Here is a 55,036-nt window from a genome sequence, read left to right on the forward strand (position 1 = left end):
ATCGGCGAACAGGTTGGGGAACAGCCGTTCGCGGTAGTCCAAGGGAAACGCCAGTCTTACAGGGGTCTTCGGAGACGCAGAGGTAAGGTACCCGGCGGAGGTCAGTTTACTAAGTGTATTGCGCGCGGTGCGCTCAGAAGTCTTGAGGACAATCTGCGCGTCGCCACGCTCAAGCGCGCCATGCCGAAGTACAGCCGAGACCAGATCGGGCGCGCGTTTGTCATCGATGGTGTCCTCGACAAGGCGCCGGTAGCGCTTTTCCAGCCCAGAGAGGTCAAACAGCTTTGCGGAAAACGTGATTTGATCCAGCGAGACCTTCAGGAACCATTCGCAGAACGCCTTCAAGGCGGCTTCGGACAGGTTGCCGCGCCCGTCGCGGTCTCCACGACGCGGGCTGTCCGCGAGATCCATCATGCGCTTGTACTCACCGCGATCCGCCAGCCCGCGCGCAAGCCCACGGGAGACCGACCACAGGCCTTGGCCTCCAATGCCGGCCGTGAGAGCCATGGCATGTGACATCAGGCGGCTGACGCGCCCGTTACCGTCCGGGAACGGGTGGATGTAATTCAGCCGGTGATGTGCCGATGCGATCGCGATGATCCGCCCGCTTGAGGAGCGCGCGGCGATCTCAAACCGTTTGTCGAAGTGATCCATGAAGGCGGCGACGCGCGACGAAGAAGGGGGGAGATGGCGCCCAACTGCCACTTCCTTGCCGCTCTCTTGGCGCATGTGCCCTGGAATGATCGGCTCCTTGGTTCCGTCGGGATGCTCGATCACCCGAAATTCGTCAGGCATTTCGTCGTAAAAAGCTTTGTGCGCCCATGTGAGAAATTCAACAGACGTGGGCCGAGGCAGAGTGCCAGTCCGGTGCATCTCGTCGATTGCCCGCTGAACAATGACATGCGCGCGCGCTTCCAGGGCAAGCGGGCGGGTCTCCTCTTCGAGTTCGGCACCGGCGAGGGCGCGCTCAATATCTCGCGGGCGTGTGTTGTGGCCTTCGATCAAGTTCGAATAGTAGCAGTTCATCACGCGGACGAGGTCCGCGAGTTCCACCGCGCTGTCCGGGTGCAAGCCTTGTCCCAGTTGAGCCGCTTCCCTCTGGATGTCGACCGAAAGGTCCGCCAATTCGGCGGGGATGTGCTCCTCGAAGAAACACGGTTCGATTCTGCCGGGTGTTTCGAGCATTTCTTGCCGATCTTGTCTTGGTGAAAACCACCAAATCTATAGGATATTTTTCATGCTCAAGGCAAGGTTTTGCCGATGTGGGGTGCCGATCTAATTTGCCGGCCAAGCAATGGGCCGGCAACCGCCGTGAGAGCAAGTACTCTCCCGCAAAGCGACCGCTTGAGTGTTTCGGTGTCACGCGGCCTCATAAGGGTTATGCCAAGCTCCTCCATTGTCTCGTCCCCGTGCGAGTAAGGGGATCGCGGGTCTGGCGGACGCCACCGCCCGCGCAACGGTCTGCCCGCTCCATTCGCTGACGCTCCCGTGTTGACCATGCACGAGCGGCTTATTGCGCCCGCCATTTCCTCCCGCGTCCCGCACGGGGACGAGACAATGGAGGATCACATGGCAAAGCCCGACATCTACACCCGCATCACCGAAAAGATCATCGTCGATCTCGAAGCTGGCACCCGACCCTGGCACAAGCCCTGGAGTGCTGATCACCTCGCCAGCCGCATTACCCGGCCTCTGCGTCACAACGGCGTCGCCTATCGCGGCCTCAACATCATCCTGCTCTGGTCCGCCTCCGTCGCCAATGGCCACGCCGCGCCCACATGGATGACCTATCGTCAGGCACTTGAACTCGGCGGCCAGGTCCGCAAAGGCTCCAAAGGTCAGCTCGTCATCTATGCCGACAAGATGTGCAAAACCGAGACCGATGATGCGGGCCAGGATCGTGAGGTCGAGATCCCCTTTATGAAGGGCTACACGGTTTTCAACGTCGATCAGATTGAGGGGCTGCCTGAAACCTACTACGAGGTCGCAGAGCCGATGTCCGAGACCGCCGAGCGCGATGCCACCGCGGAAGCGTTCTTCGCCGCGACTGAAGCTGATATTCGCCATGGTGGCAACCAAGCCTTCTATGCGGTTGATCCCGACTACGTGCAGATGCCGCCCTTCGAAACGTTTGAGTCCCAAGAGGCGTATTTCGCAACCCTCGGGCATGAGATCACGCATTGGACTCGTCATCCGAAGCGCCTTGACCGCAGTTTCGGCCGCAAACGCTGGGGCGACGAGGGCTATGCTCAGGAAGAGCTTGTCGCAGAACTTGGCGCCGCGTTTCTGGCTGCTGACCTTGGCTTGTCGCCGGAACCGCGCAATGAACACGCCGCCTATATCGCGCATTGGCTCGAAGGTCTTCGCAACGACAAGCGGTTCATCTTCCAGGCTGCTGCTCACGCGCAGAAAGCCATCGACTACCTGCATGGGCTGCAGCCCAAGCCGGACGAGGTCGCCGCTTAGGCGGCCTCAGTTCGAGATGGTTGCAAGAAAGTGTGTCGTCGTCGCGCGCAAAGGCTCAACTTGTTTCGGAACCAGTTTTCTTAGGTATCGAACAGTTTTGTTGCGTTCGCATTGCCCTCGCAGACCGGTCGCATGAAGTAGCGTACGTGGCGTCGGATGCATCCGGTGGAACGGGCGAACTCGAAAACCGCAAGGCATTCTTCGTCAGCCATTATCTGTTTCCTGTAGCGTTCATAGTCCGCCAAACTTTCGAATGAGAAGGATGCTGTCGCAAGATCACTTGGGCCTTCATACGGTAGGAGATAACCATGATGAGAACCTCCGAATTTCGCAACAAGCGCTATCCACGACTTTGCATAGGCCTCAAATTCGGCGATTTTTTCGGGAACGATCTCGTATTGGAGAAAACATGTGATCATTCTGACATCCCCTTTGTAGCGGGTGCATGTTCGGACTGTCTTGGCGTCTTACGGGAGAGTTCATGACCATTTCGCGTCAACCAACCCAATGCGCTTTCAAGCCGGTCGTTGCCCCAGAAGATCTCCCCATCTTCGGTGCGCCAGGTTGGGGACCCGAAGATTCCATATTTCTGAGCTTGCTCCGTTTGCATTCTTAACTTGATCTTGTTTTCGTCCCGCTCCGCCCGTTTGAGGATGTTCTCTGGGTTGCAACCCATTGAAGCTAAAACCGCATGAATTTGGCTTCTTTCGGCGATGTCCCCTCGTCTGGCAAACTGCAGATCGAATACTCTGCGGCTGAACTCTGCCCGGGTCTGGCGCTCATCAAGGACCATCGCGATACGGGCAGCCAAAAGTCCATTCTGAGGGAAGTTTTTTGGTCTCGAAAACGAAAGCCCAAGTTCCCCGCAAATCCTTTCCATGTCGCGCCACATGTACGCTCCCTTGGCAGGCTGTAGGTTGAATGGTGAGGTTGTCCATCCCAACTCGGCAAAAATTGGTCCGAGCAAGAATGGACGCCATTTGATCGAAGTGCCGTGGGCTGCGGCGATTTTCTCGCAACGCATTGCGGCAGGATAGGAATACGTGCTCGCAAATTCGTACCATAGCTCGATCATTTCCAATCCCTTCTTGCGTGTTTTCGAAAGAGCCTTTCTCCACAGAGAACGAAAAGCAAGCGGAACACCGTAGCTTTGCCTCTGGTACCTAAGGTTGGCTGCGCAATGGACCCATATCGTCGTGAGATCGCCATGGTCAGATGTTTGGGCCAGTTTTGAAGTGATCATCATGAGAGATGACATTCAGATCCGTGAAGTTAGTGCGAACGATCTCGAAACCCTGTTGGACCTTTTCGAGCATCTTTCCGCGTCTAGCGAAAGATGCCAGCCAGAGCTAGCTAAAGCAAACTTGGACAAAATTGGCCGAATTGAAGGGAGCGCTGTCCTGTTGGGCGAAATCGGAGGCGAAGCTCTGACTACATGCACCCTTATCATTTGCCCGAATTTGACAAACGGCGGAAGGTCATACGCGATCATTGAAAACGTTGTCACTGATCCTGATTATCGTGGCTGTGGCTTTGGAACCGCCATCCTAGACGCAACTTGTGATAGGGCTTGGAAACACGGATGCTACGAGGTGATGCTGAGCACTGGGTCGACACGCAGGACTACTCTTTCATTCTATGAGAGCGCTGGATTTGAGCAAAGTAGAGTTGGCTTCCAGAAAAGACGGCTACCCAAACGGGAAGAAGCATCAGACTGACCGGAACCGCAACTATATCCGTACTGTTAGTCTTGGTAAGTCATTCCGCACTTAACCGTCACATACGCCCTTGTGGTGGGCGAATGGCATTTCATTTTTGTCGCTGTCACTTCTGGACTTTTTTGGACGCCAATTCGCTCCTTCTGCACAATGTCCCAAGCCCTCGTTTGTGAAAGTCAGAATGACGGCTTCGAACCCATCTTGCGAGAATGCTGCGCTCGCACCAAAGTCAGCTTTTCGCAGCATTTCCTCGTTGGCCTTTCAGAAAGGTCACCAGCAACCTGAGGCATTCGACCCGCCTGTTCTGCTCCGGGTAGTAGACGTAAAACGGCGGCAAGTCCGTTGCATATGGCTCAAGCACCGCTTGCAACGCGCCCGTCTTCAGATGATCTTTCATCGTCGCCTGCATCGACCAGCCAATGCCGTGTCCGTCTCGCGCCGCCTGCACGACACCTGCTGCACTGTCGAAGATGAGCCGCGCGGGTGGATCAATCTGCTTTTCCTGCCCATCCTCCAGCACCCACCACTCTCGAAGCGTGCCAGATGTCGGATTTCGATGCCGAACGCATCTGTGATCCAGCAAATCGCGCGGGCTTTGCGGCGTGCCATGAATCGCAAGGTAAGACGGGGCGGCAAAGAACGCTGATTTGACCGACCCTGTGATGCGAACAGCGATCATGTCCTGGGCCAGCATGTCGCCCATGCGGATACCGGCATGGAAGCCTTCCCGAATGATGTCTACCAGTTCCTCGTTCCACGAAATGTCGAGGCTGATGCCGGGATGCTTCGCCAGAAAATCATCAAGAACGGGTGCGAGGGCCGCGATGTATGCGCCGCGCGACAAGCTCAAACGAAGTGTACCTGTCGTGGATTGCGCCATTTCGCGCGTCTTTTTGATCGCGTAGGTCAGATCACGGTGCGCAGGTGCGGCGGCATCAAACAGAACCTTTCCCGCCTCGGTCAACTCAACGCTGCGGGTTGTGCGAAAGAACAGTTTGATCCCCAGCCGGTCTTCAAGCGTCTTCAATTGTAGCGTGACGGCAGAAGCCCCAACGCCAAGAGCATCGGCGGCAGCCCGCATCGAGCCCTCGCGCACAATGGTCAGAAAGACTTCGATGCCATGTGTAGGTATCCGTTCCATTATTGAGATTTACCAAACAATCGCTTTAGAATGCAACGGATACTCAAAATAACTCTGGTGTCGTATCTGTTGGAAAACAAGCCTTTGCAGTGGGACGCGCCAGTGAGCAGTAGCGGAACGGTCAGACCAGAGAACATCCTGCGCGGCGTGGTGCTGATCATTGCGGCTGCGCTCACGATCTCGATCCAGGATGTTGTCTTCAAACTGTTCAGCCGCGAGTTGACACTGTGGCAGATTTTTGCTCTGCGCGGCCTGCTTGCGATTCCGATGCTGTTGATATTGCTTTGGATGCGAGGAGCACATCGGAGCGTCTGGCGCATCGCTCTTGGAAAATGGCCGCTTCTACGCGCTGTGTTCATCACCAGCACCTTCCTCGCATTCTATGCTGCAATCCCGTTCCTCAGTCTCTCAACTGTGGGTGCCGCAAACTATATTGCGCCGATCTTCGTCGCATTGCTTTCGGCCTACGCAATCAAGGAACCTGTCGGACCGCTGGGATGGCTGGGGATGCTACTTGGTTTCGTGGGCGTCGTTGTGCTTTTGCAGCCCGGAACGGATGCCTTCTCGCTGTGGTCGCTCCTCCCGATCATGGGGGCCGCCTTCTACGCTTTCGCCCACATCACGACGCGGGTGAAATGTCAGGACACACCGCTTGCCGCCATATCGCTGTCGCAGAACGTCGTCATGATGTCGGCGGGGATTATCTTCAGTGTGGTCTTGATATGGTTCAGTCCGCAGAGAGTCCTTGCCGTTGAGTATCCCTATATCTTCGGCCTTTGGTCAGAAGTGAGTTTGAGAGACGCCATAGTGCTTGTGGTCCTCGCCGGGTTCACAATTCTGATTAGTGTATTGTTGGCAGGAGCCTATCAGGCAGCGCCGCCCGCGATCATCTCAACATTCGAGTACAGCTATCTTGTTTTCGCCGCTATCTGGGACATCTTGCTCTTTGGAATTGTGCCAGCCGTGGCTTCAGTCGCAGGCATGGTCCTCATCATAGTCGCTGGTCTGCTGGTCTTGCCTCGCAAGAGAGGAAGGGTCGTCAAATACCGTTGAGACCAAAAGAACGGACGTTGGCCGAAGTTTCGCTGATGTCTGCTTCGTCCCATTGCTGACCATAGGGTGTCACTTTGAGTTAAGCCGTAACTGACCCCCCTTGGTGGTGGACGGCCGCCTTCTTCAAGCAAAGCTTCTCCAGCCTTCTGTCCAGTTCCTCACCATTCATTTTGGCCAAACTGGTTCCTTAGAATGCTGGAAGAGTGGGTGTTTTAATGCCCGGGTAGATGTTCTTCGGATGGCGCAATGCTGTTGAGGCAAGTCAGTTCCAACTATTCAAGGAAATCGAGTTCATGATCTTGACCGACTGGCCATTTGTCGTTGCCACGATACTTTTGATCGGGTTCACACCCGGCCCAAGTATGCTGTTGGGGCTTGCGGTCAGTATTCAATATGGGTTTGCGAATAGCATGCTGGCTGGTTTGGGTTTGTTATCCGCCTTGATGCTCTACATGCTGCTCTCACTAAGTGGTCTCGGCCTGATCTTTCTGGCAGCACCCTGGGCGATTGAAATTGTGCAATGGGCCGGGGTTGCCTATCTCACCTGGCTTGGCATCCATGCCATTTCGCGCTCTGTTGGTTGCAAAGGCCAACGTCAGAATGCCCAAGGAATTTCTGGGGCCGAGAACACACGAAATCTGTACCGGAAGGGAGTGCTTACAGGAGTTTCAAACCCGAAGGCGATCCTCTTCTTTTCGTCGGTTTTTCCTCAGTTCCTAGATCAGTCATCTCCAATATTTTTTCAAAGCCTGTTACTTGGATCGGTTTTCATTTTCTGTTGGGGATGTGCGTTTGCCTGCTACGCGGCCCTTGGTGCCTGCTTGAAGTCGTCGCTTGTTCGGGCTTCTAAACTGCAGGCTACAGAACTATTTTCCGGGGTCATGTACATGGCGGCCGCATGTATGCTCGCCGCTGTTGCTCGAAAACCTTGATCTATCGGGTAGACGCACACCTCCTGACTCAACAGCACGAGCGAAGCTTGCGATTAGTGTATTTCAGTTCCGACGGCGCGCGTTGTAGAGGCACGTCCGTGACGATCTTGATCTATAACACTTCCATCCAATCTTGAGAAAAGATCAAACCAATGAGCCGTAGGATCAAACAGGTAATCCCTCAAGTTGCTCTGGCAGTCGCTGCTGGTACTCCTCGTGCTAAATCGTCCGCAACCTTGGCGACCAATAGGCTTTCACCGACGTCATGAAATGGCATCGTGAATGAATGTGATAGCGGAAATTGAAGGTGAGCGCCGCGGATTCAACAAGGGACACCATACCTTCCAAATGCGGCGACGCGTACGAATGGCCTCTATATCGAAACCTTGTCGGCTGCAGTAGCCGCATCACCAGTATTTGGTACGCCTTTTGGCTCAATGAGTAAAAGGTGAACTTCTTCTTCGGCAACAGGGCGATGCTCTACACCCTTTGGGACGATAAACAGTTCCCCTGGCTGTAAAACGACGTCGCGATCCCTAAGCTGAATCTTCAGGGTCCCTTTCAGAACCAAGAAGAAATCGTCGGTTTCATCATGATGATGCCAGTTGAACTCGCCTTTGGCTTTCACCACCATGACATCGCATTCATTGAACTGGGAGACAATTCTTGGGCTCCAGTGCTGTGTGAAAGTCGATAGTTTTTGTTCCAAATTGATGGCGTTGTCGGTCATAGAATCTTCCTGTGATCGAAAAACAATCGTTGAGAGATTGATACCGTCAGAAGCTGGGGCTTAGAAGCAGCCATTGGCGCAATGGGTTCAAAGGGCAGTATTTCCCTTTTGGTGTGACTTCGCGCCCGGTTGGTGAACCATTAAGAGGAGAGAGCCCCACCGACTTTGCACAGATATCAGCTTTCCCAAAGAACTATTGCCAAAGACTGCATACTCTATGCGTACATTTCGCCATCAGCCTTCAATACCACGAGCCCGGCTATTGTGATCAGACCGATCCCCACCATGGTGGATGCTTTCGGTACTTCACCGAAGAACACAAACCCCCAGAAAGCGGCGAAGATAAGATAGCCGTAGTCGAACGAGGCGATCACATGTGGGCGCGGCGACTGATACGCCCGCGCAAGTCCCAGCGTAACTCCTACAATTAATACTGCCATGACAAGGAGTGTAGTGACCGACTTTGCATCAAGGGGAGACCAGGTTCCAAGGAGGAACGGATAGCTCGATGCATGTGGCGCTGGAAACAGCCAAAGGCCGCAAGATACGAAGCCGCCGCAGAAAACCAATGCGAGATTTAAGTTTATCGCAAGAGCCGACGATGTTTCACCAGCACATTTCGCCCGAGTCAGGATGGCGGCCGATGCATAAAGGAAAGCTGCAATGACTGGGATCAGGGAAAGAACCGAAAAGTTGGCCCCGCGCGGCTGAACCACAAATAGCACACCAACAAACCCTAGACCGACTGCGCACCAGTGAATTATCCCGATCCGCTCCCGCAAGAAGAGAGCGGCGAGCAGAACTATGAACAGAGGACCGGTGTAAAGCGTGGCTGCTATCACTGACAGGTCGAGCACGGGAATGGCGGCGTAGATGGCCAAATACATCACTACCAGCGTAGCGCTGCGCAAGCTCACCCATCCCAATGCCATCGGACGAATGCGGCCCTTCGCGAGTAGGATGAGAACCGGCATGGCCAAGCAGGATCGGCACACGTAGATCTGCCACAATGACATGTCCGAGCTGGAATACTTCACGAAGGCGTCGGTTAGCGCCATCGCAAAGACCGTCAGAATTATCGTGATGATGCCGGATGCCATGCTGCGATCCGACGAGGTCGTCATTTTCATGGCAGCTCGCTTTCCCACGCTAAGCTACACAGTTTTCTTTTGTTCAAAAATATGGTATTATTTAACCACAATCATTAGCCAAAGGACACAATGAAGCGAGCAAACCTCCTTGGTCTGCGGACCTTTCACGCCATTACCGAACACGGCACAATGCGCGCGGCCGCTGCGGCGCTTGGCGTGCAGGCGTCGGCGGTCTCGCAGCAACTCAAACAGTTTGAAGATCATTTGGGCACCGCTCTCTTTGTTCGAAACACGAGGTCTGTTACCCTTACGGATGCCGGAAGAAAGCTACTTGGACAAACGCGCCATGTCCTGTCCGAGGCTGATGCTGCGATTGAGCAAATTCGTTCCGAGGCGGGTGATGCCTCAGGCACATTGCGGATTACACTTCCGTTCCGCGCATGGGAGGCATCTGTCGCCCCCCGCCTTGCAGAGTTTCAAAGAAGATTCCCCGATATCGAACTGGATCTGTGTATCGACGAGGGCCTGATCGACATTGTGGCAAAGGGCTTTCATGCGGGCATAAGACTGGGCGATTTCCTCCAAAATCAAATGATCGCAAAGGCTGTCAGTGCCCCCATGCGAGGTGCATACATTGCATCACCAGCCTACCTTGCAGAGTTCGGCACGCCGAGGCACCCGTCGGACCTGCTGAAGCATGCATGCATCCGACATCGTCGTATAGGGTCCGGCAAGATCGCGCCCTGGACGTTCATTGTGGATGGCGAACAACAGACGGTCGAGGCGACCGGGCGCCTAATTCTCAATGACCTGCGATCCGTCGTAGATGCTGCTCGACGTGGCTTCGGTATAGGGTGGTCGCTGAGAACCGGTGTGGAGGAAGAACTGGAAGCCGGTCGGTTGGTGCAAATCCTTGACGAATACACTCCGGATCGGCCACGCCTTTTCATCTACTTTCCGCGTGAGCTTCGCGAGTTGCCACGTCTCCGTGCCTTTATTGATCATTTTGCCAGCAGTTAGATGAGCCAGCACTAAGCTTCCATCGCCTCAACCGCGGCGCACGACCTCATTTGAAAACTCATGCAGCGCGCGGTGAAAGCCCGCATCCTCCTCTCGAAACGTTTTCGCCACGAGTTGGAGTCGACTCTCACGGGTTGCTTGGAGAATTGTTTTTCTGGTCGTGGCAGTTGCATCCGAAATCAGGCGATATCCATCATCGACACAGCCGATCCACTTGCGACTTGGTGTGATCGGCGCGCCGCCCGGCCACCTCTGTTTCTCTTCGTTTTCTTCCCGATGCAATCTCCGTGACCTGGCCCGTCTGCCGGGCGCGGCCGTCAGCCGCCCCCTTCAAGCAGAACTTTCCCCTGGGCGCTTCGCGCCCATTCCTCGCGCTGCAAAGTTCAGCCTGACAGCCGGTCCGGGCGGTCACGGTCTCCCGTTTGCATCGAAAACGAAGGAGAACCGATATGACCAAGTACTACACCGTCACCACCCCTGACACCGGCAAGGATGGCAAGACCCGCTTCCACAAGGTGGGCGTCGCCTTCCCGCAGAACGACGGCGCCAAGTCCTTCATGACCATTCAGCTTTTCGCAAACCCGGTGAATGGCGAACTCGTCCTCTTCGAGCCCAAGGCCGACAGCGACGACGGACAGGTCACCGAGTGACCCGGCCAGGGAGGGGCTTCGCGCCCCTCCCGCCAAATCTCACCGACATCTCACACGAAGGACAGACACAATGGAACTTCTGCCCCAATCCATCCTCGACCAACTGGCCGCCAACGGCCGCGCAAACCAGGCGCGCATTAAAGCCGGCGAAGACACCATCGACCATCACCCGGTGGTCAAACTCTTCACACCAGACGGCGCGGCGACCTGGCTCCTGAGTGAAACCGATCCCGAGGATGCCGACATTGCCTTCGGTCTCTGCGATCTCGGCGTGGGTTACCCCGAACTTGGCTCAGTTCGGCTCAGCGTCCTCAAGGCGCAACGTGGCCGCCTCGGCCTGCCGATCGAGCGCGACCTCCACTTCGATGCTGACGCGCCACTCAGCACCTATGCCGAGCGCGCACGCGAGGCTGGAGGGATCATCACATGAGTACCAACATTCGCCCCGATCACATCAGCGCCTTTGAGGCGCTGACTTCCGGAGAGCACGACAATTTCGCGCTGTTCTCCTGCTTTCTCGACGGCGAACCTGCGGTTGCGATTGTTGCCGTGACGCCGCCGGAAATCGAGGACGGCGAGTACCAGATCACACCGCTCTTTGTCAGTGTCACGGAAGGCATGATGCTCACGGATCACGACGGAACCGCCGCCTGACTGACCCCTGAACGCGGTCGTGTAACCTTCAAGGTCACCCGTTTTGGGTGGCCTTTTCTATGCCTGTGCCCCCAGTTTTACACGTGCCTCAGACAGAGCTGGTGGCTTCTGAATGTGCGCGGCCCCCAAGTCAACAAAGGCCAATTCGCTCAACAAGGATTGGACCTTGAGGGCATTCTGAAACGCTCATTCGACTCCCAGACTCATCCTGTATCAGCTAAAGACGAATTGACATTGAGATATGAAATATATAAAACGTAGTAAGAAGAGACATTGGCAGGATATGGCAAATGTATACACATTTTGTCCGAGGGGTCTGAAGTGAAGCGTTCGCGCAAAAACCTGACGATTGAACAGCGGATCGAAATCGCGCGACGTTTCCAGACGGGCGAGGCGGCGCGGGAGTTGTCGGTGGAGTTCGGTGTGTCACTGCGGCACATCTCGCGGCTGGCGAAGGAGGAGGTCGGTGAGGGTGTCGCAGTCCGCGATCCTTCTGAGGTTGTCACCTTTCGCGCCTCCCAATCCGATCTTCAGGCCTTCGATGCGGAGTGGCAGGGGCGAGGCTTCGCCAATCGTAGCCAGGCGCTGAAGGCGGTGGTGCGGGCGCGCTGCGGGTTCATGGATGTGACCGCAGATCGGCTCGATGGATTTGTCGAGGCTTGGCGTCAATCGCGCGATCTGACCGATGCTGGAATGGCGCTCGCCAAGGCAGTGCGGCGGGGACGCTTGGTCCTCACGGAAGAGGATCAGACACTGGTTTCCGAACTTGTTGATCTGGCACAGAAGATGACCCGCGAGCTAGGTGCGATGAAAGATTTGGCGCAGGTACAACGCGGGGCAGGGCTGCCAGATCTTGTCGAGGTAAATGAGGACGAGAGCGTAGCGGAGGTAGCAGCCAATGGCTGATCCCCTTTCCCTCTACACCTCGGTCATGGGACGTCTCTGGAAGGACGAGCGCATCCGGGGCAAGGCCCAGGCGCGGATCGACGCGCGGCTGGCAGGGTGCCGACAGGGGCGCAGCTACGCGCGGGTTGGACGGCTCTCAGTCCGCAACATCGCCAAGGCGGCAACTGGCCAAAGCCGGGCGGCGGTGTTCAAGCGGATCCGGGCTGGAGGGTGCAAGACACGGGCATCTCTTGGCAACCAGCTCTCCTACATCAACGACAAGGCGGTCTTCACCTATTCGAGCATGACCAACCCGCTGGACGAGGCAGCGGTGCTGACAGGCGAGCAGAAAGACGAGATCATCGAGGCATGGTCCGAGACCTGGCGGGGGACCACCAAGCTTGGCTTCACCTCGCATATGCTTCTGTCCTTCCCGAGTGACGTCAGCACGGACAACGTCCGCGACATCGCGCTCGACTGGGCGGAGCACTTCTTCGAAAGCGGTGAATATGGCGATCAGTGGGATTACGTGCTGGCGGTACATGACGACCGCGCACACCGCCACGCGCATATCGTTCTAAACAATCGTGGCAGGGAACAGGGGACCTGGTTTTCCTGCTGGGCGGAGGGGGTGATGTCGCCCCAGCTCATGCGCGAGAAGCAGGCGGAGATCGCCGAGGGCTATGGCGTGATGCTGGATGCCACCACCCGTCTCGAGCGCGGCATCTTCGCCAAGGCCCCCGGTATCGAAGAGATTTACCGCGCCAAGGAAGAGGCGCGTCTGCCGCGCGAGATCGCGATGACGCCAGAGGAATCCGCCATCGCTCAGGCTCAGGTCGTGGGCTTCGCCAAGGACTATGCCAAGCTTGCCGATCTCCTGGATCGCATGGATCAGCGACACCTTGCCCGTGCTGTCCGGGCCATGGCCAAGGGTCTTGGCACCAATACCGTTCACCAGTTCACCGCAGGAGAGATTGACATGAAGGACATCCAGACCGTCGGGGATGCGATCGAGTATTCCGAGCGCACCATCGAGGCCCTGCGGCTCAAGGCAGAGGAACTGGACGGCGAAGCACGCGCCAGCTTCGAGGTGAAAGCCGCACCGATCATTCGGGACTTGTCACAGATGGTGCCGGACCCCGATCTGCGGGCGCGGTTCGGACGCGACCTGGCCGAACCCTATCCGCCGGGGGCAGGAGACGCGCGTTTGGTCGAAGCGCTGCAATCCGGGCAGGATGAGGTTCTTGAGGACATCTTGTCCGATGCGCGGGAAGCCGGGATCGACGGGGACGATCTCACCGCCCGGATCGTTTCGGGCGGCACCACGAACTACGGGCTTGCCCAGGATTGGGTCGAGCGGGACATGGGTGCGGTCTTGGCGAAGGATGGCCTCATGGTGGAGACCGCCAATGACGACCAACTCGACGCCGCGCTCGAACAGGTTGATGGCGTGATGGACCGCATCATGGAGCGCGCGCGGGAACTGGGTGTGCCGGTCGGGGCGGGGCTCAATGCTGAGGATGGGCATGACCTCTCACTGGTGGACGATACCGACAGGGGACCGAACACCTATCTGCAGGAATTGGCGGATATTCTGAAAGAGGGCACGCTCACCGAGGAACAGGAAGAAGTGGTTGAACGCACCCTGCAGGCCGAGCTCTTCAAGGAACTCGGTGAGGAAGGTTTGGCCGAGTTGCGGCGCGGCAACTATGCGGTGCTGGAAGGGGCGCTGCCCGGCAAGATCGACCAGATCACGGTCACGCAGGAATTCCTCGAGATGACCCATGAGGAAACTGGTGATCAGGTGTTCACCGATCGCGCCGCCGCCCTGCAGCAGGACAAGGTGACGGAAGTGGCGCGGCAGATGGAAGCCGAGCAGACCAAATCCCGTGAACTCGGGCGCGATCTCGACGACGATCTTTCCTTCTGACCGGAGCACTACCCATGAAACCCATTCCTCTCTGGGCCGCAGTGCCCTTCGGTCTGATCTGTGGCACATTGCTTGGCACCATCGTCGCCAGCTTCTACCTGGCGCTGGCGCTGCGCACCGGTTTTGGCCAGTTCGACATGTTTGCCGTCTGGCGCGCCAGTGCGGGTTTGCGTCTCGCCCATCCAGAAGCCTTCAAGGTGGCGTTTGGGGCTGTTGGGTTCGGAGCACTCGGGCTTGGCGTCCTCGCTGCTGCCTGGACCTGGAAACGGGAACAGGATGACTATGGCTCGGCTCATTGGCAGACCAAGGCGGAGCTGCGAAAGAACGGCATGCTGCAAGGCCCGGGCAAAGGCTTTGTCTGCGGCAAGCTCGGCAAGCCCAAATCCAAATTCGAGTTCATCTCCTCCACCGAAATCCCGCATGTGATGATGGTGGCCCCAACCCGGGCCGGTAAGGGTGTGGGTTTCGTGATCCCGAACCTTCTGTCTTTTGCGGGCTCGGTTGTGGTGCTGGACGTCAAGGGTGAGAACTTCGACAAGACCTCACGGTTGAGGGCACTCAATGGCGACGAGGTGTTCCGGTTTAGCCCGTTTGACTGGGCCAACAGCACCCATCGCTACAACCCGCTGGCCCGCATTGCGGCCTATCCCAGCTTTGCCCAGCAGTTCACCGAAGTGTCGATCCTGGCCGATCTCTTCCTCGACAAGGACAACAAGACCCTCGACACCTTCTCAGAAGCCGGCAAGTCGATCTTTGTTGGGGCCTGTCTGCTGGCGATACAGCGCGGCACGCCGACCCTGGGCGAGGTCAACAAGATCGTCTCGGCGGGTGACTACAAGAACGCCCAATACAGTGCCTATGCCGAGGAAGCGAAAGAAGAGGTGGTTCGCGAGCTCTGGACCAACGCGGCTAGCGCCTCTTCGCGGCTTCTGACGTCTAACATCCAGGCCCTGATGACTGCAGGCCTCAAGCAATGGGACAACCCGGCGGTAAGGTCGGCGACCGAGGCGAGTGACTTCGACTTTGGCCAGTTCCGGCGCAAACCGCATTCGCTCTACATCGTGGTCTCCGAGGATCACATTGCCACACTGGCGCCGCTCTTGCGACTGATGTTCGCTGATCTCATCGCCAGCCTGCGCTTGAACGAGCCGGGTTCTGATGAGCCATGGCCGGTCATGATGATGATCGATGAATTCCAGCAGATGGGGGCGATGCCCTATGTCGAGCGCGCGATCCATTCTCTGGCGAGCTATGGTGGGCGCGTGGCGATGATCGCGCAGTCACTGGCGGCGCTGGACCGCATCTATGGATCGGAAGGCCGTGAGAGCCTCGAGAACGGGGCAGGGCTCAAGCTCTACATCACGCCACGGGATCAGCGCACTGTACGGGAGGTGTCGGCGGCGGTCGGCAGCACGACGCGCGAGGCGGTCACACGCATGTATGGGCGCAACAAGGGAATCCTCGGGGCAACCTCGACCAGCGCGCGGCTGGAAGAGCGGCCCCTTCTTTCGGAAACCGAGGCAAGGCTGCTGGATCCGGATGAGGTGATCATTCTGGCTTCACCGCAGCACCCGATCAAGGCGCAGCGGATCAAGTATTATGATGATCCATTGTTCAAAGCGATGATCGAGCTGCAGGAGGGCAGGGATTTCCCATTTCCGCCGAGTGTGGAAGGGGTAGGGCCTTGGGTTGATAGTGGCGATGACGTTGAAGATGTAGAGGAAGAGGAGGCCGCCATCACATTGAGATCGCGTCGGCGTCAGGCGCGCGCGATGCGGGCGGTAGCGGTAAAACCCGAAGTTGATGAGTTTCGGCCGGAGGAGATGGATCGTGACGATGGGGTGCCACCGGAGTGGGAACAAGTGCTGGACAGGCAAGAGAATTTCATTGAGGAACTTCTCAGTTGATTAAACCAGCGGACGTGGTGTCCTTTTTGCAAGTTGCAGGAACCTAAAGATGTTTCCTATGCAGGCCAAGAGCATCGATACACCGATTGCTGAAAACAATCCTTCTGCACCAAACCCATATTCAATGCCAAGAAGCCAACCTAAGGGCATCCCAATGACCCAAAAAGACGCAATCATTATCCAAAAAGGGATCCACACGTCCGCCATACCACGAAGTGCAATCTTCAGAACAATTTGGACTCCCTCGAAAACGAGATACATGGCCGCGATTTTCATGCAACTCTGGACAATGCCAACAACATGTTCGCTTGTAGTGTAGAGGTTACCAATCTGGTTCCCAAAGAGGATCAGAATCAGAGAAATTGTAGCCATCACGATAACTGTAATGGCGCATGCTAATTTGGTTTCTGAGACTAACCTGAGTCTGTCGACGGCTCCAACGGCTTGCCCAGACTGGATTCCCGCTGCGAGCCCAATTCCGATCGAAATCATGTAGATTAGGTTCAGAGTGTTCATACTGGCTTGAAACGCAGCCACTTGCGCAACACCCAATGACGCGGCGAAGAAAGCAAAGAAAAAGTAAGTGGCGCTCTCCAAACCAAAGGAAAGCGCTAGAGGAATTCCGAGGCGAAATAGTAGTTTGAGGTGAGCCGTCCAGCTTGGGTGGTATGTCGGTGTCCTTTTGGTCGAGATTCCAAAAACCAGTGCCAGCATAGCAAAGGATCCAAATGCTCGGCTCACAGTTGTCGCCCAGGCAAACGCCTCTGCATCGGGCGAAGTCAAGGCCAAGAATGCCAGTGCGTTCAACAGAAGATTCAGCAAAGCTACTCCTATTGTGATGAGCATTTCGGGAACAGTGTTTCTTTTTGCCCCGAGATACTGCCCACAGGCGATCTGTATGAGGAAGAATGGCATTGATGTTGAGTAGGCGATAAAAACCGAGGATGTTCCATGCGCCATGGCCCGTTCGTAACCGAGCGCTTCGAAGCCTGTGTTCGAGAATAGGGAAATCACGACAACCAGTATGCCGCAAATGAAAGCTAGCATAATCCCTGGCATGAGGACATCTCGCGCCTCGTCTTGTTTGCCCTGTCCTTCGAATTGAGACACGAGAACAGCGACGCCCGAAATCAGCCCAGAAGCAATGACGTAGCAAAGCGCCCATGGTGCCCAACCCAATCCAATATGGGCCAAAGTGTCTTCAGAAACCTTTCCAGCGAATATCAAATCGGAAGTGGGCAATGCCAGTTCTGCAGTGCGGGTTACGACCAGCGGGCCTGCAAGTGCAATGGTTGCAGAAAACCCGCTAGATTTTCCTTCAGATTTAGAGCGCATTTTCGTGCCGAGCCGGAAACCGGCATAGGTCTGGGCTACCGCGGATCATAGCAGATCTCTATTCGGCAGCCACCTGGCTCTGTGAACATGAAATGGCTCTTGGGGCCGTTTCCGGACAGAGTGGGAGCAAACTCAATTTCTATTCCTGGCCACTGGGATGCTAGCTCATATACTTCTTCTAATTGTCTAGGAGTGGATACCTTCAAAGCTAAATGATGGAGGCCTATGTTCTTTCGGCGGTCGAAATCTGTTGGAGCGGATGTTTGAACCTGCCAAAGCGTGATTTTTGAGACGCCATCGGTGACATAGGTGGCCGGATAGTCAGGCCGTTCGCCAAAAACCGTCCACCCTAGCAGTCCAGTGAAGAAATCGACCGATTTTGATAGATCGCCTACAGTCAAGCCGACATGATCAAGACCATTTGTTGCAGCCATTTCACTCGCCTCCGCCGTTTTCCTACCTTGCGAAGATTCTAACCTTTTGACCAACAATGATTTCTAGCATATGTGTTAGAAAATCTAATGGGTGATTTCTGCTGTGACCACTTTGAACCTAAACTCCCTAAGGGTCTTTGTACGTGCAGCTCGATGTGGAAGCTTTCAAAGAGCTGCTGAGGAACTCAACATCTCTCATGGCGCCGTGTCCCAACGCATCAAGCAGCTAGAGTTGGATTTGGGTGTGACCCTTTTTGATAGGCTACCTCGGGGTGTAAAGGTTACGGCATTGGGGCGAGCATATCTTGAAACTGTTGAACCGTCGCTTTCCGCGATCGAAGAGGCCACAGAAGAGATCCGGAGTCCGAAGGAAGAGATATCTCTTCTTGTCCCACCATCGTTCGCATCGAAGTGGTTGATGCCAAAGCTTGCAAAGTTCCTGGAGAACAATCCCTCAGTGCGAGTGGCAACAGAAGCACGCGAGGAAGTGCTCGACCGACCACTGAGAAGAAATGAAGCATCTATCCGGCATTCCAAAAAAATTCTCGCAACTGAGGTGCACGCAATTCGGTGTCTGACCCGACTGCAAATGATAGCAGTTTGCTCGCCTGAACTGTCATATGATCTCCCGTGTTCCCTCGAGCAGTTAGTCTCAGAATTTCCACTTATCCAAGATGCACACCGGCGTTGGGACAGGGTTGTTCGGGAAATCGGCGGATCACTTGGCCATCCGCCGCTAGATTTCAATCGGACGGCCCTCGCTATCGACGCGGCCATCAACGGTCGCGGTGTGGCGATTGCCCCGACCATCTTAGTGAAGGGAGATATGCAAAGTGGACGTTTGAGAGTGTTGTGGGATGATCTCCCTGCAGACGATGAATACCTTTTTCTGATTTGGTCGAAGCAACACCTTCGCTCACAATCGCTACAGAAAGTTCTAGACTGGCTGGAAGCGGAATTTCCCGCGTTTGTAAGTGTTTAGAATTTTTCTGTAATACACAGCCATTGTATTGCGCACAGTTCGGCTACGGGCTGACGCGAAGTTTGATGGGTCTTATGACCTGTCCGACTGCTTTCAGGGTGATTGGGTTCGGAGCGCTGAAATGTCGAGCGACCTCAGATCGCTTGGTTAGTGTTCAACCTTTTGCGTCGATCGGCGATAAACCTGCGTAAATGCTTCCTCCACCGAGTTTGCGAAACTGTCCAATTCTTTTGCCGCTTTGCGGCGACGGATCACGATTTCGGAACTGGGCAGGTCAGGCAGTCCATCTGCCTCACTCCATATCCGGCAGTCTTTGGGCAAGTTTCGCGATTCAAGACAGCCGATGCCCAGTCCGGCCGCTACCGCAGCCTGAACAGCAGCCACACCGGTTCCGATAAACACTTCTTTCCACTCAAGGTCGCTGGTACGAAGCGCCGCAAGAGAAACGGATCGCAGATGGCATGGCGCGGCAAGGGAAACGAGGGGTATTGGCTCGGTAGCGTCACATGTAAATTCTTTTGCAGAGATCCAGCGTAACTGATCATCAAAAAGAAATCCTCCTGAAGCGTCGCCCTGTTCGCGTCGAACAATGATCGCGTTGTAATGGCCCCTCGAATAGTCGCTGCAAAGTTCGCTCGAACCGGAGACTGTCACCAACATCCGAACATTTGGATGGATAGCTTTTAAGCCAGCCAAGATCGCAGGAAGATGAGCGCCAGCGACATGATCACTGATACCAAGTTTGAAGGCTGGACGACTTGTCTCGGCGAGAGCTGCGCGTGCGATGTCATCATGTGTTTCGAGGAGACGGCGTGCCTCCCCAAGAAATCGTGCACCAAAATCAGTAAGACTTGTTGACTGGGCGGTTCTGAAGAACAGCCGTTCACCAATGCGTTGTTCCAATTTCTTGACGCGCAGACTAACGGCAGATTGTGTAGCTCCCAACGCATTGCCAGCAGTTGTGAAACCAGATTGGTCGTTTACCGCCACGAATGCGCGGATCAGTTCGATGTCTAGATTAGGTAGTTTCTTCATAACGAAACATCATTCATTCTATTCCATAAATTCGTTTTCCATATGATACGTCTGCCGATAACTTGTGTCCAGATGAACGCCGCTGGAGTACTAAGATGCCACTCACTCAGATATCCTTGTTGAAAGGAAAACCAGCCAGTTTTCGCCAGACGCTGATGGACCAAGTCTATTTGGCGATGCGCGAAGTGTTCGATGTGCCCGAGAATGATCGGTTCATGACGATCATTGAGCTTGATCGGGAGAACTTCGACTATGGAGAGAATTACCTTGGCATTCAGAGAAGTGACGATCTCATCATTGTTCAGGTGACGGCAAACAATACGAGGACAACAGAACAGAAGAAGGCGTTTTATGAAACCGTCGTTCAGCGCCTTTCTGCAAAACTTGAAATATCTCCACAGAACGTCTTCATCAGCTTGACAGAAGTAGCGAAGGAGAACTGGTCTTTCGGAAATGGCGAAGCTCAGTACGCTTGACCCTCCTCCTAGAGTCGATCGAGGCGGAGGAAATTGCATCATGCTATCGAGCGAAATAGTACCAACTGAGCGCCAAACCCACCGCAACAATGATCGCACGCAAGATATTCGCGGGCATGAATTTGGCAACCCGAGCGCCCACGAGGCCGCCTATCACCGCACCAAGCAGTACCGATAACGTCTGTGGCCAAGATATGGCGCCAGCTATTGCAAAGGTCACGACAGAAACCGACGTTATGATCATAGCCAGCCAATTCTTTTGAGCGTTGGCCATCTGGATGTTGCTTTCTCCGATAATGGCGAGACCCGCCATAAGCAGTATTCCAAGACCGGCTCCAAAATAGCCACCGTAGAGTGCGAAGAGGAACTGTATCAAACCAGCCAATCCCGGTATCGCCGCGCGTTGCCTTGTAGAAAACTTTGCAATGTATGGCGCGAATGCAAACAGCATGGTTGATGCAAGCAACAACCACGGAACTAGCGTGGAGAATAGCGCTGATCCCGTAGCCACAAGCAGTCCAGCGCCAAAGAGTCCTCCTAGTGCAGCGAGTGCGCTTCTTTCTACTAGCTGCTTTCTCGCGGCAACAAGTTCACGCCGATAAGCAGGCACGGCCGCCGCGTGCCCTGGATAGATTGCAACCGCGTTTGAGGCATTTGCTGTGAGTGGGTCCAGCCCCACTGAAATGAGTGCTGGAAACGTGAAGAAAGTTCCACCCCCCGCAATTGCGTTTGACGCCCCGCCAAGAACTCCGGCGGTGAAAAGGAAGAGAACCGTTTCCAACCCCATCTCAGTTAACCCGATCAACTTGGAATATGTGCTGGCCTTAATCGAGCCTTGGCAACTTTTGCCTTGGCCCGACTAAGACGGAGGCACACCATTCGGTTACCTTGAGTATTCGACCGTAATGCTCGCCGAATCCAAAGCAGAGGTGTTTGCAAAGAAGCCGACCAACGCGCTTGAAGCGGTTTCGTCCAGAGGCAATTCATCCTGCGGCATTGCATAGACGGTAAAAATGTACCTGTGAGGACTGCCTGGTGGCGGGCAGGCTCCAGAGTAAGCGTTCTGCGAAAAATCGTTGCGGGCCTGTGTCGACTTTCCGACCAGGCCGTCAATCGTTGCTCCTCTGGCAAGTGTGGTGATTTCTCTCGGGATATTGAACACTGACCAATGCCAGAAGCCTGATCCGGTCGGAGCATCAGGGTCGTAGGCGGTAATCAGGAAGCTAGCGGTGTTTTCTGGAAAGTTTGACCAGGACAACTCAGGGGACGTGTTTCCGCCTTCACAACCGAACCCGTTGAGGACATGCGCGTTGGCAAGTCGCCCACCATCCACGAGATCTGCGGACTCGAGGGTCATGTCTGCTGCTGCAAGTGCTGGCCAAATCGCGAGCATGAGTGTTGGGATGCCACCAAAGGCAGTATTCAATTTCGATGTCATGGGCTTGTCCTTTTTTCTTAGTCTCCTTGTATCTTACCCGGCAAAACTCAGATGCGATCGCCCCAACCGATCAATACCGACTAGCCTGCGATCAATGTGGTCCCAAGCGGTTTTCTGAACCAATGAGTTTTATGTGTGAGATACGAGCGAAATGAATCCTGTTGAAATGGCGTGCGATAAAACCTCTCCGGTAGGGCGCTTTCTGGTTTCTGCGATCACATGCGCTGCGTCGCCGATAGGGCTCGCGTATCTTCTGTCGGCAATGCCGTAACATGTTCCAGACCACGTAACTGGCTACACTGTTTTTCACGGTCGGTTCAAACATTGGACCACACCTTTGGGCGGACTTGTTTGGGATCACAAAAGTTCCGAATCCGCTGTCCACCTGAATGCTCGAAACGTCTTTTTCGAGTGTCCGGCATTGGCATCCCATTCGGTCTCGAGACGACAATATCTGTGCGAACAATTATGAAAGATCGCGAGGCGCCATACATGATGAACTGCGCGACATGATCGTTGGATCATGTTAACACAAGCTTCAAAAGAAGTATGGATCATGATTGACGTTGGAGGACGAAATGGCCCTGCAAATAGCAGTCAACCTTGCCGGAAATGAATAAGTGTTGAGGCTCTGAAGGGTCGGCTGTGATGGAGATAAGGCTGGGCCGTCCCATGTCCTGGCCCTGAAATATCTGAAATTCTCCTTTGGGAGACTTGTCCTTTCTTATCAGCCAGCTAGCAAGTGCAGAGCAAGTTGTTCCAGATGCGGCTTCCTCATCGTTTCCTACACCATGGCACAAATCTCGCAGATAGATCCCTTCCGGTTGATTGACCCACAGACCGATTGTATCGACCCCGATTTCGTCACAGAATGCCTTGATGTCGTCACTTCTCCAATTGAGTGCGCTCAGATGTGCCCTGGCGTTCAACTCGATGAGTAGGTGTCTAAGCATCCCCACCACAATGACACTTGAGGCGGGTTCAAGGCTTTGGTGAAATGCAGCGGACAAAATGCTAGAGTCAATCGAAGCATCTTGGCATTCAGGGATGCTGACTTTTAGGGCGGGGCATGTACCAAGCTTCCCGTTTTGCCGCAAAGCTTCTAACGGTCCTCCACCTGTCACCAAATCTATTGACCCGCAGGTCGAAGGAAGTTGTGAAAACAAGTGATCTGCGACAGCTGCGGCCACATGGCCACACATGTTCATTTCTTCGGTCGGTGAGAAAAAGCGAACATTGTACTGGTTCTGGGCTTTACGAGTGACAAAGCCAGTCGTTGGAACGGGCAGCAAACTTGCAATTTCTTGCATCTCTGAGGTTGTCAGATCGAGTGCCTTCTCGACCACCCCCGCCAAATTTCCTCCATTTCGACCGTTTGCGAACACTGTGAAGAGTTTTGTCGGCAGCAATGTCATGAAATCTGGCCCAATTGCTCGAAGATCGCACAATTCTGCAGAGATCTTCAAATTTGGCGAGTATCAGATTGCCCTAATTCCTGACTTGAACTGGTGCTCGCAGAAGTAGCACACGCCTGTCAACAACGACTTGATGAGTCCATTGAGTTGTTGCAGGCAAGGCCTATGAGAGCACCAATTGTTTTGATCGCGCTACTTGCCGTCGGAATCTGGGGGGCGTCTCCCCCTGCAACGGCATTGGCGGCCCGGGACATTCCCCCTGATGTAATTGGAAGAATTCGACCACTCCTTGCGGCTCTTTTGGTTCTGCCCTTGGCATTAGCATCAAAGCGGAGTTTTCCGACCAACCGTCGAGATCTGATGGAGCTTATTCTGGGAGGAGGCTGTGGTTTCGCAGTCTATCCCTACCTTCTTACACTTGGTGTCGCGCAAACATCCGTTCTGCACGCATCCATTGCTCTGGCAAGCGCTCCGGTATTCACCGGCCTCCTTAGCTTCGCGATCGAGAGGAATTGGCCTCGGCCGGTGTGGTGGCTTGGAGCTTTGATAGCATTGGTCGGTGTCGTAGTGCTCGTCTTGGAAACCGCTCAGGACTCGATATCGAAAGCTACGTTGCTCGGGGACTTTCTGGTCCTGACTTCCGTTTTCTTCGCAAGTATTGGGTACGTATTTGGCGGGCGCAGTTCGGCAAAAATTGGAAAATGGCCTGCTACGATTTGGATGCTGACGATGGGCGGTTTATGTATGGCGCCCTTCGGAGTTCTAGCCCTCGTTCAGTTCTCTTGGTCGAGCGTTTCTTTGGCTGGATACCTGTCACTGGGATATTTGGTTATCGGAGTCTCGTTCGTCGGGTACGCCTTGTGGTTCCGAGCATTGGGGTCTGAAGGAGCAGCTCGAATTGCCCCACTCCAGTTCTTGCAACCCTTCGTGGGCGCTGCGCTAGCTGTGATTATGTTTGCAGAGCCGATATCTGCGCAATCTGTCGGAGCGCTCGTCTTGACGCTTGCTGGAGTTATGATTTCGACCAGGAAGACGTGAAAATGTCGGATGGAATTGCCCAAGTGGCAGCGTTGTGGGCGGCAGCCGCCCTTTTGCCTGGAATAGATTTTGCGATAATTTTGCGCTCTGCAGTCACGGCAGACCGGTATGCTGCGTTTAGTGCAGTACTGGGCATCTTGGTTGGAACGATGGTTTGGTGCGCAGTTGGGATTTCGGGCGTAGCGCTTGTCTTGATTGCAGTTCCGACACTTGCGACCGGAGTCCAAATGCTTGGTGGTGCATACTTAATCTATCTTGGCTTGAAAGTAGGCAAGACGCCTCTGGCGAGAACATCGCCGGATTTCGAAGCGTCGAGCATGCCTGCGGAGAACCATTTCGTCGCTGGCCTCTTGGCCAACCTTACCAATCCTAAGACTGCACTTTTCATCGCTGCGGTTTTCGCGATGGCTCAATCTGCGGGTAGCGGCCAGGTGTCCGGTTTGTCAGTCGGCTTGGTCGTGTTCCTGATATCGGCCGGATGGTATTCGTTTCTCGCGTTTGCTCTTACATCACGGCCGTTCAGAAGCGGGCAGGAGCGTTGGCAGTCACCTATCAAGTGGTTGGCTTCGGGCATCTTGATTGCACTGGGCATCCAAATGTTGGCGGGTTCAGTATAGGTATTTTTCTGGCAAGAAGTTCATTCCCGCCTGAACTAGGCAAGGCATTCGGCGGCGCATAAGCGCTACGACATCGGCTTTCGGGGACGGATATCTTGCCAATGAAGCACGAGTTAAGGCGGCGCTATGTTGGGTCGGTATCGCAGACAAAGTGAACGCTCGCCGTGCTCGCGCGCACGATCGCTTTAGGTCGCTCACGATCGACATCAACGTCGCCACGACACTACACAAGTTTGCTGCAAACGCGAAGGTACAAAAATGGCAACGGAAATAGAGTTCTCCATTGCTACGCTGCCCATATCGGCGCGACGGCACGTTCGCGTGTTTCAGGTCCACCAGTTTCTCGATCGGTTTGCGATGGGGCTGACGGTAGCAGTTGTTGCACTTGCTTTGACCGACCGGGGAATGGACCTATTTCAGATTTCACTCCTTTTCGGGGTTTACTCTCTTACGACCATGGCGATGGAACTGCCGTTTGGCGGGTTGGCTGACAATATCGGACGAAAACCAGTCTTTCTTGCGGCGGTTGTCGCCAGCGTGGTTTCACTCGTGCTCTTTCTATCGACAAGCGATTTCTATGTTCTCGCACTGTCGTTTGCCTTCATTGGTTTTGGACGTGCGCTTCGGTCAGGCACGCTTGACGCCTGGTTCGTTGAAACCTTTAGAACCGCCGCGCCGAATGTGGACGTTCAGCCCGCGCTTGCAATGGCGCAATGGGCGAACGCCATGGGTTTGGGTGTCGGGGCAATTCTGGGTGGCTTACTGCCTGATCTTTTGGGTTTTGCGGCGGAAGGACTTGGGCTCAGCAGCTATGATGTGTCCTACGGTTCGAGCCTAGTTGTGATGCTTGGCGTCTTCATTTACACTCTGTTTTTCATTGTCGAGAAACCGCGCCCATTAAACCCCAAAGCGCTGAAACAGGGTTTTGAGGCGGTTCCGCTGGTTATCAAGGATGCCGGCCTTCTTGCACTGCGACATCCATCGTTGTCGCTGCTATTGGCAGCGCTGTCACTCTTTCTGGTGGCGACCAATCCGGTTGAGGTGATCTGGCCAACCCGTGTAAAGTCCATGTTAGAGCATGATCTTGCAAATACGATTATTGGTTTCTTAACCGCAGCCTATTTCTTTTCGATTGCATTCGGCGCGTCGTTGTCTTCGCGTATCAACCGGATCTTTAAGCGGCGACACGGAATGACACTTGCGGCGGTTTTTTCTTGCATTGCGGGCCTTCAGATTGCCTTGGCCTTGCAGGGCGGCATCGTAGGGTTCGTGGCGATCTTTGTATTATACTCGGTTGCCCTTGGCGTGTCTGAAACACCTGCCAGCAGTATCATGCACAGATGTGTCGAAGACCACCAGAGATCCACAATGTTGTCACTTAGGTCGCTGATACAGCAACTCGGAGCAGCTTTGGGGTTGATCCTGGCTGGCGCTGTCGCCAATGCCTACTCCACACCTACGGCATGGATAGTCGGCGCGATGTTTCTTGTCGCTGCCGTGGTTCTGATCGGGATCCTTGCCAAACGGCTTACCTCTGAGAATGAATAGTAGTTAGTTGTTGGGGCGCGCGACATTCGACGTTTGGGCTCTGAGTGATGGCAAGAGGTCGAGTTATTCTCCCCAACTGGAAGTACTATTTTGGAGGTCCATTGAAATTCGATGTAGCTGCGGTTTCCTCGTGCGGTAGGCTGACGACCAAAATCGTTAGTACAACAGTCAAACACGCCAACCAGGCGAACACACTTGGCAGTCCTCCAAACAGGTTTAAGATAATGCTTCCCGACATATTCCCCAGTAATGCTCCGAAACCAACGAATACATTGCCGATCGCAAACACGCGTACTGCCAGTCTCGTTTCCATTGTTTTGCTCGCGTAAGCCGGAGGCAATGCGAAAAAGGGGTAGAACGCAAACCCAAAGAAAATGGCGCTAATCACCACGTAGTTTACTGATGTGGCCAAAAACATCAGAATGCATGCCGAGAAGGTAAACACTGATACCGCTAAGAAACAGGCTCGTACATTGAAGCGGTCAGTCAGATACCCGATAAGAGGCGAAGCAATGATGCCGACGCATCCGTGCAGAAACGTCATACGCCCTGCCATCATGCGCTCGATCTCCAAGTGATCTCGTATCAATGCGGTAAAGAAGGTTTGAAACGAGATGGTTATCGCTGCACCCAACATCATGATTGCCCAAAGATAGACTGCTATCCTTCTCGACGAGTTGTCCAAGGAACCGATTTCAACAACTGGAATGTCGGATGTGTTGCTTTTCTCATCTTCGTGTCGGTCGACGATTGAGAGTGAGCGGAATAGAAACGCGCTTGCCACCGTGAATAGCAGAACAGAACAACCGGTTGCGAGCCAAATCCCACGCCAACCAATGTCATCTTGTAAGAAAGGAACAATTTGACCGTTTACGATAGCGCCATAGCCACCGCTGCCTGACAAAAATCCAAACACCATGCCGCGTCGTTCGTAGGGTATGTATCTGCGGATCACTGCAACCATCGGGATCCATGTTGCGGCGGGCACAAACCCGACTAAGGTCAAGATCGCTGCTGCTTGAATTGACGTTTGAACCTGGGACAAGCCCAGCAGGCAGGCTCCGCAAAACACCATCGAGGATAGAATGTAGCGTATCTCACCGATCTTGGGAGCCAGGGCGCCGGACACAACTGATGACACGATAAAGCCGATTTGGATTCCGGCTGCCACATACCCCATCTCTGCGTAGGTGAAAACCAAATCTTGGCGCATGTCAGGACTAAGTACCGGGAACAAGTAGATTCCAAAACCGTAGGCGAATGCCAAGAACCCACTGAAAGCGATTGTCAGAATGGTGCAAATGGCCCGAGAGGAGTGCATCGCTGAAGAGTGAGTCACGTTTCGATATCCCGACAAGAATTGAAAAGAGAAATACTGCTCTATGACGACGCATCTCTGTGCGTGATCAAGGCAATACATCGCTTTTTTGCTGGATTGTTGGGTTGGAGACAAACGTTTTTTCTATGCAATATGGAGCAGAAATCCTATTCTATAATTATGTCTAAGACATTACCTCCGCTAGATCATCTGCGTGCTTTCGAAGCGGCTGCTCGGCTTCTCAGCTTCAAGGGCGCAGCAGATGAATTGGGTGTGACACCGGGCGCCGTCGGGCAGCGGGTTCGCGCTTTGGAAGGCATCTTGGATTGCGCTTTGTTTGTGAGGCAAACCCGAAAAGTCGACTTGACGCTTGAAGGGAGAACATTGTTTGAGGACATCTCGCCGGCCATCACGTCTTTGCTAGGCAGCGTCTCTCGGCATTGGAAGCGTCAGAACAGTCGTGTGCTTCAGATCAGTTCCACCAACAGTTTCACCGAATTGAACCTTTTGCCACATCTGCCAACATTCACCGAGGCGTATCCGGACGCAGACGTGCGGATCATTTCAACCAACAAGAAACTGGATTTGCTCAAACATGATGCAGACGTTTGTATTCGACTGGGTCCCGGCGCTGTGAAGGGCTGTGAAACCCACTCGTTGGGTGAAGAACCATATATTCCAGTTTGTTCGCCTATCTTGTTTAGGAAGTTTCATGAACCAACTTCGACTGTCGAAGTGCTTGATCTTCCACTTATCGAAGAGGAGTGGGCGGTAGAAAGTGTAGCGGCTCCATCATGGAGAAAATGGGCCGAGAATCGTGGGCTTAGCTTTAAGGCGACGCGCCCTTTGATACGGGTCTCTATGGAGTCGCATGCCGTAAGGGCGGCAGTGCAGGCTCAAGGTGTTGCGCTCCTGCGGCTTGGGTCAGTCAAAGACTTGATCCAAAGTGAAACCCTCGTTGAATTGTGCGCGCCATCCGGACGTGACAGAGCCGCGTTTACCTATCGCCTTGTTTGGCGAACAGATGAAACCTCTGATCTGGTTCTATCGTTTGTAAATTGGGCGAAGAGGGCTTTGAAATAGCACTCGCGTTGAAACGTGGTGTTGGAGATCAACCCAGATCGCTCATTTTGGTATCTATGCCAACCGAACCAGGATGAATGAGGACAACCAAAAACTGGTACTGCAAAACGCTTCACAACCGGTTCTGTCAATTTTAGATATTGCTTACAATTTGAAGGACCAGTTTGCGAGATCATCCATGAAGCCAAATTTGCTGACCCTCTATACAAGACCAGACGCGTCTCGGCGCCAAACGCTTGCCGTCCAGATTTACCAAGACCTGTTATCGGCAATCCGAGAAGGACGTATCGAAAAGGGAGAGAAGTTACCTTCTTCGAGATCAGCAGCGGCTACGCTCAACGTTTCCAGAAACACTATGAACACTGCCTATGACTTGTTGCGCAATGAAGCCGTGGTAGAAACCAAGCAGGGCGCGTCACCCATCGTTGTATATGATCCATCAGAGAAGGTGCCGATGGTTCGCGCCGCCGATTTAGCTGTGGAGGCACTGTCGGAGGTTGGCGAGGCGGCACAAGCGATGCGACAGTCATTCTCACATCGCCAGCCGTTAGGGCGATTGCGACCGGATTCTCCTGACGAAACTCTCTTTCCCAGAGAGTTGTGGGGTAGGTTGCTACGTCGCGCTTCTCTGAAGCTTCATGGCGACGAGGCCAAGTACGCAGGTGCATGGGGCCTTGAACATTTAAGAGTAGTCTTGAGTGACAGGCTCCGAACTGACCGCGGCGTCTCGGTCAGCCCTGAACAAATCTTGATCACACCCGGAGTCCAAGCGTCACTATCAATGATCGCTCAGGTCGTAGGAGGACGTGGCAAGAAGGTTGCATTCGAAGATCCTGGACCTCGAGCACTTCGCGCTTCATTTGAGGCCGCAGGCATGGAACTTGAGATGTTACCTGTTGATCGCTATGGCGCAAATTTGGCGGAAATGCCAAATGCCGGAGAGCAGAAACTAATTTTCTTGACGCCATCTAATCAATACCCAACTGGTGTCCGCATGTCGTTGTCGCGCCGCGAGGAATTACTGCACTTCGCGACAAAATCTGGTGCATTGATTGTGGAAGACGACTATGACAGCGAGTTCTTGTGGAGGGGCAGAGAAATACCTGCATTGCATGCTTTGTCAGACGGACAACGCGTGATTTACCTTGGGACAGTGTCCAAGTCATTGCTGCCTGGCTTGCGTCTGGGATGGATGATCGTTCCACAGCCATACATAGATGTCTTTCGAAACTACCAACAAGCAATGGGCATGTTTCCTAATGTTCATGCTCAATCTGCTTTGGCAGATTTTTTTGAAAGCGGTTTCTACCGAAGCCACCTCCGACGAATCTCGACCAAATATCATCAAAGGTGCATGGTTTTGCACAATGCCTTGAGTGAGAATTTGGGAAGCCAGATCCAACTAAGAATTCCCGATGGGGGTCTTCAGATGCTGATGCGGTTCAAGCATGCTGTTGATGATCAGTTGGTCGTCGAGGAACTGGCGAAGTTTGGATTTGCTCCCGCTCCGCTATCTCTGTTCTGTGCAAATCGTGACCAGAGCGGTTTGCTCGTAGGATTTGGAACTCTCGATGAAAAGCTGGCCAACCGTTTTGTCTCAAGGCTCTCAGACATTATCCAATGAAGGCGCACTCTGGGTTGAGTGACGCGAAATTGTGTCGAGGTACATGCGCGTTGCGCTTGCGTAGCCAAAACGCAAGGCGTCACAAGCCAAAGCATGTCCAATGGACACCTCACTTAGGTGAGGGATTTCTTCAAGAAGTGCAGGTAGGTTTGAGAGCGTTAGATCGTGTCCGGCATTTACGCCTAAGGGGCTGTTTCGGTCCGAGGAAGAAGAGGGTCGAAGAGCCCCCTCTGCGGCTCGGGCCAGTGCCGCAAGGTTTCCCTTTCGGGATGCATCATCTGGAGCCGAGCCGAACGCTCCCGTATAGAGCTCAATTCGGTCGCCCTTCAGGTCTCGAACGGTGTTTACGCTTTCCAAGTCTGGGTCAACAAAAATACTTACCCTAATCCCGGCCTCTTGTAGGCGTGAGATAGACGTTCGGACGATGTCCAAATTGCTCGCAAAACACCATCCGCGGTCGGATGTCGATTGATCTGGTCCATCTGGAACGAGTGTTACTTGTGTGGGCTGAATCGTTTCTACGAGCTTCAGGAAAGCTTCCGAGGGATACCCTTCGATATTGAATTCTGCTTGAGGAAACTCACTGCGCAGCAACTCGTGAAGCGTGACAACATCTTGAAGCGTTATGTGCCGCTCATCCGGTCTTGGATGAACCGTCAGCCCATGTGCCCCCGCACGTAGAACGTCGGTTGCAATAGTAGCAAGGTCTGGCCACGGCAGTGACCGTCTGTTCCTTAGATAGGCTACGGCATTCAAGTTTACTGAAAGGTGGGGATAGGATATCTCTTGCATATGAACGAACACCTACTTTTTCCTAGTGTTAAACACCTATTCGCACGTTGTTAGCACCGGTTTGAGTGGTTGTTTTGGCACCAGTATCCTGGTCAATTGGGCTAATCCGTTGTTACTTTTGATTTGCCACGAAACCCCTTCAACTAACGTTAGTCGCGCCCTCCATTTCCTCGCGCTTTGTTTGATTATCGATGCGATGACGTTTCCTGGCGCAGTCGGAAAAGACACATCGATTCTTCCAAGCGGTGCTCAAAATGTTGAAGTTTCAATGGCCAAGCCTCCGGAAGGCTACCTACCGTGCAGCCAAGTAAATTCGGCAATTCAGTGAAGCAACCCAACTCCGAACGAACCTGTGATGAAGGCGCAGGGCAAGATTTCATTCCGACAAATCTCAGGAAGGCCGCGGCCACCCTACACATAGGTGCAAAATTGGAGCGAGCGGCGCCGATATTTCCAATATGTCGCTGGTTGCCTCGTCCCTAAAGCCAGCTACAAGAACACAGCCCAAGCCTTCACTTGCAGCTTGAAGATGTAGGTTCTGCGCAACGGCGCCAGCTTCAATGTACACGTATCTTGCGCCCCTTTGTCCGACCGGTTCTTGATCGGAAAAATGTCGAACTGATGTAGCAAGATCTGCACAGACGGTAATAACACAAGCAGCCGAACTCACCCACGGTTGTTCGCCAATCGTTGCTTTCTCAAGTAAATGAAGAACATTTCTTGTTAGAACAGGTCTAAAGTTCCTTGCTTCGTCATCTACGGAAAACACGCCTGCGCCCAGACCTTCAACGACACCTGTGCTCACTAGGAATCTGATCGGACTAATGCCCTGGGCTGATGGCACGGTCCTCTTCCCTGAATCGCTAGTTTTGCCATAGGCCGCCCAAAGCAATCTTAGGAGTGTTTTTTGAGAAATGGCCTCGTTGCTGAAGACGCGGATCGTTCTTCTTGTTGAGATTGCTTGAGATAATGAACAGCCAGTCATGTGAGAATCCATAAGTGGTTGGTGGATGTCTTTTCTATGCGCGCTCACAATTGAATCAGTGAACGAGGACGGCTCGTTGCAATTCGCGACAGCATCGGTTCAGGCCGCGCGAATGACACCATTCATTCAATATGTGCGGCAAGGTGGGCCGGTGGAAATTGGAGTGCCCGGTTGTAGAAGTATCGGTGGCTGGGGTCTGCTTAGACACTCGTCATTTGTATGTTGGGCTGATTTTTGCATTTCGAAGCAGGGCTAGCACGAACTCTAGTGAGCCGGCGAACATGATTGCCGCAATTAGCTTGCCTACGCCAAGGTGAATGATGATCCATCCGCCGAGGAACGGGAACCCAAAAATGCCCATGAAATAGGATAACACGAACCAAGTCAGAGCGGCTTCGCGTAGCTCGGCGTCTCCAAAATCGTTGACCGCTTGCGCTTGTAAGAGCGGATAAACGAGACCGTAACCAATGCCGAATAACGACGCGGACATTAAGTGAACGACGAAGCCGATCGGACCAGGCTTGAGTGCAAGCAGAAGCATCAATCCGGTGATCATAAAAATGAGGAGAACCGGAATGCTTTTCCGAATTGGTAGTCGGCCAACGAAACTGGCAAGAAACCATCGAGCGGTGACAACGGTAAGTGTGTAGACCGCAAAGAATGTTGACGCTGATAGCTCGGACTTTTCGACGATAGTGGTCTGAAACGTCATCACTCCACCGAAGGCACTGGCGCCCAATGCGACCATCAAGATCGGAAACCGAGAAGGTCCAGACAACAGAGCCCGAGCGTTTCGGACCCAGACACTCGTTCGCTGTTGTTGTTCGCTTCGTGAAGAAGTCGCTCGCGTCGCTTTCTCAAACACGACCAGGAGAAAGCTTGCCAATATGCAGACCGAGGCAACCAGAGAAAAATATCGAGCGGTGCCGATGTTAAAGTGATCCAAAAATAATTCACCAAGAAATGGCGATGCGCCAATTCCCGCCATCTGAAAGGCAGCAAAGCGCGTAAACCAGTAGGCACGATCCTCATCGTTAACGAGTCGAGAGAGCGCCATGGGAGCGGCAAGATAAAACGCCCCCCATCCAAAGCCGAGAGAAAAACCCCCAAAAAGACTTAGGCTGTCCACTCTGCTGGTTGTTGCCAGCAACATGAACGCTAGCGCGATCGCAACTGCTGCGATACTGGCAACTCTAGCTGGGCCAATCTTCGCCGCATACCAACCTGTAAGAGGGACTCCGAGGAGAGTTCCGACCATCCCAGCACCTAGGATCGTACCAGCATCCAATTCAGAACCACCGTTTATCGTGAAGTGGCGTGACAGCACAAAAGTTGCACCATAGCCTGCTGCAACAAAGAACGTCCCCCAAAACAGCGCAAGCACGCGAGGAATTGAGCGACTTGGTGTGGCAGTCGTGGATCTCGGTTCGAATGAACCGCTTGGTAAGGTTCTCGTCATAGATCGCTTGCTAAAGAGCAGTTATGCTTGGAGCAGGACCCAGTTGCGGAGAAGACTAGCGGTCCAGAGAATTTCACTGGTTGGAGCGGTAGCGACGAATACTTGGGACCAATTCGCGGATAGGACACAAGCATGCAGTCTACGCCACCGCCAACGTGGTCAGATGCAAGGCAATGCAGAGTTCCTCGCCCACCAGGCCGCTGATTGGCCAAATAATCGCCGTCCATTGTCAGGTCATCATAGGAGTGGACCCATGGTCGATCTTCCGGTCCAGTTCTCAGGACTGATGGTTACATGCGTCCTTTCGCCTGCAACTTTTTTCCACCACGTATGCTGGTCTATTTTTCCATATTGGACAGAAGCTTGCGCAGCGCTTTGTCCAGCGCCGAAAGCTCTTCTGGGGTGAGTGCTTGTACTAATGTTCGCTGTGTTTCAACATGATCGGCCACGGCATTATCAATCAACTGACGTCCCTTTTTGGTGAGTCTAATGACCGCTCGCCGAGCATCTTCGGCGTCAGTTTCACGCGTGATCAGACCTTGTTTCACTAGCTGGTCAATCCGGTTCGTCATTGTCCCGGAAGTAATCATCATCGCATTCATTAATGCGCCAGGAGACAGTGCGTGGGGTGCCCCGGCCCGGCGCAACGTTGCCAATACATCGAAGCCCGCAGCATTTAGCCCGTGGCGCGCAAAGGTCTCGCCCATTCGGCGCGAGCTATGGCCAAACACGCGCGACAGACGCCCGATTGTGCCCATAGGCTCGACTTCAAGGTCGGGTCGCTCATGTCGCCACTGGTCAAGTATTCGGTCTACTGCGTCCATACAAACATCATAGCGCACATTTATCTTGACATCAAGAGAATAGGTAATACCTTGACGTCAAGATAATGGGAGGGAAGCCGCATGACTCGTTCGTTGGATTTGATGTTGACGGCTCTTGCCCCGGTCGTTTGGGGTAGCACCTATATCATCACGACCGCTCTTCTGCCTGATGGATTACCCATGACTGCGGCTCTGCTGCGGGCTTTGCCTGCAGGACTTTTGTTGCTCGCTATCACCCGGTCGCTGCCACGTGGCGTTTGGCTGGCCCGTTCAATTGCGCTCGGAGCGCTCAACTTTTCAATCTTTTGGTGGCTGCTTTTCGTGGCCGCTTATCGACTTCCTGGTGGTGTCGCTGCGACAGTGGGAGGCATTCAGCCATTGATCGTACTCATGCTTTCGAAACGACTTCTCGAACAGGCTATTCGACCAGTGACTGTTTTCGCCGGCATCGGAGGTTTCATCGGGGTGGCATTGCTTGTTCTATCGCCTGAAGCGGCTCTTGATTGGACCGGCGTTTGTGCTGCTTTCGGGGGAGCAGTTTCAATGGCGTTCGGAACCGTGCTCACACGCAAATGGCAGCCGCCAGTTTCTGCGCTTACCTTCACGTCGTGGCAGTTGACGGCCGGTGGCTTGCTTCTTCTCCCTATTGCGGCGTTGACAGAGCCGTCACTACCGCCGCTTGATATTCCTGCAATCCTCGGATTTGCCTACCTCAGTTTGGTTGGTGCTGCGTTGACGTACCTCCTCTGGTTTCGTGGAATAGCGCGCCTTGGACCTGCTACCGTGGCACCACTCGGCTTACTTAGTCCTGTGGCAGCGACTTGTTTGGGCCTGTTGTTCCTAAGCGAAACCTTGAGCCTCGTTCAGGCGATCGGTGTGGCAACTGTGCTGACGAGCGTTTGGCTTGGGCAATCGGCTCAGCAGAAGGTCATCACCCCGGTGTTTCGGCCTAGAAGGTAATCCGCGCGCAACTTCCTCCTTGTCAGACTTGTTGCTACTACGGCTCGCGCTGACAGCAGCCACAAACCTTCGACAAGCCGGGCGTTCGTAGCGAACAAACTAGTCGCTGCTTTCGCCCCGCTCACCGAACTCATCGACGAACCAATTCTTTACAGTTTCTATTACGTGTGTCTTTGCGATGTTTTTGGGCCGAACAAACCAATGGGCATGGCTGGCATCCAAGGACAGAGCAAAAGAGGCTACAAGCGCCCAGTCGCTATGTCTTCCGCAACGAGCAGCGAACGTCCGAGGGCGACCCCTTGCCCGTCAATAGCTGCCTGCAAGATCGCGCCATCATCCCCGAGACGCGGTCCGGCAGATTGAGGCTGTTTGCATCCGTCGGCTTTAAACCATGTTGGCCAATCTTCAGGAATGTCTCCGTAAAGTAGGGTAGTGCGATGCAGGTCGGCCGGCGCGTATAGCGCGTGATCTTCGGCATACTTCGGGGAACACACGGGTGTTATGACTTCAGTGCCGAGCTTGAATGCCTCTAACTCGCGGGAGGGTGCCGAGCTATAGCGATTAGCTGCGTCTACACCTTCCACAGAGAAATCTACGAGGTGTCGAGAGGCTGTGATTCGAAAATCAATGTCGGGGTTCGCCGATATGAAACCAGCCAAGCGAGGCGCAAACCAACGTGTTGCTACCGATGGCAGCATTGAGAGTGTGACGACCCGATCGGATCGCCGGACTTTCGCCACTGCAGACCAAGTCTTAGCAAACGCGTCAGTCAACTGGTCTGCCAGACGCTTGCCTGCAGGTGTCACGCTCAATCTTGAACCGCTCCGCAAAAACAGTTCAACGCCGAGCGTTGCCTCTAGGTCAAGGCAACCGACTCACCGAATGATGAAGAGTCGACCGACTGGCACGAATTGCCGTGAACAGACCTGTCGTTAAATCCTATCCTCAGCCATGGAAATTTCCAAAAGGCCCTGGCAATGGATTTCGAGAGCATCGATGGTCGCAAAGCCGGGATCGAAACCTTCAAATGCCAGCCCAAGGTCTGTACCGGCAAGTAGTACGACATCGGCGCCCTGCTTCCTGACCATGTCAACTCCAGCCGAAAAGAAAACCTCTCGACAGTCCTCGCTACAGTGGCCTGTTTGCGCCATATTCATGTAATGTTCCCCAATGTCTTCCAAATTCTGCATTGGGCACACCGCTTTCACCTGTCGAAGTAAACCAAAGAGGTGTGATTCCATGACTGGAAAACTGCCGAGCAACCCGATTTTCTCGATACCCAATTCTTTGCAATAGCTCTCGATGAGGGTTATTGCATTTACCAGAGGCAGTTGGGACAGCCGCTGGGTTTCATCAAAGCAAAAGTGCCCTGTCAATGCTCCGATAGTAGCTACATCGCATTCAGCGCCCCGAAGTTGCGAGAGATGACGCGCAAAGATTTCAGCCTGGTCGGCCGTGCGATTCAACTTCGCGTTCTCGGCCAGAGCTGCGATGTTTGCGTGTGAGATCGTGATTTGCAGTGGCATTCCTGCCGTTTTGAACTTCGCTACCAAGCAGGAATAGTACGCGATCGTTGCGGCGGGCCCTAGTCCGCCAATGAGGCCTATGTGCATGTCTTGACTACTCTTGCTTCTGATCGTGTTCCGGTGCCATTCATTAGTTCAATTGCATTTGAAGATGGAAATCCAACGTTGAAACCGAAAATCGGGGTAGGTGGAAGAGGGCTGCAAAGCATCGGCAGGATAAATACTGCAAGGATTTCAGTGTTCGAAAATTAAGCTAAGAATAAGAAAACACGTAGTTTTTGATGAACAGCTCTCGAAAAAGGGCAAGCCGTATGCGGAGCAAAGCTTGCTAACTTGGTACTGAAGGGTTGTTGAAACTGGTGCCGAACAAACGTCCAGAATTCCCATCGGCTATCAAGGCCTGAGCAGCAGCAACTCGGCGATACCTCTGGCACCAGAAGACCTACCTAACTGCACAATGACATCAATCGACTTTCTGATGTAGGTCTGTACTTCTGCAAAGGTCAGCGGTGTTCCGGCTTGAAGAACCATGATCGCCAGCCGATCAATGGCCAGTTCTGCTGTTTCGGCGTGAATTGTCGACACTGATCCGCCATGCCCCGTGTTGATCGCCTCGAGATAGGTGAGCGCTTCCGGACCTCTAAGCTCGCCTACCACGATCCGGTCCGGTCTCATCCGCAGAGAAGCCTGAAGCAGGGCACCAGCCGACCGCGGGCTATCCTTGATCCGGTCGGCAAGCAGACAAACTGTATTCGGCTGATTTGGAAACAGCTCGAATGCATCTTCGATGGTGACGAGCCGTTCATTGTCGGGAACATGCGTAAGGAGATGGCGGGCAAAGGTTGTCTTGCCCGTCGAGGTTCCACCGCTCACAAGGATGTTCAGGCGGTTTTCAACTAGCTGCCTCAAAGCTCCGGTTAGATCGGTTTCTGCCTGTTTCGAAATTGCTTTCAGCTTCTCCGCCCGAATATCGGTCAGAGAAACTGCCTTGCCCTGAAGGTAGGCGGGCTCGTAACTACGAATGTCGGTTTGGCCAAACAGGCGTATGGTGATCGCGGCCCCTTGCTCCACGGCGGGCGAAACCACGACCTGAACGCGCAGAGGTCTTCCCCGAAATTCCACTTTCCCAGATACCAGCGGGTTCTTTTCCGAGACCTTGGCTTTGGCATCGCCAACCATGGTGGTGCCAAGGTTGACCGCATCAGCCGGGTCAACGGCCTTGTCACCACATTCCATTGCAATTGAGCTACGTCGCTCGACCCAAACGCGCCCATCCGGATTGATCGCCAGCTCGATGACGTCATCATCGGTCAGCCAATTTTCGAAGGGCGCAAGGTATCGCTCAAGGTACGAAGCGGGCAGGGGTTCCGTCATGGAGAAATTGTTTTCTGATGCACCGAAAATCGCTGCCTCTCGCTAACGCTTGAACGCGTTTTCCGACTCATTTTCTCTTTCTTAAAACAACCCCTCCTCATCAATAAATCACCACATCCCGATCCACGAGCACGGTCACACCTGCACCTTGATCCACATAGATTGTCGGCGACATCGAAACCTGATCCGCAATAACCGAACTGGTTGCGTCTGAGAGGTCTGAGCCAATGTTTGCCAGCACGTCGGCGGCGGTTTCATCCTGGACGCGTTCCGCCGCCACCGATGGCGCTGCACCAATGATCGAAATCAACGCAGCCCCGCCAAAGCGTTCCAGGAATTTGGTATCGACCAGACCTGTTAACCCAGACCTACCAAGCTGATCCCCACCAACGGCGGAGATATCGATCGAAGTGCCATCCGGCGTGAGGATACGGGTCCAGAGGATCAGGATGCGTTTCTGACCGACCTCGATGCCGGAGCGATATTGGCCAAAGAGGCGTGACCCGCGCGGGATCAGGGTCCGGTCTCCGGAAAAGGCCAGAACAGGTTCCGAAACGACTGCGACCACATTGCCTGGCAGGTCGCTGTTGATCGCGGTTTGCAGGGCGGCCTGGATCACGGAGCCTTGCGCGAGGGTGCGATCCGGGAACTCCATACGCGCGGCCTCTTCGATCTCAAGAGGGCGCGCGGCGGTTTGCAGATAGGCTTCGTTTTCATCGAGGGGTGCAGCCGCCCCGGTTGGCGCTGCGCCAGGCGATCCGGATGTTGCGGTGGCCGACCCCTTGCCATCGGCATAGACGATGGCGGGTGACCGGATTTGCGCATTCAGCAGTTCGGCGGCAGCACGTTCAGCTTCACGTCGTCGTTGATCTTCTTCCTGCCGACGCCGCTCTTCGAGGAGACGTTGGTCTGAGATGAGAGCGCCTTGCTGCAGCTCGCGTTCGAGCGCTTCCCGCTGCGCCCGTTCCGCATCGAGAAGGCTTTGCAGGCTGGAAAGGCGTGTCGTGTTTTCGCGCTCGAGGGTGGCCAAGTCACGATCTCGTTCCGCGATCTGTTCTTCAAGTGCCTTGGTTTGGGCATCAAACGCTTCACGCAGATCACCGACGGCGGCCTGGATTTCAGCATTACGTTCTGACTGGCTGGCAGCAAGGGCCTCGCGAAGCCGCGCGAGTTCGTCGAGCACCTCGCGGCTCGGTTCCGGAGCAGGGGCCGCGGGTACATCAAGCGCTTCCTCCACTGCAATCAATGCGTCATTGACGCGCCGGTCGGTTTCATCTGGGGGGAACTCCAATCGTCCGCCACCGGGTCGGCCGTCCTGAAAGGGTGTGACCTCGGATGTCTCAAGTTGTGCTGGCCCGTCCTGAGCGCTGCTAGCCAACCAGTAGGCTACTCCCGCGCCGCCAAGTGCGAGGGCGATTGCCAATGCCCCCACACCGATGCCACCGGACCGGGGTTTCGTCTTGCCTTCCTTGAACGTGTCGAGGCGCTTTTGCAGATCAGGATCGTCGGCCATGGTTAGTTGCTCACATAAACGGCGGAGCGATCCCGCGCGATGCAGAGCGCCTCATCATCAATCCGCAGGGTCCAGAAATCATTCACACCAAGAACCCGGACAGTGTTGCCATCCTGGGTCCAGTTGACAGTCCGCTCGCGGCCCTGATCGTCGGCCTTGAAGACGGCTGGCTGTCGGCCATTCTCAGGGAAGGTGAAGTAGGTGTAGCGCCCGTCGTCATAGACTGACGCAGGGCGGAAATCGCTCTCTCCAGCGATGAGATAGGCGTAGTTGCGCGGTGCCTCAAAGCCTTTGGGAGTGGTGGTCCTTGCTCGCCGTTCGTCTTCTGGATAACGAAACCGCACCTCGAAGAACATCCCCGTCCGGTTCGGGATCGATCCTTCGCGCAGATGAAAGGAATAGCTGCGGCGATTGGTGATCACCGTCATATTAGTGGAGGCCTTGGCCACATGCGGCTTGATGGTCAGCACGTTGCCAAGTTCCGGGATCGGATCGACCTGAAAGCTTTCGGTGTCGCCAACGATGACGGCTTCGAACCGTTCATCCCGTCCGAAGTGGATGGTGGTTGAGTGGCGCAGATCGGTTTCGATCCGGAACACCTGGTTCTCGTTGTAGGTGGCATAACGGATACGGATATCGAGCGGGCCACCTTGTGGTGTGGCCTCGGCGAGCGCGGTGGCTGGCAGCGCAAGTGCCAGTAGAAGCGGGGGCAGCAGATTCATGATGATCAATTCTCAAGGGTTTCGGCATCGACGCGATAGGAGGTGACGACAAAGCCGAGGGGATTGGCCCAGACGTCCTGCAGGCGCTGGCGGGTTTCGGGACGGAATTCATAGGCGAGGGTTGCCACATAGGGTCGGGTCACAGTGCGGGTATCGCGCTCCCGCCGGAGCGTGCGCGTGAAACGGACCTGGGCGACGCCGGGTTCGATCTGGTTCACAGAGCGGATCACAACGTCGATTTTGGCTTCGCGACCATAGACTGTGATCGGATAGTCCTCGTTTGAGGAAGACCAGAGATCGCGCAGGGTGCGTGCGGCGTCACTGTCAGAACGGTCCAACACCGAGTTGATGCGCTGCTCGCCATCAGTGAGGTCATAGGTTTCCCGATCATCGACATAGGCCACGAGATTGGCCTGGATGATGGCGTCGCTTTCATCGAGGGTGAGGGCGGCGACCTGCGAGACGCGGTCCATCTCGCCGGTTTCCTTGTCGACCACCACGACGAAGGTCTCGACCGATTTCAGCGGGAAGAGGGAGACCGCCCCCAAAAACCCAGCCAGCCCAATGATCACGCCAGCGGCCGCCACGAAATACGCAAACCGTTCTCGTCGTCGTGGCCCATAGATGAAATCCGCCTCGAAGGCGTCGCGTGCTTTGCTCATGGATCAGGTGGCCTCGTTGGAATTGCGAAAAGACTTGGCGCGCGCCAACATCGCGGCGGGTGTTTGGCGGATGACCTGGCCGGTCTTGACGAGGCCGTCGCTGGTGGCATGGCGCAACTCGTGGGGTGTTTTGCCGGTGGCCAAGCGGGCCCCGCCACCGGTTCCGTATTCGCCGGCATTTATGACGCCCTGCCGTGCCAAACCAGTGAGGCCGATGGCATTTGAGGCGATGCCAACCACGCCGGTCAGGTTTGAGGCGATGTAGGGCACCGAGGCCATGATGCCCGCGCTCAGGATCAGGATGACGAGGAAGGGCAGGATGAGGCTGATTGTGGCGACATTGTCGGGGTCGGCGGATGAGGCCCCGATACTCTCGGCGATGGCAACGATGATACCCGCCGCGCCCGCCGCAGCCACAGGCATAAGCGCATAGCCGATGGTGGCGCGGGACCAGGCCTCGAAGAGTGATTGTGTTGGTTTGAAGAGCGATGCCAGGATCATGAATGGTGCGATAACGATCATCAGGGTGAAGACGATCTTGGCAAAGGCGATGATCCCGGCGGTGACAGCGGCAAAGATGGCCGAGAGCACGAAAAAGATCGCGCCCAGCACCGCGCCAAAGACCCAGCCCGCATTGTCTCCAATCGCATCGCCATAGGCGGTGATGCGGTTCACCATGGAATCGAGGCTCTCGTAGACGCCCACCTCGTCACGGCTGTCGGTAAGATCGAGAATGGCTGCGCCTAGGCTGTCGGGGACAGACGTGGCGATATTGTAGATGACGGCAAAATTGTCCCAGCTTTGCGCGAATATCGATACCAATGTGAGCTTGATACCGAAGGCAAAGCCACTCCCGAAACTCATTGGGCGCAACTGCATGACCACATTGATGCCGAGCAGGATCAGTAGAACGACGGCGCCTGCAGAGATCACGTCGCCGACGACGCCCGCACCGTCGGCAAAACCGGACTCGGCCACGCTGTCGACGGCGTCATCGACTTGGGAAAGGATATCGCGGATGATCCCCACCTCAGTCCGCCTCGCAGGCCGCAGTTCGCTCAGCTTCCAGGCTTTCGGCGAGCAGGCGTAGGTCTGAGGTATCGAAGGGACGGAGGGGATCGTTGCTGGTCACGAACTCTTCGCCCATTAACACCACCTCGTCCCAAGTGATGTCGTTGATTCCGCAATCGCAACTACCTGTCTCCTGCCAATGTCGTACGGCAAGGATGCGCAGGATCGCCCGGTAGCCGTTGCGAATATAAGCGGTCTTGGCGAGATCGCGCGGCGGTCGCGGCGCGATGCAAGCCTCAGTCGTTTCCTCAGGCTGCGCCATGGTTTCAAAGCCGCCGGACGTCTGGGCAAAGCCAGGTCCAGCGAAAGCCAACAGCAGCCCGAGTGCGATGTCGATGCGCCGGATCACTGTGGCACCTCCATGGAGCGGAACTTGCGCTCGGCGGCGAGGGTGGCGGCATCGACCACGCCAAGTTGACCGGCGCTGACGCCTTGCGCTGCTTCCAGCCGCCAGATTTGGGTCATGATGATCCCGAGCTCGGCGGTCACGCGGGTATTGAGATCAACAGCGGACTTGAGCCCGTCCTGATCGTCGATGAGGCCCACCATAGTCTCGAGACGCTCGAGGCTGGCACCGGCTTCCTCGTGGGATTCTTGCGCTGCCACAGACAGCATGGCGCTGGCACCCGCGGAGGTGGCGAGGCGATTGTCGGCAGGTTCAGAAGAGGAGGAGAGGCCTGAGAGATCGGTGGACGTCAACCCGGTTCCCGAGAGGGCGCTCTCAACCTGACCAGATAGGTCAGAACCAGAAACAAACCCGGAAGTGAAATCCCCATTTGCCAGCGCCTGCAGGGTTTCCAAGGGACCGATCAATGCGCCACGCAGCTCTTCGAATTCTTCAATGGTGGCGAACAGGTCGCCCAGCCCATTGCCGTTAATCAGAGAGCGCAATTGGGCTTCGAGGTTTTCGAGCTGCATCAGCTGGGTTTCCAACTCGCGGCGTAGTGTGGCCAGCTGTTCATGCTGAATACCGAGGTCTTCGGCCATGTGCTCGAGTTGCAGGAGAAGCTGGCGCAAGGCCTGGCCATCGAAGGTAGGCACGCCTTGAGAGAGGGCAGGGGATGCGCTGAGGGCGAGCACGGTGGCTGCGCTGAGCAGAAAACGTTTCATCTTGATACCTCCATGGCCATGAATTTCCTCTCCTCCAGACGATCGATCATCAGATGTTGAGCGTGCGCCGCCTCCCGCATCTGGTTTGCCGCCATAAGCCGGACACGGAGGGAAAGAATGCGAGCGATCTCGGCCCGCGCGTAGGTGTTAAGCTCGATCGCCGCTTTCACATTGGGCTGCGCATCGATCTGGCGGATGATGGCCGCGAGGCGATTGACAACCTGCTCAGTCGTGGCATGCGCATCGGCGGCGTAGTAAAGGCTCGCATCCGAGATGTTCGAATACTCGGCCAGCGCCATGTCGGAAGGAGTAAGCGTGCCAAGCGCGTCGGCCCCACCAATCACGGCGAGATATTCGTTGTAGAAACGTGAGATGTTGCGGACGTAGCCCTGGGTTTCCTTGAACGGTGGCACACCACCATATTCAATGACGCGCCCAGGTCCGGCATTATAGGCGGCCAGCGCATTCGGAATGGTGCCGAAGCGGTTCAACTGGGTGGTGATGTAGCGCGCCCCGCCGCGCAGATTGTCCATCACGTCATAACGATCGACACCCATGTCGGCGGCAGTGCCCGGCATGAGCTGGGTGAGGCCATAGGCGCCGACCGGGCTTTGGGCGGTGATGCTGAACCGGCTTTCCTGCTTGATCAGCGCCTGAAACAGGCAGCGCCATTGGGTCGGTGAGAGGCCGGCCCGCGCAACGCCGGGCGACCCGGCATATTCGCCTGCGACCTGGACGATCAACATCTCGATGGTTTCGCGACCCTCACCGAAGAGACGGCTATCCATCGGATGGTTCGATGCGGGCGGATAGACGGCGGAGGCGGGGAAATTGGCATTGCCTTCTAGCGTCTGGATGTTGAAGCCCTGCCCGGTGATCGCGTCTGTGATCTCTTCGAGCACGCGCAACTGTTCGGCCTGGATTTCGGCAAGCTGTTCCTCTGTCGACAGAACCTCGCGCTGCGTGGTCGCATCCGCCCCTAGTTGGCTCAGGATTGCCGCCAACTGCCCCAGCCCGGAATTGTCCTGGACCGGCACACCTTGCGCATGGGCGCAGGGAGGCAGGCAGCAGAAGGCTGCGGATATGAGGAGCGCGGCGCGCATCAGCCACCCTTCACCGGCTCGAAGTCACAGTCTTTGGTGAGGTAGGAGGATTTCGTGGATAACGTGAGTGGTGAGGTCGCGCTCCGGGACACCACCGGCTCCCCATTTTTGCCGAAGCAGGGCGAGGTTTTCTCGGTGTAGCGCTCGCAGGCGGCAACGCCGAGAAGGGCAATCATCAAAAGTGTCACACGCATTTCATTCTCCAGAAGTCAGGATTGTTGCGCCAATCGGGGCCGACCTGCGCCTCTCCGGTCCGCCCGCCCCCTAGGATCGGGAGCAAATCCCCGAGGGCAGACAGATCGGCATCGACAAAGAGGCTGTCACCGGCGGACCGCACCAGTGCGATCCGTTGACCGGCTGTCGGCTGGGTGAGCAGGGCAGCTTCTTTCTCTGAGACGCGCAGGAAGTCGTAATCGGCCGCTGTGGCGCGATCGTTTGGGAAGAGGATTTGGGTCGGGACGGTTTCAACGATGGTCTTGCCGACCCGGGCGTCACGCAACTGGCTCGGGTACTGCGTCATCATCACGACGACGCAGTTCATCTTCCTGAGCGTGACCAGCCAGTTTTCCAGCCGCGCCCCGAAATACGCGTCATCCAGCAGCTTCCAGGCCTCGTCCAGCACGATGATGGTGGGGCGGCGATCTTCGACCACCCGTTCGATCTGGCGGAAGATGTAGGAGAGCACAGCCATGCGTTCGGTCGACATGTCGAGGATCTCGGTCATGTCGAAGCCGACGATATCGCTGTCGAGGGCCAGGGTCGGGCCGGATGGGCCCGTGGCAAAGACCCAGCCGTAGCGCCCACCCGGCACCCATTCACCAACGCGCGATTGCAGCTCACCGCCATCATCGAGGGATCGAAACAGCGTCTCGAAGCTCTCGAATGTCTGCAGCGATGCTCCGGCTTCCGCGTTCTGCCGCACCGCATTTTGGATGTGGCGGGATTGTTCGCCAGACAGGGTGCCGTGGGTGGAGAGCAGAGTGCCAAGCCAATCCGATAACCAGGCGCGACCGCGTTCATCGGTTTCCGTGGTGAGGGGGTTGAGACCTGTTGGCACGCCGGCGCGGACCTCATGGTATTTGCCGCCAAGAGCGCGCACGGCCATCTCGAGGCCGCGATCCTTGTCAAAGAAGAAGAGCCGTGTGCCGACGCGTTGTGACTGTGCCGCGAGAAACGCGGTGGTAAGGGTTTTACCTGTCCCGGTTCGGCCCAGCACCAACGTATGTCCGACGGTCGGTTCCTTGCCCGCATCGCCTGCCTCATGGAAATTGAACCGGTAGCCGGAGGTGCCCACCGACGGCAGCACGGTGATCGGTTCACCCCAAGGGCTGTCCTCGCCACCTCGGCCTTCAACTGATCCATGCAGGGCGGCAAAGTCCGCGAAGTTGATCGAGGAGATTGGTGTGCGCCGCGCCCGGTAACCGAAGTTGCCCGGATGCTGCGCGAAGTAAGTGGCTTTGAGCGCCATGCTCTCGCGCACGATCACCGCCATGATTTCCTGACCTGCACGTTTGATCTGGGCGGCTGCGCGTTCGAGTACGTCGCGACTTTCGGCATAGACAGCGACGGAGAGGTGATGATTGCCGAAAGCAATCCGCCCAGCCTCCTGGTCGTCGGCGGCAATGGCGAGTTGGTCGCGCAGCGAGACGGCTGCATCATCCGAGGCATGCATCTGGCGAATGATGCGCTGGATGCGTTCCGCCATGATATTGGTCGGGATCGGCGTGAAGGAGTTGGTCAGCACGATGTCGAGTGGCAGGTCGAGCCCGTCGAGCAGGGTGACATCGGTAAGCGCAGGATAGGACTTGACGCTGAAGAGCGCGCCGTAGCGGGTGGCGCCGGTTGTGGCGCAGTCGATCCGAACCGTGTCGCCCTCAAAGGTGGCGCGGATGTCCCCCAACTGATGCGACAAGGGCAGGGCGCTCTGACCAAAAGCGACGGGCGCGAAGGAGCCTGAGTTCAACGTGTTCAGGAACCCAAGCCATTCGCCACCCGCGGTGGTGAGCCGTTTGGGCTTGGCTTTGGCGAGCGCGACTTCAAAGAAGCCGACAACTTCGTTGAGTTCCTGCATCCGCGCCGCACGATCCTTGACCCAGCCTTTACGGGCCAGGCCGCGCAGGAACGGCAGGCGCGAGGTTAGCTCGGGGCGGCGCAGGATTGTGAGGTAGAGCTGTTTCTTCTTGGGTTGCAGGCCCGCGACATGGTGCTGCCAGCGTCGGTCGATCTCGGCGGCAAAACTGTCGCCGTCTATAGGCTTCAACGCCAGATCCTGCGAAACGGAAATCCGGTGCACGTAGAAGCCGAAGAGATCGCCGGTTTGGGCCACGATGGCCGCGACGGCCCGGCGCAGCGCGTCGAGTTCTCCATCCGGCGTGGTCATCGGGTTGAGACCATCGAGGCGCAGGGTCGCCATCAGGTCCCCCTCGCGCAGGATCAGCACATCTTCCGCCACCACAGAGAAATACGGTAGGTGTTCCGCGAGAAAACTCTCCCGTGCGAAGGCGCTGCCATCGGCTGCCATGAGGGCAGGGGGCACGGATTTGGTGCCATCAAGCGCCAAAGCTGTCACCCCCATGCAGGGAACGGTTCTTCGTGGACCGCACCGTTCCATAGGAAACCCGCAGAACCTCAAAGAAATGCGGCTCCTTGTCGGCCACAAACCATAGTACCGGGTAGGCGATGATCCCGATCAGAAAGAAGACCAGCGACTTGGTCCAGATGAAGGGCAGAACGACCCCCATGGCCAGCACCACAAGGTAGCCAACGGGGAGGCCGAGATACTTCGGCGGGCGTGCGAGGCCGAGGAAGAGGGGGGATCGTTCTACCACTGATCTACCCGTGCCTTAGGTGAAGCCGTCGACGATCGTACCGGCCGAGAAGATCAGCACGATGCCGATGATGACGGAGGCGAACCATCCCCAGTTAAGCCTTCCCATCATGCACATGAAGCCGGTGCCAATGACCGCGAGCGTTGCAACAGCGATGCCGATCGGCCCCGTCAGCGCGGCTTCGACTGTCTCCAGCATGGTCTGGATGGGAGAAAGGTCTTGCGCGAAGGCGGGGTGTGCCAGAAACGCTAGGGTTGTGGTGGCAGGCAATAGGTGTCGGAGACGAGGTTTTCTCATGGGGATTTCCTTTGGTGAATTAGTTCAGGTCGATGACGACCGGGGCCCGCGATGTTCCGTGAGTGGCGATGCGGGTTACGGGCTGCTCGGCTAGATGACCGGACAGACGTGCCCGAATGCGATGAATACGCGCGATGTAGTTGCGCGTCTCATTGAACGGTGGGATCCCGCCATATTCACGGACCCTATGCGGGCCGGCGTTGTAGGCGGCCAGCGCCAGGTCGACGTCGCGAAACTCGGAAAGCTGAGCGAGCAAGTATCGCGCTGCGCCTTCGAGATTCTGATTGGGATCGCTCCGATCAACGCCCAGACTGCGGGCCGTTGCAGGCATCAACTGACCAAGCCCGTATGCACCTTTCGGACTGACGGCTGTCGGGTTGTAGCTACTTTCAGCTTCGATCAAGGCTTGGAATAGTGCGTGCCAATCGGCGGTTGACATGCCAAGCGCACGCAGACCGCGGTTTTGCTCATGCCGTTCGGAAGTTGCGCGGATGGCGGTGAGGATTGAGTGACGACCTTCAGGAACGGGCCCGTCTACACGTGCGGCAACGGGCTCCCCAGCTTCTAGCCCATGAAAGTTCCAGCCGGAGGTTCTGACGCTGCCGTCAGCCCCGATCACCATCAGGTCCGCCATCGCCCTCTGGGGCGTTGCGGATATTGAGATCGAGAGAGACAGGGCGACCGTCACCATAATTGGTGTGATGATTGACGAGCCCCGGCCAGAGCGCGAAATGGCGCACTTTCGGCCCGTGTTTCTGGACCTTGGCAGCGACCAGGATGAGCTCTTCATCCCCGACCGTATAAATGCACTGGTAAAGTGGCTTGCCGTCACCTGTGCCCCCCACGAGTTCATACCGACAGGTAAAGTCTACCTTCCTCGCGATGAGGTCCTTCACACCATCCAGTGTGATCAGACTCAGGTGTCTTGCTATCGGCATGGTCTCTCCCTCTGAGAGACCTTCTTACATGATGCAAATGACACGGAAACTACAGTTAGAGTCAATATATATAAAACGTATAAAATAGAAAAAGATGGCAAAAGAGCGAATTCGCCGCTACGTTGAACGAGATTTTGACCGCCACACGGAGGGGCAGATGCGATCGTTCATTCTGAGTTTGGTTGTTGCAGTGGTGATTCTGCCGGTCACGGCCAAACCTTCTCGTGCCTATGACATGGACTGCGCGATCATGCTCTGTATGGCGGGAGGTTTTCCGCCAAGCGCTGTCTGTTCAGCGGCTTACGCGACCATGATCAGACGGATCACGCCATGGCCAGTGAGACCTCCATTCGGAATCTGTACATTTGCTGCGGTCCCCTTGGAGTTGGGAGGTCCAGGAGGAGAGAGAGAGGTAGATATCTCCGTTCCGGAATATGCTTGGCTTAGGCGAACGCGGGTGCTTTGGTTTTGGGGTCGTAGCTACGAGCCTCGAGACGACTCTCGGCACTGGGACTGGAGTATTAGGTCGTGCAATCATGAGAATGACAACTGCCGCTACCTCATCAGAGTTTTCGGCTCTCGAACTCCTTGGCCCTCGACGTTTGAAAGTGATAACGGCCAATTGATACCCTATCCTTCCAGCAGCGATGCAACCTATTTCTATCGTCGCGCGGTAATGGTCGAGTTCGGTGACTACGAAGGCAATATGGACCGATCTGAATGGTTTGCCTACTAGCGAAAAGAGACTAGACGCAAGGCCGTTCGATTGGCTGAACTGCTATTTCTTCGCCAAGGATCGATTCAGGATCTATGAACCACATTCGCGTCACTTGACCTGAATTCCAACGAAAATCGCGCCAAACGATTTTCTTTTCTATGCCTTGGACAACGTAGCCTTCACATACTGGACGCGCGATGAACTTTTGGGCCACTTTCTCGCTCACTCGCTGCCTCGTCGATTGAAATGAAAAACAGAGTCTTCCCCTCTCTGTCTTGCGCCAATGGAAGGCTCAACACACGAGAGGAAGCTGGGAGACAATTGATCGGTATCGGATGCAAATTGAGCGAATGAGTAGCTTGAGGTGGTTGACATCTGAACGAACGGGACTCTCGCTAATGGGATCGTCCGAAGTTCATGCCGCTCGACATCGTGATCACGCGGAAAAGACACCCAGGCTGTCGCAAACCCGACAAGAACGCCCAGTTGGCGCGAATTATTGCATGAATTGATCGGCTTTGTGCGAGTTTTGATCGATTTAGAGGCACGCGCTGGATTCAAATTTGGTCTGCGAAGTGTTATGCTCAAGTGCTACCACCCACGGAACAACTGAACGGCGCAAGCAGATGTCGAAGCAAGAAAGAAATACGGAGCCAGGCTTTCATATTTTGCAAAGCCGATATGCTCGATTTCACAACATCATCAGCCCTGTGCCGGCCGTCATTTGGGTGCTCCGAGGGGTAAAACGGATCTCGACTGATCGAGAGAACAGGGAGGTGGAGCGCGGCTATTTGGTTCTTTTGCCAGAAAATCGGCCAATAACGGTTGAGAATACTCCCGACGGCTCTGCGCCGTATGAAGCGCGAGTTTTGGCTTTTGACAGGTCCATATTCGAGAGTGTCTACTCGCGAATTCAGATCTCAGAAGATGCCAGAAGACGGAGTTTTGCCAGCGTCCCTTCGGACGGCGATTTGGAAGCCTCTTTCGAGCGCGCTCGCCAAGCCATGCAAATTTCTTCCGAACTGCCTAGTTCTATCTATCAGCATAGATGTGAGGAATTGGTCATCTGGCTGGCCGAGAAAGGGGCGTGTTTGCCTTGGGCATTTCCGGCGTCAACAGCGGATCGTGTGAGGGCACTAGTAGCAACTATGCCAAGCCATCCCTGGACTGCTGCGGATGTTGGAAAGCAATTGGCCGTAAGTGAAGCGACTCTGCGGCGGAGGCTGGCTTCCGAGGCAACTAGTTTCTCAAGAGTCCTTTCAGAAGTACGGATGTTGACCGCACTCAGCCTTATTCAAACAACTGACTGGCGCCTAGGAGAGGTCGCTGCCTCTGTCGGTTACCAATCAACTACCAGGTTTTCGAACAAGTTCTTAGAACGATATGGTGTTCGCCCATTGGAACTTCGTCGGGAGCAGAAACCGAACGCGCCCATTCGGGTTGCCAACTGAAAGAATAGAGATGTCAAACTCGGAAAAGATCGCGATCACCGCAACCGAAATTCCCGTAAGGGACAAGCCATCTGCATATCCTGAGCCTTTTTTCTCGCGGATGGTAGGCAGATCAAAACGCCAATTGGGAAATTTTTTCGGACTCCAAAACTTTGGCGTAAATTTGACCGAGCTTGCTCCTGGGGGTGAATCGGCACTGATGCATCGACACACCCGCCAAGACGAGTTCATCTACGTCCTACAAGGAAACCCGCTACTTCGAACGGATGAAGGCGAGTTTCAACTTTCCCCAGGCATGTGTGCTGGTTTCCCAGCAGGCGGTGTGGCTCATCACCTGGTCAACAGAACCACTGACTCAGTTCTTTACCTGGAGATTGGTGACCGAACTTCGGGGGATGAAGGACACTATCCAGAAGACGACCTGTTGGCAGTCATGGAAGATGGAGCATGGGTCTTCAAGCACAAGGATGGTACGCGGTATTGATCACCCTTCGCTGTGGTTTGTAGGTCGCTTGATGGAATAAGGTGTTTCCCCGGTTCAAGCTCTCAATGGGCGACGGGCATAACTGACTGGTATGCGATTTCTATCGGGAAGTGGAAGACGCGTCGTTCTTAAGTTGGTCTTACACTGGTGTGGTGTCCTTATGCTGGGGCCACAACTACTCGAATTGCAAGGATGCGTCCCATGTCTGCGTTCCCGATAAGTGCTGTTCAAATCAATGTCCACAATATGGACAAGGCAATGAACTTCTATTGCGATATCCTGGGCTTCGAAACTGACAACACGCTCGGATTTCCAGAGTCCATTACCCTTCGCAACGACGGTTTCTACTTGATCCTGAACACTGTGGCGCTTCGGTCTGAGAACTCTTATCCCACCAACGCCCAGGTCATTGTGAATCTAAGAGTGCAAGACCTAGAAAAGGTAGTTGCGGGAGTAGCGAGCAAGGGGGCGAAAGTTCTGCATTCAACACCACAAAACTGCCCGGTTGGTCGCTTTGTCGCCGTTGCCGATCCGAGTGGCAATGTGCTCGAATTGGTTCAGTTTGAAAACGAGAAGGACTCCTGAGTTCTGGCGGGAGATCTCAATCAAGCATCCCTGTTAGGTAAAGTTCATGACAAATGAGCAAAACAGATTTGTTTTCATTTTCGATGTCGATGACACCTTGGTCAGGACTGGTGGTCTTGAAGATGAATTGTTCCCGGAAGCTGTTCGCCTAAGCCTTGGGCCCGTAAAGTTTCGGAGCAGTTGGGGGGACTATGATCATGTCACTGACGCGGGCATTCTACTTGAACTGGCACATGACAACAACTTGAAGACCTTGAACGTTTTCGAGATCAAGCAAACATTTTATCGTCTTCTCTCTGAAAAGCTGGCGAGCAAGAATTGTTGTCAAGTTCCAGGAGCTTCACGATGGCTAATGATGTTGAAGTCTCACCCCTCGGTTGATGTTGGTATTGCGACAGGCGGGTGGGAGGAGACAGCCAGGCTCAAGCTTGCAAGTGCAGGGTTCGAGGTGGATGATGTGCCCATTTTCTCTTCCAATGACGCTATCTCACGAACAGAGATCATGTCGTTGTGCGCAAAGAGAATTGGCGGTCGAAGTGACCGAATTCTCTACGTCGGAGACGCAACGTGGGATGCTGACGCTTCCAGCAAGCTGGGATGGAATTTCCTTGCTGTCGGAAGTGCGCTCAGAGGAACTCATGGCTATTGGGTTCCTGACTATGATGCACCTGGTTTGGCTTCTGTTGTTGCAGAAATTTTTCCAGATCTGTGTTTGTGAGGCGTGGGAGTAGGATTGTTGTCGAATATTCCGAGAAGGTTCACACAATGCGATGTTTTCTGCTCCGTGAGAGGCATGGGTAATGCTCTTGCGGTTGTTGTTGATGGAGCAGGGCTCTCAGATGAACAAATGCAGCGATTTGCTGCGTGGACAAACCTTGCGGAAACTACTTTTCTTTTGCCTCCTACCGATCCCGAAGCCGATTACAAGGTTCGGATTTTCACAACTGGCATGGAAATGGATTTCGCGGGCCATCCCACTCTTGGCAGTTGCAAGGCTTGGCTCCTTTCGGGAGGTAAACCCAAGCGGCCTGGCCTTGTAAAGCAAGAGTGCAATATCGGCCTGGTAGATATCCGCGTACACAGCGAAGTCCTTGCCTTCCGAGGCCCCCGCACCATCGTAACTCAAATGCCAGAGGAGAGGGTCCAGGCTTTATGCAATGTCATGAAAATCCCGAGATCGAATGTTCAAACAGCGGCAGTTCTTTTCAACGGCTCAAGGTTTGAGGTTCTTGAACTCCCAAGTTCTGAAGATGTTTTGTCAATTGACGCGACTCTTACACAGTTTCCGAAATTCAGGGGTATCGGCGTGTTCGGCCCCCGCCCTAGCACACCAAACCTTTACGAGGTTAGGAACCTAGCTCCTTCGAGCGGGATGGTTGAAGATCCGGTAACCGGCTCTATGAATTCTGCTATTGCGTCATGGATGTTTGACTGCGGTAGGTGGGATGGGAAGGTCGAAATATGGCAAGGTACCGCACTCAATCGAGGCGGGACTGTTGTGGCCTATAGTTTTGACAATTCGGTTTGGATCTCAGGAGAAGTGGCGGTCTTGATTGATGGAACGGTTTCGTTGTGAGCGCAGGCATTCTTCGAGTCTTGCGCTTGAACTGCCTATAGTCAGTCGAACGATGCCTGCCGACCTCAGCCGCAATTTTGCCTATCGGCACTTATGCATTCAACAAGATAAGGGATTTGTCGCAACCCAGTTTAGAATGTGCCGGCGTACAAGTGTTGGGCGGATAAGGTTTATTATGTTAAAGGTTATTCAATAGCATCTTATTCTTTCCATGACCGATTGTGTTTTAGCTGACGCTAAGGCAACAGACCTCAGAGATGGTTTTCAATGGCATGAGGTTCCGTCCTTTGCTCGGAATGAAGTTCTCCAGATTTTGCGCTTGCTGAAACGATTTGGTCTTTCATGTAACGCCAATATTCGGTCATCTCTTCTGAGCCGCCTGATTTGTTTAACTCTGCCTGCATTGCTCCAACAAGCCTGTCAGCTTGCGTTCTCGTCACCATTCCAGATAGTGCTTCTTCTTGGATCCAATGCATCTTGATGCGTCTGGATAGTGGACCATCTTTGTCGGCTTGCGCTGTCTTCAGCGCTTCGAGATATCGAGACCGACCCGTATCGTGATTGCCCAAAGAGAAATTAAGCATTCCATCAGTAGCTAAGTAGACAGGCGAATTCTTCCAGGCACCGTGTACTGACTTCAACCTTTCCATGGTCTTGACCGCGTCGTCCAAAAAACCCCGCCTGCATTCTGCATAGCAAAGATTGTTTAGAAGACTGTGCGAATTCGAGTTAGCTAGCAGCCCATTTCGACATATCGAAATTGCTGCATCATAATCCTGAGCGAAGGATATCGCGTAAAATGACCCTTCTATAGCGATATGGCCTGAGAAGCTTTCTTCGTTTTGCCACCTAGCGAAGCTCTGAACCGCTTCGTTCCATTTCCGCTTCTTGAGCAAAGCGTAAGTTAGCGCCTCTGCCGACCTCCCGAACATAGGTATTAACAAACCTGACATTTCTTCTGATAACTCACCAGGAACCTCTCGGAAAAGCCAAGTTGCCTGAGCCAACGCGTTCTCCGATGGGTGTGAGAGGCTTTCTTTGAAACGTTTATTGAATCTCTTTCGGTGCCCCGAGTGCCACTCCAAGGTTGCGAGGGCAGTGGCCAACTCAGAGATGTGTACGTTCCGTACCTTCAGGGAATCCAGCATCTTCGAAGCAGACTTGGCAACTCTTGAGCCGACGTTGTGATGTTCGGAAATGGCAATTTCTGCAGCTTGGACCCAGGGGTCTGTAGCAATAGCAGAACTCTTCCGTAGCTTGCTCAACGCATCTTCGGGCTGTCCGATATGCACCATGAACCGTGCAAAGGAACGTAAAATGTGCCGATTGTCCGATGTCGCTGCAAGCGCCCTCGCAAACGAACGTTCTGCGGCATCTGTTTCGTCAATGATGGCATAGAGACGTGCCTGCTCGGCATGAAGCAGTCCGTTTCTCGCTTGGTCGCGCAAACGAGCTCTGTTGTTAGCTATCGCACGATGGATATGTTCTTTGTTCGTGAAATCGTGCGAAGGCGCTACGCTCATGGGCTCAGGACGAAT

Annotated in this window: 59 protein-coding genes (1 of these 59 cut by a window edge); 25 read left to right on the forward strand and 34 right to left on the reverse strand. The window is 54.8% G+C overall.

Features of this window, described 5'->3' with window-relative positions; all coding sequences use genetic code 11:
• On the reverse strand, nt 1-1,185 hold a 1,185-nt coding region (locus AC2FNY_RS16890), incomplete at its 3' end, for a Fic family protein (RefSeq protein ID WP_496803147.1).
• A gap of 384 nt (nt 1,186-1,569) precedes the next feature.
• Here AC2FNY_RS16890 and AC2FNY_RS16895 point away from each other — a divergent pair.
• The gene (locus tag AC2FNY_RS16895) at nt 1,570-2,466 is read left to right on the forward strand and encodes an ArdC family protein (protein ID WP_496803148.1); all 897 of its coding nucleotides are present in this window, start codon (nt 1,570-1,572) and stop codon (nt 2,464-2,466) included.
• A gap of 80 nt (nt 2,467-2,546) precedes the next feature.
• Here the strand turns inward: AC2FNY_RS16895 and AC2FNY_RS16900 are convergent, their stop codons facing one another.
• Both AC2FNY_RS16900 and AC2FNY_RS16905 read right to left on the reverse strand, forming a co-directional pair.
• A complete protein-coding gene (locus AC2FNY_RS16900) occupies nt 2,547-2,885 on the reverse strand; it encodes an NIPSNAP family protein (RefSeq protein WP_496803149.1) in 339 nt (112 codons plus the stop codon).
• Entirely contained in the window at nt 2,882-3,712 is an 831-nt protein-coding gene (locus AC2FNY_RS16905) for a 2-hydroxychromene-2-carboxylate isomerase (RefSeq protein WP_496803150.1), read from the reverse strand. Before AC2FNY_RS16905 ends, AC2FNY_RS16900 begins: the two co-directional genes overlap by 4 nt.
• Between AC2FNY_RS16905 and AC2FNY_RS16910 the strand changes: the two genes are divergently transcribed.
• Nucleotides 3,711-4,184: a GNAT family N-acetyltransferase gene (locus AC2FNY_RS16910; protein ID WP_496803151.1), complete on the forward strand. Its 474-nt coding sequence runs from the start codon at nt 3,711-3,713 to the stop codon at nt 4,182-4,184. The two genes, AC2FNY_RS16905 and AC2FNY_RS16910, sit on opposite strands and share 2 nt — an antisense overlap.
• 229 nt (nt 4,185-4,413) lie before the next feature.
• Here AC2FNY_RS16910 and AC2FNY_RS16915 read toward each other — a convergent pair whose 3' ends face one another.
• Nucleotides 4,414-5,325, reverse strand: a complete 912-nt coding sequence (locus tag AC2FNY_RS16915) for a LysR family transcriptional regulator (protein WP_496803152.1) — start codon at nt 5,323-5,325, stop codon at nt 4,414-4,416.
• Nucleotides 5,326-5,382: 57 nt separating this feature from the next.
• Between AC2FNY_RS16915 and AC2FNY_RS16920 the strand changes: the two genes are divergently transcribed.
• Entirely contained in the window at nt 5,383-6,378 is a 996-nt protein-coding gene (locus AC2FNY_RS16920) for a DMT family transporter (RefSeq protein ID WP_496803153.1), read from the forward strand.
• A 293-nt stretch (nt 6,379-6,671) separates the two neighbouring features.
• On the forward strand, nt 6,672-7,310 hold the full coding sequence (locus AC2FNY_RS16925) for a LysE family translocator (RefSeq protein WP_496803154.1): 639 nt from the start codon (nt 6,672-6,674) through the stop codon (nt 7,308-7,310).
• Nucleotides 7,311-7,683: 373 nt separating this feature from the next.
• Here the strand turns inward: AC2FNY_RS16925 and AC2FNY_RS16930 are convergent, their stop codons facing one another.
• Both AC2FNY_RS16930 and AC2FNY_RS16935 read right to left on the reverse strand, forming a co-directional pair.
• Nucleotides 7,684-8,040 carry a cupin domain-containing protein gene (locus AC2FNY_RS16930; RefSeq protein WP_496803155.1) on the reverse strand — a complete coding sequence of 119 codons (357 nt, stop codon included), beginning with the start codon at nt 8,038-8,040 and terminating at the stop codon, nt 7,684-7,686.
• Nucleotides 8,041-8,255: 215 nt separating this feature from the next.
• Complete coding sequence (locus AC2FNY_RS16935) at nt 8,256-9,170, reverse strand: DMT family transporter (protein ID WP_496803156.1); 915 nt, start codon at nt 9,168-9,170, stop codon at nt 8,256-8,258.
• Nucleotides 9,171-9,260: 90 nt separating this feature from the next.
• On the opposite strand from AC2FNY_RS16935, the gene AC2FNY_RS16940 reads away from it, so the two are divergent.
• The 7 genes from AC2FNY_RS16940 to AC2FNY_RS16970 all read left to right on the forward strand — a co-directional run bounded on the left by AC2FNY_RS16940 (nt 9,261) and on the right by AC2FNY_RS16970 (nt 16,177).
• Nucleotides 9,261-10,151: a LysR substrate-binding domain-containing protein gene (locus AC2FNY_RS16940; RefSeq protein WP_496803157.1), complete on the forward strand. Its 891-nt coding sequence runs from the start codon at nt 9,261-9,263 to the stop codon at nt 10,149-10,151.
• A 449-nt stretch (nt 10,152-10,600) separates the two neighbouring features.
• On the forward strand, nt 10,601-10,801 hold the full coding sequence (locus AC2FNY_RS16945; protein WP_496803158.1) for a hypothetical protein: 201 nt from the start codon (nt 10,601-10,603) through the stop codon (nt 10,799-10,801).
• A 70-nt stretch (nt 10,802-10,871) separates the two neighbouring features.
• Nucleotides 10,872-11,231: a DUF2958 domain-containing protein gene (locus AC2FNY_RS16950; protein ID WP_496803159.1), complete on the forward strand. Its 360-nt coding sequence runs from the start codon at nt 10,872-10,874 to the stop codon at nt 11,229-11,231.
• Nucleotides 11,228-11,455: a hypothetical protein gene (locus AC2FNY_RS16955; RefSeq protein ID WP_496803160.1), complete on the forward strand. Its 228-nt coding sequence runs from the start codon at nt 11,228-11,230 to the stop codon at nt 11,453-11,455. Before AC2FNY_RS16950 ends, AC2FNY_RS16955 begins: the two co-directional genes overlap by 4 nt.
• Before the next feature lie 321 nt (nt 11,456-11,776).
• Nucleotides 11,777-12,361, forward strand: coding sequence for a hypothetical protein (locus AC2FNY_RS16960; protein WP_496803161.1), 585 nt, complete (start codon nt 11,777-11,779; stop codon nt 12,359-12,361).
• Nucleotides 12,354-14,270, forward strand: a complete 1,917-nt coding sequence (locus AC2FNY_RS16965) for a relaxase/mobilization nuclease domain-containing protein (protein ID WP_496803162.1) — start codon at nt 12,354-12,356, stop codon at nt 14,268-14,270. The genes AC2FNY_RS16960 and AC2FNY_RS16965 overlap by 8 nt, the downstream gene beginning before the upstream one ends.
• 14 nt (nt 14,271-14,284) lie before the next feature.
• Complete coding sequence (locus tag AC2FNY_RS16970; protein WP_496803163.1) at nt 14,285-16,177, forward strand: type IV secretory system conjugative DNA transfer family protein; 1,893 nt, start codon at nt 14,285-14,287, stop codon at nt 16,175-16,177.
• Here AC2FNY_RS16970 and AC2FNY_RS16975 read toward each other — a convergent pair whose 3' ends face one another.
• Entirely contained in the window at nt 16,178-17,512 is a 1,335-nt protein-coding gene (locus AC2FNY_RS16975) for an MATE family efflux transporter (protein WP_496803164.1), read from the reverse strand.
• Between the two features lie 35 nt (nt 17,513-17,547).
• Nucleotides 17,548-17,946 (reverse strand): VOC family protein, encoded by a 399-nt coding sequence (locus tag AC2FNY_RS16980; RefSeq protein WP_496803165.1) that lies wholly within the window; start codon nt 17,944-17,946, stop codon nt 17,548-17,550.
• Nucleotides 17,947-18,049: 103 nt separating this feature from the next.
• Here AC2FNY_RS16980 and AC2FNY_RS16985 point away from each other — a divergent pair, with 103 nt between their 5' ends.
• Nucleotides 18,050-18,928 carry a LysR substrate-binding domain-containing protein gene (locus tag AC2FNY_RS16985; protein WP_496803166.1) on the forward strand — a complete coding sequence of 293 codons (879 nt, stop codon included), beginning with the start codon at nt 18,050-18,052 and terminating at the stop codon, nt 18,926-18,928.
• A 147-nt stretch (nt 18,929-19,075) separates the two neighbouring features.
• Here the strand turns inward: AC2FNY_RS16985 and AC2FNY_RS16990 are convergent, their stop codons facing one another.
• Complete coding sequence (locus tag AC2FNY_RS16990) at nt 19,076-19,963, reverse strand: LysR family transcriptional regulator (RefSeq protein WP_496803167.1); 888 nt, start codon at nt 19,961-19,963, stop codon at nt 19,076-19,078.
• 95 nt (nt 19,964-20,058) lie between these two features.
• Here AC2FNY_RS16990 and AC2FNY_RS16995 point away from each other — a divergent pair, with 95 nt between their 5' ends.
• Nucleotides 20,059-20,439 carry a tautomerase family protein gene (locus tag AC2FNY_RS16995; RefSeq protein ID WP_496803168.1) on the forward strand — a complete coding sequence of 127 codons (381 nt, stop codon included), beginning with the start codon at nt 20,059-20,061 and terminating at the stop codon, nt 20,437-20,439.
• Nucleotides 20,440-20,482: 43 nt separating this feature from the next.
• On the opposite strand, the gene AC2FNY_RS17000 is transcribed toward AC2FNY_RS16995, so the two are convergent.
• From AC2FNY_RS17000 to AC2FNY_RS17010, 3 genes are all read right to left on the reverse strand, one after another.
• Nucleotides 20,483-21,220, reverse strand: a complete 738-nt coding sequence (locus tag AC2FNY_RS17000) for a sulfite exporter TauE/SafE family protein (RefSeq protein ID WP_496803169.1) — start codon at nt 21,218-21,220, stop codon at nt 20,483-20,485.
• A gap of 102 nt (nt 21,221-21,322) precedes the next feature.
• Entirely contained in the window at nt 21,323-21,877 is a 555-nt protein-coding gene (locus AC2FNY_RS17005) for a YbhB/YbcL family Raf kinase inhibitor-like protein (protein WP_496803170.1), read from the reverse strand.
• Between the two features lie 554 nt (nt 21,878-22,431).
• A complete protein-coding gene (locus AC2FNY_RS17010) occupies nt 22,432-23,292 on the reverse strand; it encodes a PhzF family phenazine biosynthesis protein (RefSeq protein WP_496803171.1) in 861 nt (286 codons plus the stop codon).
• A 165-nt stretch (nt 23,293-23,457) separates the two neighbouring features.
• Here AC2FNY_RS17010 and AC2FNY_RS17015 point away from each other — a divergent pair, with 165 nt between their 5' ends.
• The 3 genes from AC2FNY_RS17015 (at nt 23,458) to AC2FNY_RS17025 (ending at nt 26,495) form a co-directional block, all read left to right on the forward strand.
• Nucleotides 23,458-24,330 (forward strand): DMT family transporter, encoded by an 873-nt coding sequence (locus AC2FNY_RS17015; RefSeq protein WP_496803172.1) that lies wholly within the window; start codon nt 23,458-23,460, stop codon nt 24,328-24,330.
• A 2-nt stretch (nt 24,331-24,332) separates the two neighbouring features.
• Nucleotides 24,333-24,947 carry a LysE family translocator gene (locus AC2FNY_RS17020; protein WP_496803173.1) on the forward strand — a complete coding sequence of 205 codons (615 nt, stop codon included), beginning with the start codon at nt 24,333-24,335 and terminating at the stop codon, nt 24,945-24,947.
• A 258-nt stretch (nt 24,948-25,205) separates the two neighbouring features.
• On the forward strand, nt 25,206-26,495 hold the full coding sequence (locus tag AC2FNY_RS17025; RefSeq protein ID WP_496803174.1) for an MFS transporter: 1,290 nt from the start codon (nt 25,206-25,208) through the stop codon (nt 26,493-26,495).
• An 85-nt stretch (nt 26,496-26,580) separates the two neighbouring features.
• On the opposite strand, the gene AC2FNY_RS17030 is transcribed toward AC2FNY_RS17025, so the two are convergent.
• A complete protein-coding gene (locus tag AC2FNY_RS17030) occupies nt 26,581-27,762 on the reverse strand; it encodes an MFS transporter (protein WP_496803175.1) in 1,182 nt (393 codons plus the stop codon).
• Nucleotides 27,763-27,825: 63 nt separating this feature from the next.
• Between AC2FNY_RS17030 and AC2FNY_RS17035 the strand changes: the two genes are divergently transcribed.
• Nucleotides 27,826-28,896, forward strand: a complete 1,071-nt coding sequence (locus tag AC2FNY_RS17035) for a LysR substrate-binding domain-containing protein (protein WP_496803176.1) — start codon at nt 27,826-27,828, stop codon at nt 28,894-28,896.
• Nucleotides 28,897-28,969: 73 nt separating this feature from the next.
• Nucleotides 28,970-30,520 (forward strand): MocR-like pyridoxine biosynthesis transcription factor PdxR, encoded by a 1,551-nt coding sequence (gene pdxR / locus AC2FNY_RS17040; RefSeq protein ID WP_496803177.1) that lies wholly within the window; start codon nt 28,970-28,972, stop codon nt 30,518-30,520.
• On the opposite strand, the gene AC2FNY_RS17045 is transcribed toward pdxR, so the two are convergent.
• From AC2FNY_RS17045 to AC2FNY_RS17060, 4 genes are all read right to left on the reverse strand, one after another.
• Complete coding sequence (locus AC2FNY_RS17045) at nt 30,503-31,312, reverse strand: pyridoxine 5'-phosphate synthase (RefSeq protein WP_496803223.1); 810 nt, start codon at nt 31,310-31,312, stop codon at nt 30,503-30,505. The two genes, pdxR and AC2FNY_RS17045, sit on opposite strands and share 18 nt — an antisense overlap.
• 391 nt (nt 31,313-31,703) lie before the next feature.
• Nucleotides 31,704-32,309 (reverse strand): nitroreductase family protein, encoded by a 606-nt coding sequence (locus AC2FNY_RS17050; protein WP_496803178.1) that lies wholly within the window; start codon nt 32,307-32,309, stop codon nt 31,704-31,706.
• Between the two features lie 199 nt (nt 32,310-32,508).
• Nucleotides 32,509-33,681 carry an MFS transporter gene (locus AC2FNY_RS17055; RefSeq protein WP_496803179.1) on the reverse strand — a complete coding sequence of 391 codons (1,173 nt, stop codon included), beginning with the start codon at nt 33,679-33,681 and terminating at the stop codon, nt 32,509-32,511.
• A gap of 413 nt (nt 33,682-34,094) precedes the next feature.
• Nucleotides 34,095-34,580 carry a MarR family winged helix-turn-helix transcriptional regulator gene (locus AC2FNY_RS17060; protein WP_496803180.1) on the reverse strand — a complete coding sequence of 162 codons (486 nt, stop codon included), beginning with the start codon at nt 34,578-34,580 and terminating at the stop codon, nt 34,095-34,097.
• A gap of 81 nt (nt 34,581-34,661) precedes the next feature.
• Between AC2FNY_RS17060 and AC2FNY_RS17065 the strand changes: the two genes are divergently transcribed.
• Nucleotides 34,662-35,540, forward strand: a complete 879-nt coding sequence (locus AC2FNY_RS17065) for an EamA family transporter (protein WP_496803181.1) — start codon at nt 34,662-34,664, stop codon at nt 35,538-35,540.
• A 239-nt stretch (nt 35,541-35,779) separates the two neighbouring features.
• Here AC2FNY_RS17065 and AC2FNY_RS17070 read toward each other — a convergent pair whose 3' ends face one another.
• The 16 genes from AC2FNY_RS17070 to AC2FNY_RS17145 all read right to left on the reverse strand — a co-directional run bounded on the left by AC2FNY_RS17070 (nt 35,780) and on the right by AC2FNY_RS17145 (nt 48,684).
• On the reverse strand, nt 35,780-36,346 hold the full coding sequence (locus tag AC2FNY_RS17070; RefSeq protein WP_496803224.1) for a LysR substrate-binding domain-containing protein: 567 nt from the start codon (nt 36,344-36,346) through the stop codon (nt 35,780-35,782).
• 126 nt (nt 36,347-36,472) lie between these two features.
• Entirely contained in the window at nt 36,473-37,153 is a 681-nt protein-coding gene (locus tag AC2FNY_RS17075) for an aspartate/glutamate racemase family protein (RefSeq protein WP_496803182.1), read from the reverse strand.
• A 306-nt stretch (nt 37,154-37,459) separates the two neighbouring features.
• Complete coding sequence (locus tag AC2FNY_RS17080; protein WP_496803183.1) at nt 37,460-38,440, reverse strand: ATPase, T2SS/T4P/T4SS family; 981 nt, start codon at nt 38,438-38,440, stop codon at nt 37,460-37,462.
• Between the two features lie 100 nt (nt 38,441-38,540).
• Entirely contained in the window at nt 38,541-39,953 is a 1,413-nt protein-coding gene (locus AC2FNY_RS17085; protein ID WP_496803184.1) for a TraB/TrbI/VirB10 family type IV secretion system protein, read from the reverse strand.
• Nucleotides 39,954-39,955: 2 nt separating this feature from the next.
• Nucleotides 39,956-40,675 (reverse strand): TrbG/VirB9 family P-type conjugative transfer protein, encoded by a 720-nt coding sequence (locus AC2FNY_RS17090; protein WP_496803185.1) that lies wholly within the window; start codon nt 40,673-40,675, stop codon nt 39,956-39,958.
• A 5-nt stretch (nt 40,676-40,680) separates the two neighbouring features.
• The gene (locus tag AC2FNY_RS17095) at nt 40,681-41,337 is read right to left on the reverse strand and encodes a VirB8 family type IV secretion system protein (RefSeq protein WP_496803186.1); all 657 of its coding nucleotides are present in this window, start codon (nt 41,335-41,337) and stop codon (nt 40,681-40,683) included.
• Nucleotides 41,338-41,340: 3 nt separating this feature from the next.
• Nucleotides 41,341-42,366, reverse strand: a complete 1,026-nt coding sequence (locus AC2FNY_RS17100) for a TrbL/VirB6 family protein (RefSeq protein WP_496803187.1) — start codon at nt 42,364-42,366, stop codon at nt 41,341-41,343.
• 1 nt (nt 42,367) lies between these two features.
• The gene (locus AC2FNY_RS17105) at nt 42,368-42,757 is read right to left on the reverse strand and encodes a hypothetical protein (protein WP_496803188.1); all 390 of its coding nucleotides are present in this window, start codon (nt 42,755-42,757) and stop codon (nt 42,368-42,370) included.
• Nucleotides 42,754-43,518 carry a type IV secretion system protein gene (locus AC2FNY_RS17110; RefSeq protein WP_496803189.1) on the reverse strand — a complete coding sequence of 255 codons (765 nt, stop codon included), beginning with the start codon at nt 43,516-43,518 and terminating at the stop codon, nt 42,754-42,756. Before AC2FNY_RS17110 ends, AC2FNY_RS17105 begins: the two co-directional genes overlap by 4 nt.
• Nucleotides 43,515-44,621: a lytic transglycosylase domain-containing protein gene (locus AC2FNY_RS17115; protein ID WP_496803190.1), complete on the reverse strand. Its 1,107-nt coding sequence runs from the start codon at nt 44,619-44,621 to the stop codon at nt 43,515-43,517. Before AC2FNY_RS17115 ends, AC2FNY_RS17110 begins: the two co-directional genes overlap by 4 nt.
• On the reverse strand, nt 44,621-44,815 hold the full coding sequence (locus tag AC2FNY_RS17120; protein WP_496803191.1) for a hypothetical protein: 195 nt from the start codon (nt 44,813-44,815) through the stop codon (nt 44,621-44,623). The genes AC2FNY_RS17115 and AC2FNY_RS17120 overlap by 1 nt, the downstream gene beginning before the upstream one ends.
• Complete coding sequence (locus AC2FNY_RS17125; protein ID WP_496803192.1) at nt 44,806-47,196, reverse strand: VirB4 family type IV secretion/conjugal transfer ATPase; 2,391 nt, start codon at nt 47,194-47,196, stop codon at nt 44,806-44,808. Before AC2FNY_RS17125 ends, AC2FNY_RS17120 begins: the two co-directional genes overlap by 10 nt.
• Complete coding sequence (locus AC2FNY_RS17130) at nt 47,171-47,449, reverse strand: VirB3 family type IV secretion system protein (RefSeq protein ID WP_496803193.1); 279 nt, start codon at nt 47,447-47,449, stop codon at nt 47,171-47,173. Before AC2FNY_RS17130 ends, AC2FNY_RS17125 begins: the two co-directional genes overlap by 26 nt.
• Nucleotides 47,450-47,464: 15 nt before the next feature.
• The gene (locus tag AC2FNY_RS17135; RefSeq protein WP_496803194.1) at nt 47,465-47,746 is read right to left on the reverse strand and encodes a TrbC/VirB2 family protein; all 282 of its coding nucleotides are present in this window, start codon (nt 47,744-47,746) and stop codon (nt 47,465-47,467) included.
• Nucleotides 47,747-47,765: 19 nt separating this feature from the next.
• A complete protein-coding gene (locus tag AC2FNY_RS17140; protein ID WP_496803195.1) occupies nt 47,766-48,380 on the reverse strand; it encodes a lytic transglycosylase domain-containing protein in 615 nt (204 codons plus the stop codon).
• Nucleotides 48,352-48,684 (reverse strand): hypothetical protein, encoded by a 333-nt coding sequence (locus AC2FNY_RS17145; RefSeq protein ID WP_496803196.1) that lies wholly within the window; start codon nt 48,682-48,684, stop codon nt 48,352-48,354. The genes AC2FNY_RS17140 and AC2FNY_RS17145 overlap by 29 nt, the downstream gene beginning before the upstream one ends.
• A 157-nt stretch (nt 48,685-48,841) precedes the next feature.
• Between AC2FNY_RS17145 and AC2FNY_RS17150 the strand changes: the two genes are divergently transcribed.
• From AC2FNY_RS17150 to AC2FNY_RS17175, 6 genes are all read left to right on the forward strand, one after another.
• Nucleotides 48,842-49,420, forward strand: coding sequence for a hypothetical protein (locus tag AC2FNY_RS17150; protein ID WP_496803197.1), 579 nt, complete (start codon nt 48,842-48,844; stop codon nt 49,418-49,420).
• A gap of 608 nt (nt 49,421-50,028) precedes the next feature.
• Complete coding sequence (locus AC2FNY_RS17155) at nt 50,029-50,853, forward strand: helix-turn-helix transcriptional regulator (protein WP_496803198.1); 825 nt, start codon at nt 50,029-50,031, stop codon at nt 50,851-50,853.
• Nucleotides 50,854-50,863: 10 nt separating this feature from the next.
• Nucleotides 50,864-51,337: a cupin domain-containing protein gene (locus AC2FNY_RS17160; RefSeq protein WP_496803199.1), complete on the forward strand. Its 474-nt coding sequence runs from the start codon at nt 50,864-50,866 to the stop codon at nt 51,335-51,337.
• Between the two features lie 201 nt (nt 51,338-51,538).
• The gene (locus AC2FNY_RS17165; protein WP_496803200.1) at nt 51,539-51,922 is read left to right on the forward strand and encodes a VOC family protein; all 384 of its coding nucleotides are present in this window, start codon (nt 51,539-51,541) and stop codon (nt 51,920-51,922) included.
• 46 nt (nt 51,923-51,968) lie between these two features.
• The gene (locus tag AC2FNY_RS17170; RefSeq protein WP_496803201.1) at nt 51,969-52,640 is read left to right on the forward strand and encodes an HAD family hydrolase; all 672 of its coding nucleotides are present in this window, start codon (nt 51,969-51,971) and stop codon (nt 52,638-52,640) included.
• 3 nt (nt 52,641-52,643) lie between these two features.
• Nucleotides 52,644-53,498, forward strand: a complete 855-nt coding sequence (locus tag AC2FNY_RS17175; RefSeq protein WP_496803202.1) for a PhzF family phenazine biosynthesis protein — start codon at nt 52,644-52,646, stop codon at nt 53,496-53,498.
• Between the two features lie 251 nt (nt 53,499-53,749).
• Here AC2FNY_RS17175 and AC2FNY_RS17180 read toward each other — a convergent pair whose 3' ends face one another.
• Nucleotides 53,750-55,036 carry the 3' portion of a hypothetical protein gene (locus AC2FNY_RS17180; RefSeq protein WP_496803203.1) on the reverse strand. It continues 306 nt past the right edge of the window, so the window shows 1,287 of its 1,593 coding nt (coding positions 307-1,593); the start codon falls outside the window, past its right edge; its stop codon occupies nt 53,750-53,752.

It is taken from the genome of Ruegeria sp. BHSC223 (genome assembly GCF_059613025.1).

What these genes read in the sequence shown, in the direction of transcription:
- AC2FNY_RS16900 (WP_496803149.1), bottom strand. Translation starts at nt 2,885, where the DNA reads ATGATCACATGTTTTCTCCAATACGAGATCGTTCCCGAAAAAATCGCC.
- AC2FNY_RS16925 (WP_496803154.1), top strand. Translation starts at nt 6,672, where the DNA reads ATGATCTTGACCGACTGGCCATTTGTCGTTGCCACGATACTTTTGATC.
- AC2FNY_RS16945 (WP_496803158.1), top strand. Translation starts at nt 10,601, where the DNA reads ATGACCAAGTACTACACCGTCACCACCCCTGACACCGGCAAGGATGGC.
- AC2FNY_RS16955 (WP_496803160.1), top strand. Translation starts at nt 11,228, where the DNA reads ATGAGTACCAACATTCGCCCCGATCACATCAGCGCCTTTGAGGCGCTG.
- AC2FNY_RS17080 (WP_496803183.1), bottom strand. Translation starts at nt 38,440, where the DNA reads ATGACGGAACCCCTGCCCGCTTCGTACCTTGAGCGATACCTTGCGCCC.
- AC2FNY_RS16950 (WP_496803159.1), top strand. Translation starts at nt 10,872, where the DNA reads ATGGAACTTCTGCCCCAATCCATCCTCGACCAACTGGCCGCCAACGGC.
- AC2FNY_RS16905 (WP_496803150.1), bottom strand. Translation starts at nt 3,712, where the DNA reads ATGATGATCACTTCAAAACTGGCCCAAACATCTGACCATGGCGATCTC.
- AC2FNY_RS16930 (WP_496803155.1), bottom strand. Translation starts at nt 8,040, where the DNA reads ATGACCGACAACGCCATCAATTTGGAACAAAAACTATCGACTTTCACA.
- AC2FNY_RS16895 (WP_496803148.1), top strand. Translation starts at nt 1,570, where the DNA reads ATGGCAAAGCCCGACATCTACACCCGCATCACCGAAAAGATCATCGTC.
- AC2FNY_RS17015 (WP_496803172.1), top strand. Translation starts at nt 23,458, where the DNA reads ATGAGAGCACCAATTGTTTTGATCGCGCTACTTGCCGTCGGAATCTGG.
- AC2FNY_RS17090 (WP_496803185.1), bottom strand. Translation starts at nt 40,675, where the DNA reads ATGAATCTGCTGCCCCCGCTTCTACTGGCACTTGCGCTGCCAGCCACC.
- AC2FNY_RS17005 (WP_496803170.1), bottom strand. Translation starts at nt 21,877, where the DNA reads ATGACATCGAAATTGAATACTGCCTTTGGTGGCATCCCAACACTCATG.
- AC2FNY_RS17050 (WP_496803178.1), bottom strand. Translation starts at nt 32,309, where the DNA reads ATGGATTCTCACATGACTGGCTGTTCATTATCTCAAGCAATCTCAACA.
- AC2FNY_RS16915 (WP_496803152.1), bottom strand. Translation starts at nt 5,325, where the DNA reads ATGGAACGGATACCTACACATGGCATCGAAGTCTTTCTGACCATTGTG.
- AC2FNY_RS17140 (WP_496803195.1), bottom strand. Translation starts at nt 48,380, where the DNA reads ATGGCGGACCTGATGGTGATCGGGGCTGACGGCAGCGTCAGAACCTCC.
- AC2FNY_RS17170 (WP_496803201.1), top strand. Translation starts at nt 51,969, where the DNA reads ATGACAAATGAGCAAAACAGATTTGTTTTCATTTTCGATGTCGATGAC.
- AC2FNY_RS16935 (WP_496803156.1), bottom strand. Translation starts at nt 9,170, where the DNA reads ATGAAAATGACGACCTCGTCGGATCGCAGCATGGCATCCGGCATCATC.
- AC2FNY_RS17020 (WP_496803173.1), top strand. Translation starts at nt 24,333, where the DNA reads ATGTCGGATGGAATTGCCCAAGTGGCAGCGTTGTGGGCGGCAGCCGCC.
- AC2FNY_RS17150 (WP_496803197.1), top strand. Translation starts at nt 48,842, where the DNA reads ATGCGATCGTTCATTCTGAGTTTGGTTGTTGCAGTGGTGATTCTGCCG.
- AC2FNY_RS17010 (WP_496803171.1), bottom strand. Translation starts at nt 23,292, where the DNA reads ATGACATTGCTGCCGACAAAACTCTTCACAGTGTTCGCAAACGGTCGA.
- AC2FNY_RS17165 (WP_496803200.1), top strand. Translation starts at nt 51,539, where the DNA reads ATGTCTGCGTTCCCGATAAGTGCTGTTCAAATCAATGTCCACAATATG.
- pdxR (WP_496803177.1), top strand. Translation starts at nt 28,970, where the DNA reads ATGAATGAGGACAACCAAAAACTGGTACTGCAAAACGCTTCACAACCG.
- AC2FNY_RS17125 (WP_496803192.1), bottom strand. Translation starts at nt 47,196, where the DNA reads ATGGGGGTGACAGCTTTGGCGCTTGATGGCACCAAATCCGTGCCCCCT.
- AC2FNY_RS17045 (WP_496803223.1), bottom strand. Translation starts at nt 31,312, where the DNA reads ATGCAAGAGATATCCTATCCCCACCTTTCAGTAAACTTGAATGCCGTA.
- AC2FNY_RS17075 (WP_496803182.1), bottom strand. Translation starts at nt 37,153, where the DNA reads ATGCACATAGGCCTCATTGGCGGACTAGGGCCCGCCGCAACGATCGCG.
- AC2FNY_RS16965 (WP_496803162.1), top strand. Translation starts at nt 12,354, where the DNA reads ATGGCTGATCCCCTTTCCCTCTACACCTCGGTCATGGGACGTCTCTGG.
- AC2FNY_RS17160 (WP_496803199.1), top strand. Translation starts at nt 50,864, where the DNA reads ATGTCAAACTCGGAAAAGATCGCGATCACCGCAACCGAAATTCCCGTA.
- AC2FNY_RS16995 (WP_496803168.1), top strand. Translation starts at nt 20,059, where the DNA reads ATGCCACTCACTCAGATATCCTTGTTGAAAGGAAAACCAGCCAGTTTT.
- AC2FNY_RS17065 (WP_496803181.1), top strand. Translation starts at nt 34,662, where the DNA reads ATGACTCGTTCGTTGGATTTGATGTTGACGGCTCTTGCCCCGGTCGTT.
- AC2FNY_RS16970 (WP_496803163.1), top strand. Translation starts at nt 14,285, where the DNA reads ATGAAACCCATTCCTCTCTGGGCCGCAGTGCCCTTCGGTCTGATCTGT.
- AC2FNY_RS17060 (WP_496803180.1), bottom strand. Translation starts at nt 34,580, where the DNA reads ATGGACGCAGTAGACCGAATACTTGACCAGTGGCGACATGAGCGACCC.
- AC2FNY_RS17095 (WP_496803186.1), bottom strand. Translation starts at nt 41,337, where the DNA reads ATGAGCAAAGCACGCGACGCCTTCGAGGCGGATTTCATCTATGGGCCA.
- AC2FNY_RS17155 (WP_496803198.1), top strand. Translation starts at nt 50,029, where the DNA reads ATGTCGAAGCAAGAAAGAAATACGGAGCCAGGCTTTCATATTTTGCAA.
- AC2FNY_RS17145 (WP_496803196.1), bottom strand. Translation starts at nt 48,684, where the DNA reads ATGCCGATAGCAAGACACCTGAGTCTGATCACACTGGATGGTGTGAAG.
- AC2FNY_RS17110 (WP_496803189.1), bottom strand. Translation starts at nt 43,518, where the DNA reads ATGAAACGTTTTCTGCTCAGCGCAGCCACCGTGCTCGCCCTCAGCGCA.
- AC2FNY_RS17085 (WP_496803184.1), bottom strand. Translation starts at nt 39,953, where the DNA reads ATGGCCGACGATCCTGATCTGCAAAAGCGCCTCGACACGTTCAAGGAA.
- AC2FNY_RS16910 (WP_496803151.1), top strand. Translation starts at nt 3,711, where the DNA reads ATGAGAGATGACATTCAGATCCGTGAAGTTAGTGCGAACGATCTCGAA.
- AC2FNY_RS16940 (WP_496803157.1), top strand. Translation starts at nt 9,261, where the DNA reads ATGAAGCGAGCAAACCTCCTTGGTCTGCGGACCTTTCACGCCATTACC.
- AC2FNY_RS17025 (WP_496803174.1), top strand. Translation starts at nt 25,206, where the DNA reads ATGGCAACGGAAATAGAGTTCTCCATTGCTACGCTGCCCATATCGGCG.
- AC2FNY_RS17120 (WP_496803191.1), bottom strand. Translation starts at nt 44,815, where the DNA reads ATGCGTGTGACACTTTTGATGATTGCCCTTCTCGGCGTTGCCGCCTGC.
- AC2FNY_RS16975 (WP_496803164.1), bottom strand. Translation starts at nt 17,512, where the DNA reads ATGCGCTCTAAATCTGAAGGAAAATCTAGCGGGTTTTCTGCAACCATT.
- AC2FNY_RS17135 (WP_496803194.1), bottom strand. Translation starts at nt 47,746, where the DNA reads ATGAGAAAACCTCGTCTCCGACACCTATTGCCTGCCACCACAACCCTA.
- AC2FNY_RS17115 (WP_496803190.1), bottom strand. Translation starts at nt 44,621, where the DNA reads ATGCGCGCCGCGCTCCTCATATCCGCAGCCTTCTGCTGCCTGCCTCCC.
- AC2FNY_RS16990 (WP_496803167.1), bottom strand. Translation starts at nt 19,963, where the DNA reads ATGAAGAAACTACCTAATCTAGACATCGAACTGATCCGCGCATTCGTG.
- AC2FNY_RS16980 (WP_496803165.1), bottom strand. Translation starts at nt 17,946, where the DNA reads ATGGCTGCAACAAATGGTCTTGATCATGTCGGCTTGACTGTAGGCGAT.